Source organism: Roseateles saccharophilus, from assembly GCF_031458095.1.
GTDB lineage: Bacteria > Pseudomonadota > Gammaproteobacteria > Burkholderiales > Burkholderiaceae_C > Pelomonas > Pelomonas saccharophila_A.
Window position 1 is genome coordinate 1,627,455 of record NZ_JAVDXU010000001.1, and the last position, 56,596, is coordinate 1,684,050.

The window sequence follows — 56,596 nt, forward strand, 5'->3', positions numbered from 1 at the left end:
CTCGGCGGGCACGCCAACGACCTTGTTCCAGATCTCGTAGGCCTCGTCGTCCTCTTCGTAGACGGTGACCCAGAGCTTGTCCTTGGGCAGGCCGAAGTTGACCGTCAGCAGCTCCCAGGCGTAGGAAATGGCGTCATGCTTGAAGTAGTCACCGAACGAGAAGTTGCCCAGCATCTCGAAAAAGGTGTGATGGCGGGCCGTGTAGCCGACGTTGTCCAGGTCGTTGTGCTTGCCGCCGGCACGGATGCACTTCTGGCTGGTCGTCGCGCGCGTGTAGGCGCGCTTGTCGAAGCCCAAGAAGACGTCCTTGAACTGGTTCATGCCCGCGTTGGTGAACAGCAGCGTCGGGTCGTCGCCCGGGACGACCGGGCTGGAGGCGACGATCTGGTGGCCTTTCGACTCGAAGAACTTCAGAAAGGTCTGGCGGATCTCGGCGGCTTTCATCCCGGGGGCTTCCTGGAAAAGGTCAGTGACAAAGAGGGGCGATTGTAGAGAGAGGGCTTTACGTCCCACGGGTAGAGTGGGCGTCAATACGACTGGAGAAGCCCCTGATGGACGCGAATTCCCCCCTGGAAACGCTAGAAAACCCCGGATTGCTGCGCACCCAGGCCCTGATCAACGGCAATTGGGTGGACGGCCCGGCCAGCTTTGCCGTGACCGACCCCGCCACCGGCCGCGAACTGGCCCAGGTGCCCAACCTGGGCCGCGCCGACGCCGACTCGGCCATTGCCGCTGCTGCCAACGCGTTGAACGCCTGGCGCTCCAAGCCGGCCAAGGAACGCGCCGCCGTGCTGGTGCGCTGGCAGCAGCTGCTGGTCAAGCACGCCGACGACCTGGCCCGGCTGATGACGGCCGAGCAGGGCAAGCCGCTGGCCGAGGCCCGCGGTGAGGTGGTCTACGGGGCCAGCTTCCTCGACTGGTTTGCCGAGGAAGGCAAGCGCGTCTACGGCGAAACCATCCCGACGACCGACCCGACCAAGCGCTATCTGGTCATCAAGCAGGCCGTCGGCGTCTGCGCCGCCATCACGCCGTGGAACTTCCCGCTGGCCATGATCACCCGCAAGGTCGCGCCGGCCCTGGCCGCCGGCTGCACCGTCATCATCAAGCCGGCCGAGGCGACGCCGCTGACGGCCCTGGCCACCGCCGAGCTGGCCCAGCAGGCCGGCATGCCGGCCGGCGTGCTGAACGTGCTGACGGCCGACTCACAGCAATCCATCGAGATCGGCCAAGTGCTGTGCGAGAGCGACGTCGTGCGCCATCTGTCCTTCACCGGCTCCACCGAGGTCGGCCGCATCCTGATGAAGCAGTGCGCGCCGTCCATCAAGAAGCTCAGTCTGGAGCTGGGCGGCAACGCGCCCTTCATCGTCTTCGACGACGCCGACCTGGACTCGGCCGTGGAGGGCGCCATCGCCAGCAAATACCGCAACGCCGGCCAGACCTGCGTCTGTGCCAACCGCATCTATGTGCAGGCGGGTGTCTACGACGCCTTCCTGGAGAAGTTCGCCGCCAAGGTCGGGGCGCTGAAGACCGGCAATGGCTTCGAGGCCGGCGTCAATGTCGGCCCGCTGATCGACGACGCCGCGCTGCAGAAGGTCGAGACCCATGTCGCCGACGCCATTGCCCTGGGCGCCAAGCTGCTGACCGGCGGCAAGCGCATCGAGACGGCAGGCGGCAACTTCTTCGAGCCCACGCTGCTCGCCGACGCCACGCCGCAGATGCTGTGCTCGCGCGAGGAGACCTTCGGCCCGGTGGCGCCCATCTTCAAGTTCCAGACCGAAGAGGACGCTATCCGCCTGGCCAACTCGACCGAGTTCGGCCTGGCCAGCTATTTCTACAGCCGCGACATCGGCCGCATCTTCCGCGTCGGCGAGGCGCTGGAATACGGCATGGTGGGCATCAACACCGGCCTGATCTCGACGGCCGAGGTGCCGTTTGGCGGCGTCAAGCAATCGGGCCTGGGCCGCGAGGGCGGCCGCCAGGGCATCGAGGACTATGTGGAGGTGAAATACCTCTGCCTGGGCGACATCCAGAAGTAGCGCACCACCGCAGCCAACAAAAAGGGGCCCTTTTGGGGCCCCTTGCTTTTGGCAGGACCGATAAGGCGGTCCTGCTTTTCTTGCTCTTTGCTGCTTAGAACTCGTACTTGGCCGTGAGCTGCATGGCCCACTGGGACTCGCCGCGGTTCTGCTTGGTCGTGTAGTCGCCCGGATCGTTGACGGAGTAAACCATCTTGCCGGTGGAGGGATCGATACCGGCGTAGTTGATCCAGCGACGGGTCGCGCCGCCAGTGCCGAAGCCGACTTCATCGATACGGCCCCAACGCTTGTTGATCAGGTTGCCGAAGTTCAGGATGTCCAGCGTCAGCGTGCCCTTGTTGTTGCCGAAGAAGCCGGGGACTTCCTGGCTGACGCGCACGTCGAAGCTGTTCACGAAGGGCGAGAAGGACGAATTGCGGCCGACCACCTTGCCCTTGGAATTGCGCAGACCCGGGTTGGCGTCCACGATGGACCAGAACTTGGCTTCCGCGGCGGCCGAAGTCGTGGCCGTGTACGTGTCGATCGCAGCCTGATTGGCGAAAGTGGCACCCGTGGTGTTGGGCAAGCGGAAGATGACTTCGCCGGAGCCCTGGCCCTTCGGGATGTAGAGCAGGTCGTTGCCGGCAACGCCGTCGCCGTTGACGTCGTTGTTGAACGTCCAGCTGTAGGAGTGGCCGGTACGGCCCTCGTAGAACATGCCGAAGGTCGTCTTGTACTTGCCGAAGAAGGCCTTGGCCCAGTTCACGTTACCCGTGACGCGGTTGCGGATCAGGGAGGCCGAGTTGGCCGCCACTTCTTCGTTCGGGTTGAAGACGGCGCGGTTCAGCCAGCCGGAGTTGGCGGTCGACGAGGTCAGGCCGCTGACTTCCGTGGCGCGGGTATAGGTGTAAGCCACGCCCCAGCCCAGGCCGCTACGGTTGGGGCTGTTCAACGACAGGGTCAGCACGTCGCCGTCGCCCTTGCTGCTGTTCTTCAACACGGTGACGTTGTTGAAGTTGGGGTTGTTCAGCGCCTTCACCAGGCGGCCGCAGTTGGTCGGACTGGAGTCGTTGTTGCCTGCGTAGCAGAGCGGGCTGCGGCCTTGGGCGTTGTAGTACATCTCACGGCCATCCACCGGTGAGGTGGACGTGACCGGGCCGAGGTTCAGGTAGTTGTAGTACAGGCCCTTGTCGACCTCGGTGTGCAGCCATTCGACGCCAGCCACCAGGCCGTACCAGGGCAGTTCCTTGTCCAGGGCCAGGTTCATCTTCCAGACCGTCGGCTGCTTCACGCCCGGAGCGATGAAGTCGACGTTGGCGGCCGGCGGTGAACCAGACAGGGTCGGCTGGGAGTTCGGGTTGCCCGAGAACTGGATCGGCGTGCCCGAACCGCCCGGCGTTGCCGGAGCACCAGCCGTCGCGCAAGGCGTCGCGCCGCTGCCGCAGTTGAAGTTGGCCGTCGTGACGCCGGTGTTCTGGTAGGGGTTGGTCAGCCAGACCGAGGCTGCCGAGCCCATGAACAGGCCCACGCCACCACGCAGTTGCGTCTTGCGATTGTCGGCCGGATCGAACTGGTAGTTGAAGCCGAAGCGCGGCTGCACGATCTTCTGGCCATCCAGCGTGTAGCTGTTGTCATAGCCGAAACCACCGGCCTGGCGACCAGTGGCACCGATGGTCGTCGGGCCGGAAGCGAGCGCGTTGAACTTGGGCTTGTCGTCCGTCTTCAGAACGTCGACGCGCAGGCCGGCGACGATGTTCAGCTTCTTGCTGATCTTCCAGGTGTCCTGCGCGAACAGGCCGATATTGCTCAGCGTCCAGTTCGCAGCGCCGTCCTGCAGCGTGTTGCCGGCCAAGGGCTGTTGCACTTGGTAGGCGGTCGGCACACCCTTGTTCCAAAGGTCAATTGGATCCGCGCCGCTGAACGTGTAGACGCCCTTGGTGTTCTGCAGGAAGGCGTTGAAGATCTGGTTGCGCTCGACGTCGGCGCCCGCCTTGATCTCGTGGTTGTCCAGGAACAGGTTGCCCGCAAAGTAGCCGTTGGTGGTCTTGGTGTGCAGGCTGTTGAAATGACGGCTCATTTCCGTACCCATGAACAGGGTACGGCTACCGGAGGCCGTGCCGGGCGGGGAGGTCGTCGTCCAGGTCAGGGCGACCTGCGGCAGGTCGCTGTTGTTCTTCGGATCGCTCTTGTAGTCGCGCTGCGAGATCTTGAATTCGGTGGAGAAGTTGTCGGTCCAGTCAGCGAACCATTGGCCCACCAGGGTCTCCAGCGTCTTGACCTGGCTGTACCAGTTCGACGACAGCGACAGCTGCAGGTTGGTGAAGTTGGGGAAGACCGGGTTGCTTTCTTCTGACTTGGTGTAGCGGAGGTTGACCTTGTGGTTGTCCGTGACGTTCCAGTCCAGCTTCAGCAGCGTGTCCTTGGCGACCAGCTCGACACCCTGCGGCGTCGACAGGCTGCCGACGTCCATGCTGTACTTGTTCTTGGCCAGATCGATGGCCGATTGGACCTGGGCCTGCGTGATGCCCACGTTGACGCTGTCCGTGCCGATCGGGCCGAAGGCCGGCGACGTGCGGCTGCTGCGCAGCTCTTCATAGCCGGCGAAGAAGAACAGCTTGTCCTTGATGATGGGGCCGCCGGCCGTGAAGCCGTACATCTTCTCGTAGAAGCCCGGCGTGCGGAAGGTGACGTTGCGCTGGCGGTCATAGCGGTCGCCCGTCAGCTTCTCGTCGCGGTAGACGTAGTAGACGCTGCCGGTGAACTCGTTGGTACCAGACTTGGTGACGGCGTTGATGTTGGCGCCGGTGTAGCCTTGCTGAGTCACGTCGTAGTTGGAGACGTTGACCTGCACGGCCTGGATGGCGTCGATGGAGATCGGCTGCTTCAGCATCGGCAGGCCGTTCAGCTCCAGGCCGAAGGTGTCGTTGATCTTCACGCCGTCGACCGTGACGGTGTTGAAGCGACCGTTCTGGCCGGCCACGGAGATTTCGCCGTTGCCCTTGTCGGACTGGGCGACGCGCGGGTCGTTACGGGCGTAGTCCTGCAGGCTGCGCGAGATGGAGGCGTAGGCGGCGAGTTCCTGCTTGCCGATGCTGGTGCCGGCGCCCATGGCGCTGCCATCAAACTTGGCTGCACCACCGCTGGAGCTGCCGGTCAGCACGACCGTCTCGAGCACGTTGGAGCCACGCACGCGGATTTCGAGATTCAGCGTCTCGGCCAGCGCCAGATAAATGTCGTTCTGAACCTCCCTGTCGCTACCCTTGACCGCAGTCAGGGTGTAGGGACCGCCGACGCGCAAGCCGCGAGCCGAGAAGCGGCCGTCGGCATCCGTCGTGAGCGTGTTGGTCGAGCCCGATTCGCGGTGCACGATGGTCACGGTGGCACCGCCCATCGGCTTGCCGTCAGCGCCAATGACCTGGCCACCGATGGCGGCCGTCGTGTTCTGCGCCATTGCCGGCGCGGCGGCCACGATGGCCACGGCGGCGCACAGCGCCGACAGCGGGAATCCGGACCCAAACCTGTTGCTCATCCCAATCACTCCTGTTGTGCGCGCGGCAGGCACGCGGCTGATGTGTCGAAAGTCGTCACGGAAGCGTCATGAAGCGCTCACCGCTGTCGCGTTTGCGGCGCCAAAAAGGGCGCGGCCGCTACGGTGACGGAATTGTCATGACTTTCTGTGACAGAACTTTACGGGTAAGTCAGAAGTGGCCCGTTTCAGACACTCTCCCCCGGCGTCAGGCACTGCGACAGTGCGTCGCCTGCCGGCGACATTGACCCGGTTTCGGGCCCGGTGGCTTGGGCAATACGGCAGCAAAACGCTCGAAATCGACCAAGTTTGCACCTATTTGGTGCAATCTTTACTGGAATGTAAACCTAGAGCCGGAGCTGCCGCGATGTAGCGAAACCGCGACAAACTCGCGCTACAAACCGACCTTCCAGATCCCAGCCTCCTCCAACAGCTTCGTCATGGACCTGATCCCCTCCTTCCGACTCGGTGCCGGCCTCATCCTTGGCGCCGTGCTTGCCGGCTGCGCTACCCAGCAGCCGTCCGTCCCGACAGAGCTGACGCTGCTGTCCATCAACGACTTCCACGGCAATATCCAGCCGGCCAAGCCGACGCCGCTGATGCCGCGCCTGCCCGATCCGGTCAGCGGCGAGGTCAGGCCCCAGCCGGCCGGCGGCGTGGCCTATCTGTCAACGGCCCTGGCCCAGCTGAAGGCCAGGAACCCGGATGCCCTGGTGGTCGCCGGTGGCGACCTGATCGGGGCGTCGCCCCTGATCTCCAGCCTGCTGCGCGACGAACCGACCCTCGCGGCCATGTCCGAACTGGGCATTTCGGCGAGCGCCCTGGGCAACCACGAACTGGACGCCGGCCTGCCGGAACTGCTGCGCAAGGCCCGCGGCGAATGCGCGCCAACGGAATGCCTGTGGCCGGGCTTCAAGGGTCCCGGTTTCCCCTATCTCGGCGCCAATGTGCTGGACGCGAGCAGCGGCAAGCCTCTGCTGCCCACCCATGTGCTCAAGCAGGCCGGCGCGCTCAAGGTCGCGATCGCCGGGGTGGCGACGCTGGAGACGCCGCACGTCATCGTCGCCCGTGCCATCAAGGGCATCCGCTTCGCCGACGAGGCCGACACGCTGAACGCCCTGGTGCCCCAGCTCAAGGCCGAAGGCGCCCAGGTGCTGGTGGCGGTCATGCACGAAGGCGGCGTGCAGGGCCAGGGCGCCGGCGCCAACGACCCGACCTATGCCTGCCCGACGCTGACCGGCCGGGTGCAGGACATCGCCAAGCGCCTGGACCCCGCCTACGCCATCATCATCGGCGGCCATACCCACCAGGCCTACACCTGCAAGATCGACGGCCGCCTCGTCGTGCAGGCCGGCAGCTATGGCGGCTGGATCACGGAGAGCCATCTCAAGTTCGATGCAGCCGGCAAGGTGATAGCCGCGCAGGCCGTCAACCATCCGGTGCTGCAGTCAGCCTATGCGCCGAACGCCGCTTTGGCCGCACTGGTGGCCCAGGCCGCCGCGCTGACCGAGAAAGCCCGCAACAAGCCGGTCGCCACCCTGGCTCGCGGCGCCAGCCGCTTTCCCAAGGACCCGCATGGCGATGCCGTCCTGGGCAACCTGATTGCCGACAGCCAGCTCGCCTACGCCCGCAAGCAGGGGCCCGCCGACGTCGCCTTCATCAACCAGGGCGGCATCCGCGCCGAGCTGGTGGTGGAGCCGGGCAAGCCGACGACCATGAGCGATCTGCTCGCCATCCAGCCCTTCGGCAACGACATCGTCGCGCTGACCCTGACCGGCCAGCAGCTCTGGGACATCCTGCAGCGCCAACTGCCCAAGGGCGACGCCTCGCCCCGCATGCTGCAGCCCTCGTCGACGCTGCGCTACCGCTGGCGCAAGGGAATGGATGGCGTGCCCCAGCTCGGTGAAGTCCTCGTCGACGGCCAGCCGCTGAACCGCACGCGGGACTATCGCGTCGTCGTCAACAACTTCCTGTCCGAAGGCGGCGATGAACAGGGGGGCTTCAAGCATGGCCGCGACCGTGCCGTGCTGGGCACCGATATCGATGCGCTCGTCGACATGCTGAGCCACAACCCCAAGGCCCTGGACGAGGCAGCGCCGGGACGCATCGTGCGCGAGTGAAATCACCCCTGCCAGGCGTCCCGAAAGCGCCCTAGGGCAAACCTGTAACTTCTTGTAGCGACCCGGCGGCGCCAGCCCGGCGGGCGGTCCTAGACTCGAAGCGCCCGGCATTGCTGGCCGGGCAACAGCGGCGCGGGGGAGTCATGGCGTGGGACATGCAAGCTGGCGGTGACGCCCAGCCTCGGGCCGGTCCTGGAGACGCGAGCCCTTCGAGCCGTCCCGCCAGCCCGCTCGTCCGCGAGGTCATCGCCCACCTGCCCTGCGGCCTCGCCGTCTTCGACGCCGAACGCCGCCTGCTGGTTCACAACGCCGAGTTCGAGCGCCTGCTCAATGTGCCGGCCTCCCTCTTCGAAGAGCCGCCGCTGCGCTTCGACGACCTCATCCTCTTCTTCGCCGCCCGCGGCGACTACGGCCAGGGCGAACAGGCGCGCGCCTCGGTCGACGCCGCCTTGGCCCTGGGCCGCGACCAGCGCGCCAACCGCCTCGAGACCTATCGCACCGGCGATCGCCTCATCGAGGCCCGCACCGCCCCGCTCCCGGACGGCGGCCTGGTGCTGACGGTGCTGGACCTGACGCCGCAGGCCCAGGCGCGGCTGGCCGCCGAGCGCGCGTCGCAGGCCAAGACACGCTTCCTGGCCAATATGAGCCACGAGATCCGCACGCCGATGAATGCCGTGCTCGGCATGCTGCGCCTGCTGCAGAAGACGCCTCTGGACGCCCGTCAGCGCGACTACGCCGTCAAGAGCGAAGGGGCGGCCCGCGGCCTGCTCGGCCTGCTCAACGACATCCTGGACTTCTCCAAGATCGAGGCCGGCCACCTCGGCCTGGACCCGCATCCCACGCGGCTGGACGAACTGCTGCGCGACCTCTCCGTCATCCTGGCCGCCAACGTCGACAAGCGCGAGTTGGAGCTGCTGTTCGACCTGGACCCCGACCTGCCACCCGTCATCGTCGCCGATGCCCTGCGCCTGCAGCAGGTCCTCATCAACCTGGCCGGCAACGCCGTCAAGTTCACGCAGGCCGGCGAGGTCGTGCTCAGCATCGCGCGCAGCTCGCAGGGCGCCCACAGCGTCGTGCTGGACTTTGCCGTCCGCGACACCGGCATCGGCATCCCGGCCGAGCAGCAGCAGCGTATCTTCAGCGGCTTCGCCCAGGCCGAGGCCTCCACCGCGCGGCGCTTCGGTGGCACCGGCCTGGGCCTGGCGATCAGCCGCCGCCTCGTGCGGCTGATGGGCGGCGACATCCACGTCGACAGCACCCCGGGCGTCGGCAGCCGCTTCAGCTTCTCGCTGAGCTTCCCCCTGCCCGCCGAGGATCCCGTCCCGACACCGCGCCAGGCCTTGCGCGCCCTGGTCATCGACGACCATCCCGAGGCCCGCCGCGTCATCGGCGTGCTGGCGCAATCGCTGGGCTGGCAAGTCCGGCTGGCGGCCGGCGGCGCGGAGGCCCTCGAACTCATCGAAGCCGGCACGCCGGAGGTCGTGCTGCTCGACTGGGTCATGCCCGGCATGGACGGCTGGCAGACCGCCGTGCGCCTGCGCCAGCGCCTCGGTCACGAGCCCCTGATCCTGATGGTCACCAGCCATGACCGCGAGCGCCTGGCCCAGCGCAGCGCGGCCGAGCAGGCCCTGCTGGACGGCTTCCTCGTCAAGCCCATCACCGCGGCCATGCTGAGCCAGGCCGTCGCCGCGGCCATCCAGGCGCGCTGCAGCGACGGCGCCCCGCCCGAGCCACCGCCGCAGCGGCTGGCCGGCCTGCACCTGCTCGTCGTCGAGGACAACCCCGGCAACCAACAGGTCACGCGGGAACTGCTCGAGCTCGAGGGTGCCGAGGTCAGTCTGGCCGGTGACGGCCAGCAAGCCCTGACCCTGCTGGCCCGCACGCGCGGCCGGCGCGGCTTCGATGCCGTGCTGATGGACGTGCAGATGCCCGTCATGGACGGCACCACGGCCACGCGGCTGATCCGCCGCCAGCTCGGCCTGACCCTGCCCGTCATCGCCATGACCGCCGGCGCCCTGGACGCCGAACGCCAAGCCTGCCTGGAAGCCGGCATGGACGAACACATCGGCAAGCCCTTCGATCCTGACATGTTGGTCGCCGTGCTGAGGCGGCGCTGCGGCGCGGCGGCCGTCGAGCCCAAGGCCGCCGCCTCCGATCTGCCGCCCACACTGCTGGCCGACGCCGGCCGCGCCGGCATTGCCCTGGCCGAGGCCCTGGCGCGCATGTCGGGCCGCGTCGAGCTCTTCGAACGCACCCTGGGCGCCCTGCACGAACAGGACCGCAAGCTCGCCCAGGCCCTGGCCGAAGGCGGCCGCGCCGCCACCCGCGGACTGCACGGCTATCGCGGCCTGGCCGCCATGCTGGGTGCGGGTGAATTGGCCGCCCTGGCCGCCGAGGGTGAGCATGCCGCGCAACCCGATGAAGACTGGCGCCGCCGCTTTCTCGAACGCCGTCAAGCCGACCTCGCGGCCCTGGACCGCCTCGCCGCCGATCTGCATGCCCGCCAAGCCCTGCATGACCATCACGCCGAGCAGGATCGCCCCGGTCCGCCGGACAGCCTGCCCCAGCGCCTCGACAAGCTGGCCGAGCTGCTGGATGGCGCTGACCTTGAGGCGCTGGACGTCCACCAGGGCCTGCGCGAGCCGCTGCGGCATGCGGCCGACGAAGACACCGCCACCGCCCTCGATGCGGCCATGGAGGCCCTGGACTTCGGCACCGCGCTGACGCTGTGCCACCGCCTGCGCACGACGCTGGAGGCCAGAACATGATGCAACTCTCCCTGCCCGACCGGCCCCCGCTGATGCCGGGCCACGCGCCGCCCGGCCGGCGGCCGCGCCTGCTGCTGGTCGACGACCAGCCGGTCAACATCCAGGCCCTGCACCGCGTCTTCGCCAGCGACTGCCAGGTGCTGATGGCCACCGACGGCAATCGCGCCCTGCAGCTGTGCCGCGACCGCCAGCCCGACCTCGTGCTGCTGGACGTGCAGATGCCCGGCATGGATGGCCACCAGCTCTGCGCCGAGCTCAAGGCCGACCCGCTGCTGCGCAGCATCGCCGTCATCTTCGTGACCGCGCAGGACCAGCCCGAGGACGAGACCCGCGCCCTGGACGCCGGCGCGGCCGACTTCATCACCAAGCCCTTCAACCCGACCGTCGTGAGGGCGCGCGTGCGCACCCAGCTGACCTTGAAGGCCCAGGCGGACCTGCTGCGCGAGCTGGCCTTCGTCGACGGGCTGACCGGCGTGCACAACCGGCGGCATTTCGACGAGCGCTTCATTGCGGAGACACGGCGGGCTCAGCGCACGCGCTCGGCACTGGCCATCGTGCTGGCGGATGTCGACCACTTCAAGCGCTACAACGATGCGCTGGGGCATCTGGCGGGGGACGACTGCCTGCGCCGCGTCGCCGGGGCCTTGAGGGCCTGCCTGAGGCGGCCGACCGATCTGCTGGCCCGCTACGGAGGCGAGGAGTTCGTCTGCCTGCTGCCGGATACCGATCTGGCGGGCGCCATTGGCGTGGCGCAATTGATGGAGGACACGGTGAGGGCGCTGTCGCTGCCGCATCCGGGCGTCGAAGGCTGCGTGACGATCAGCCTGGGGGTGTCGGCGGGAGCGCAGGGACAGGGGCTGGTGGAGGCGGCGGACAAGGCGCTGTATCTGGCGAAGGCGGCGGGGAGGGGGAGGGTGAGTTGGGTTGAGGGCTGACGGTGGATGGGAATGCTCGGGATCGGTCGGACCGATCCCTCGGCCCTGCGGGCCCGTGCCGCAGGCATGTCCAAGGACTGCCACTGGCTGTCCTTGAGCGAACCCGGGTGGGTTCTCCTCCCAAGAGCCCAATCCAAATGCGAACGGCCCCGAATGGGGCCGTCTGCATTTGGAGCGGGTGATGGGAATCGAACCCACGTAGTCAGCTTGGGAAGCTGAAGTTCTACCATTGAACTACACCCGCATTGGGGCGCGAGTTTACGTGACGAGGAGGCTCGAGCCCGCCAACTCGAAGTCACGCCGAAAGCGAGGCCACGTAGCGGCTGCGTCAGATGGGAATGCTCGGAATCGGCCGGACCGATTCCTCGGCCTCGCTTGTACTCGGCCCGGCGCCGCGCGCCGTCCAAGGACAGCCACCGGCTGTCCTTGAGCAAACCCACTTCGTCAGCTTGGGAAGCTGAAGTTCTACCATTGAACTACACCCGCATCGGGGCGCGAGTTTACGTGATGCGGGAGCGCGACGAAGCGTGTAGGACGAGGCCGCGACCTGGGCACGGCGCGGCGATGCGGGCCGGTGCGCGCCCTAGCATTTCGGCCCATCCCACACCGACTCCCACCGCAGGAGACCGACATGAACACAGCACGGCGCGTCCTTTCTTCCATCCTCATCGCCTCCCTGGTCTTCAGCGGCATCGCGCAGGCGGCACCGACCGCGCTGATCAGCACCGAGCAAGCCGCGGCGGCAATGCAGCCGGCGCCACGCAGCGAAGCCCATGCACGCCTGCAGGCCGCCCTGGACCGCGACGACCTGGCCACGATGCTGCAGGCGCGCGGCGTGTCCACGGACGAACTGCGTGCACGGGTGAACGCGCTGACGGATGCCGAAGCCCAGCAGATGCTGACCCAGATCGACCAGGCCCCGGCCGGCAGCAGCGACGTCGTCGGCGTGCTGTTCACCATCTTCATCATCCTGCTGGTGACCGACATCCTGGGCCTGACCAAGGTCTTCCCGTTCACGCGCTCGGTGCGTTGATCGCCCGTGCCGCCGCGGCCGTCGCCGCGCTGCTGCTGAGCGGCTGCGCGGCCTTCTTCACGCCGCCGCAGACGGCCGCCCTGCAGGCCAGTCCGCCCCCGGATCTGCCGCCGCGGGCGGAGCGCGCCGAGGTGCCCTTCTTCCCGCAGACGCGCGACCATTGCGGCCCCGCCGCGCTGGCGACGGTGCTGGCCGACATCGGCCTGCCCGCGGATCCCGACCGCCTGGCCGATGCCGTCTTCCTGCCCTCGCGCGGGGGCAGCCTGCAACTGGAGATGCTGGGCGGGGCGCGCCGCCAGGGCGCCGTCGCAACGCGGCTGCCGCGCGAACTGGAGGCCGTGCTGCGCGAGGTCGCGGCCGGCCAGGCCGTCGTCGTGCTGCAGAACCTCGGCCTGGACTGGCTGCCGCGCTGGCACTACGCCGTCGTCGTCGGCTATGACCTGGCCGAGCGTGAAGTCGTGCTGCGCAGCGGCGACACGCAAAGGGCGACGCTCCCGCTGCGGACCTTCGAATACACCTGGGCGCGCGGCGGCCGCTGGGCCATCGCCGTGCTGCCGCCGGAGCGCCTGCCGGCCACCGCCACCGAGGCCGACGCGCTGGAGGCCGCCATCGGCTTCGAGCGCGCGGCGCCGCCGGCTCGCGCAGCCCTGGCCTATCGCAGCCTGCTGGCGCGCTGGCCGGCCAATCTGCTGGCCGGCATAGGCCTGGGCAACACGCTGAACGCGGCCGGCGATGCGGCCGGCGCCCAGGCCGCCTTTGCCGCCGTCGCCGAGCGCCACGACAGTGCCGTGGCCTGGAACAACCTCGCCCGGCTGCGCCTGGCCGCGGGCGATCGCGCCGGCGCCCGCACGGCGGCCGAAAGGGCAGTACGGCGCGCCGAGGCCGCAGAGCCGGCCTGGCGCGATGCGGCGCACGCCACATTGGCCGCGGCTGACGAGAGTCGCTGAGGCTTCGCGCGGCTACAGTCGCGCGCATGACGTCCCCTGCTGTTTCGCGTCCGCCCGCCACGCTGCTGATTGCCTGGCGGCAATTGCTGCGGGACTGGCGCGCCGGTGAGCTGCGCCTGCTGATGCTGGCCGTGGCCCTGGCCGTCGCCGCCCTGTGCGCCGTGGCCTTCCTGTCCGATCGCCTTGACCAGGGCCTGCGCCGCGACGCGGCCCAGTTGCTCGGCGGCGATGCCGTCGTCGCCAGCGACCAGCCGACGCCGCAGGCCCTCGTCGACCTGGCGGCCACCCAGAACCTGACCACCGTGCGCAGCGCCACCTTCCCCAGCATGGCGCGCGGCGACGAGGCCCATGGCGGCGAGAGCCGGCTGGTGGCGGTCAAGGCCGTCGGCGCCGGCTATCCGCTGCGCGGCAGCGTCAAGCTGCGCGAGGCCCTGCCCGGCCGCAGCGGTTCACCGGCCGTCGGCGAGGTCTGGGTCGACCCGGCCGTGGCCGATGGCCTGGGGCTCAGGCTCGGCGACTCGCTGCTGCTGGGCGATGCCCAGCTCAAGCTCGCCGCCCTCATCGAGACCGAGCCCGACCGCGGTGCCGGCTTCATGAGCTTCGCGCCTCGCGTCATGCTGGCCGAGGCCGACCTGGCCGCCACCCATCTCGTGCAGCCGGCCAGCCGCCTGACCTATCGCATGGCCGTCGTGCCCGGCCCGGGTGCGACGCCGGGTGCCGTGGCGCGCTTCGTGACCGGTGCCGAGCAACTGGTCGACAAGGACAAGCTGCGCGGCGTGCGCCTGGAATCGCTGGAATCCGGCCGCCCCGAGATGCGCCAGACCCTGGACCGCGCGGCGCGTTTCCTGCGCCTGGTGGCCATGCTGTCGGCCCTGCTCGCGGCCGTCGCCGTGGCCCTGGCGGCGCGTGACTTCGCGGCCCGCCACCTGGACGACTGCGCCATGCTGCGCGTGCTCGGCCAGCCGCAGCGCCGCATCGCCTGGGCCTATGGGCTGGAGTTCCTGCTCGCCGGCCTGGGCGCCAGCGCCGTTGGCGTGCTCGGCGGCCTGGCCCTGCACCAGGTCTTCGTGTCGCTGCTGGCCGGCCTCATCGACGTCAACCTCCCGCCACCCAGCGTCTGGCCGGCCCTGCTGGGCCTGGGCCTGGGCCTGTCGCTGCTGATGGGCTTCGGCCTGCCGCCGGTGCTGCAGCTGGCCGCGGTGCCGCCGCTGCGCGTCATCCGCCGTGACCTGGGCGCACCCAAGGCCGGCTCCCTCCTCGTGCTCGGCGCGGGCGTGGCGGGCCTGGCGGCCATCCTGGTCGTGCTGGCCGGCGACATGAAGCTGGGCGCCATCGCCGCCGCGGGTTTTGCCGGCGCGGTGCTGCTGTTCGCGCTGCTGGCCTGGTGCGCGGTCTGGCTGCTGCGTCGCGTCGTGCCGGTCAACGTCAGCGGCGCGGGCGTGCCGCGCTGGCTGCTGCTGGCGACACGCCAGGTGGCGGCGCGGCCGGCCTTCGCCGTCATGCAGGTGGCGTCGCTGGCCGTCGGTCTGCTGGCCCTGGCGCTGCTGGTGCTGCTGCGCACCGACCTCATCGACAGCTGGCGCCGCGCCACGCCGGCCGCGGCACCGGACCGCTTCGTCATCAACATCCAGCCCGACCAGGGCGAGGCCTTCCGCAAGACGCTGGCCGGTGCCGGCGTGAAGGACTTCGACTGGTACCCCATGATCCGCGGCCGCCTGACCGCCATCAACGGCGATGCGGTGCAGGCCAAGCGCTTTGCCGAGGAGCGCGCCCAGCGCCTGGCCGAGCGCGAGTTCAACCTCAGCCACACGGCCGACAAGCCCGCCCACAACCAGATCGTGTCGGGCCGCTGGGGCGATGCCAAGCCCGGCGAGATGGGCATGAGCGTGGAGGAAGGCCTGGCAACGACGCTGGGCCTCAAGCTCGGCGACACCCTGGCCTTCGACATCGCCGGCCAGCCCGTGCAAGGCCGCATCACCAGCCTGCGCAAGGTCGACTGGTCGTCGATGCGCGTCAACTTCTTCGTGCTGTTCGAAAAGGCCGAGCTGCCCGAGCTGCCGGCCACGCAGATCGCCGCCTACCGCAGCCCGCCCGCAGCCAAGCTGGATCGCGAGCTGGCGCGCCAGTTCCCCAACCTGACCGTCATCGACGTGTCGGCCCAGCTCAACCAGGTGCAGGGCGTGCTGGACCAGGTCATCCAGGCCGTGCAGTTCCTGTTCGGCTTCACGCTGGCCACCGGCCTGGTCGTGCTGCTGGCGGCCGTGGGCAGCACGCGCGAGGCACGCACCCGCGAGTTCGCGCTGATGCGCGCCCTCGGCGCCCCGGGCAGCCTGCTGGCCCAGGTGCAGCGCGCCGAGCTGCTGGGCGTGGGCGCGCTGGCCGGCTTTCTCGCCGGCGCCGTGGCCCTGGTGCTGGCGGCCCTGCTGGCGCGCTTCGTCTTCGAGTTCGACTGGCAGATCAAGCCCTGGGTGCCGGTCGTCGGCGCGGCCTGCGGTGCCCTGCTGGCCTGGAGTGCCGGCTGGTGGAGCCTGCGCGGCGTGCTGCAGCGGCCCGTGGTGCAGACGCTGCGGGAGGCGCAGGCCGAATGAAGGCAGTGGGCGTCCGCGACATCGGCCGCTATCTGGCGCTGTCCGCGGCTGTCGTCGGCGTCTACTACCTGCTGGCCCGCCTGGGCCTGTTGATGGTGCTGCCGCCCTACCAGGTGGCGCCCATCTATCCGGCCGCCGGCTGGGGCCTGGCGGTGCTGCTGGTCTGGGGGCTGCGCTACACGCCGGCCGTGGCCCTGGGGTCCTTCATCGTGCAGGCCACGACGATGAGCGAACAGACCGGGGTGCTGCCGCTGGCCCTGGGCATTGGCCTGGGCGCCGCCACCCAGGCGGTGGCGGGGACGCTGCTGATGCGCCGCTGGTGCGGCCGCCCGCTGTTGCTGGCCTCGCCGCGCGAGATCGCCGGCTACCTGGCCGCCGCGGCCCTGGCCGGCTGCATCAGCCCGAGTTGCGCGACGCTGCTGCTCAAGCTCTTCGCGGTCATTTCAAGCACCCAAGCTATCCTGGTCTGGACGGTGTGGTGGACCGGCGACCTGATGGGCGTGCTGATCGCCACGCCCATCACCCTGGCCTTGATCGGCAAGCCGCGCTCGGCCTGGGCCACACGGCGCTTCAGCGTCGGCCTGCCCATGCTGCTGACGACGCTGATAGTCGGACTGGGCGTGGCGGTCACGATGGAATGGGACCGCCAGCGCAACCGCGCCGACTTCACCCGCGACGCGACCCGCGCCGCCCAGGACCTGGCCGGCCGGCTGCGCGAGCCGCTGCTGGCGCTGGAGGGCATGCACGGCCTCGTCAAGGTCAAGCCGCGGCCGACACGCGAGGAGTTTGCGCGGGCCACCCAGGGTTTTCTGACGCAGGACAGCCCGTTGATCGCCCTGGGCCTCACGCTGCGCGTGGCGCGTGCCGACGTCGACCGCTTCAATGCCGGCGCCCTGGTCGATTTCACGAGTGGCTACCAGGCGCGCGACCGTCTGCGCGCCGGCGACCTGCGCCCGCCGCCGGACGAGGACATGATGGCCATCCGCCTCATCGAGCCGCTGTCGCGCAACGCCGGGGCGCTGGGTGTCAATGTGCGCACCATTCCCGGCGCGCGCGCGGCCATCGAGAAGGCCGCGGTGGCCGGACGGCCGCTGGCGTCGGCGGGCTTCCAGCTGTCGCAGGACAAGGAAGCCGCCGTCGGCGTCGTCGTCTACCAGCCGCTGTACCGCGGCAATGCGGCCCCCAGCGAGCAGGCCCTGGACGGCGTCGTCTTTGCGACGCTGAGGCCTGACCTGCTGCTGTCGCGCCTGTCGGCCAACTGGCCCGAGCATCTCGGCGCCTGCCTCGTCGATCTCGAGCCCGGCGCCCTCTTCCCGCGGCTGGGTGGCCGCATCGGCTGCGAGGCCGTGCAGCGCGGCGACGACGCCACCCTGCCTCTGGTCAAGCTGCCGCTGGAGTTCGGCGGCCGGTCCTGGGAGGTGCGTGTCTACGACCTGCCCGGCCTGGTGCAGGCGCCCGGGCGCAGCTGGGCCTTTGCCCTGGTCGGCCTGCTGGCCACGGCCATGGTGGGCGCCCTGCTGCTGCTGATGTCGGGCCGCACCCAGCATGTCGAGGCCCTGGTGCGCGAACGCACTGCGGCGCTGGAACGCGAGGTGGCCACCCGCGCCCAGGGCGAGCGCGCCTTGACCCAGAGCGAGCAGCGCTTTCACAGCATCTTCGAGACCGCCCCCATCGGCATCGCATTCACCGACCTGAACGGCGGTTTCCAGGAGGTCAATGCGCATTTCTGCAATATGGTCGGCTACTCGGCCGAGGCCTTGCTGGGCAAGCGCTCCATCGACGTGACCCATGCCGACGACCGTCGCGAAGACATCCGCCTGGCGCGGCGGCTGATGCGCGGCGAGATCCCCTCCTACCGGCGCCTGAAGCGCTATGTCCGCCCCGATGGCAGCACGGCGCATGCGCGCGTGCTCGTCAGCCTGCTGCGCGGCGCCGACGGCCGGCCACACCGGCTGGTGGGCGTCGTCGAGGACATCACTGACCAGTTGCGCATCGAGGAACTGGACCGCGCCCGCGAGGCCGCCGAAGCCGCCAACCAGGCCAAGAACGAATTCCTGTCGCGCATGAGCCATGAACTGCGCACGCCGATGAACGCCATCCTCGGCTTCACCCAGCTGATGCAGATGGACGCCAGTGAACCTCTGGCACCGGGCCAACGCGGCCGCGCCCAGCAGATCGCCCAAGCGGGTTGGCATCTGCTGGAGATGATCAACGACACCCTGGACCTGTCGCGCATCGAGGCGGGCTCGCTGCGCCTGGAGCCGGTGCCACTGGAGCTGCCGCCGCTGCTGGCCCGCGCCCTCGCCCTGGTGCAGGGCCAGGCGACCGAACGCGGCCTGGCCATCAGCCAGCGCGTCGACCCGGCTGCCGTGCGCCTGGTTGGCGACCCGACGCGGGTGACCCAGATCCTGACCAATCTGCTCAGCAATGCCGTCAAGTACAACCGGCCGGGCGGCAGCGTCAGCATCGAGGCGGCCAGCCCCGAGCCCGGCTGGATAGAGATCGCCGTGCGCGACACCGGCTTGGGGCTGACGCCCGAGCAGCATGCGGCCCTCTTCCAGCCCTTCAACCGCCTGGGCCGGGAGCGCAGCGGCCTGCCCGGCACCGGCATCGGCCTGGTCATCAGCCAACGCCTGGCCGAGATGATGGGCGGCAGCCTGCGAGCGGAGCCCGTGGACGGCCCGGGCGCCTGCTTCGTGCTGAGGCTGCCCGCCAGCGGCGCCGCCGAGGCCCTGCCCCAGCAAGCCGCTTCCCAGGAGCCCACCGCGCCCCGCGCCGGCCCCCAGCGGCGCCTGCTCTATGTCGAAGACAACCCGCTGAACGCCGAAGTCATGCGCGGCATCCTGGAGCAGCGGCCCAATATCGAATTGGAAGTGGCGCCGACGGTCGAAGCCGGCCTGAAGGCGCTGCGCGAGCACCCGCCCGCCCTGCTGCTGCTGGACTGGCAGCTCCCCGACGGCGATGGCCTGACCCTGCTCAGCCGCATGCGCGACCTCGGCGCCGCCCTGCCACCGGTCGTCGTCGTGTCGGCCAACGCCCAGCCCGAGCAGATTGCCGCGGCCCAGGTGGCGGGCGCCCAGCACTATCTGACCAAGCCCCTGGACGTGCGTGAATTGCTCGCCCTGGTCGACGATTTGTTGGCCCCAGGGGGCAGCGCGGAGCGGGCAGAATGAGGGCCCAGCCCCCCATTAGCAGCAGCGCCCGATGAGCTCCACCGACCTCGTTCCCAGCACTGGTGCCCAGGCCGTGCAGACGCTGGCCCGCACCGATGGCCGCCAGTTCCTGACCTTCCGCATCGGTGCGGAGGAATACGGCCTGGACATCCTGCGCGTGCAGGAAATCCGCTCCTATGAGGCCCCGACACGGGTCGCCAACGCTCCGGCCTTCGTCAAGGGCGTCGTCAACCTGCGCGGCGTCATCGTGCCCATCCTGGACATGCGCATCCGCCTGGGCCAGGCCAGCGAATACAACGCCTTCACCGTCGTCATCGTGCTGAACGTGGCCGGGCGCATCGTCGGCGTCGTCGTGGATTCAGTGTCCGACGTGCTGGAGTTGAGCGCCGACGAGATCAAGCCCCGCCCCGAGGTGGCCGCCGCCCTGGACGCCCGCTTCATCACCGGCCTGGGCAAGCTCGGCGAGCGCCTGCTGATCCTGCTGGACATCGAGGCCATGATTAAGAGCCCGGATTTCGGACTGGTTGACTGACGGCGGCGCTTGCAAAGTTAGCGGGCGCTGACTGTTTCACCGTTGGAAACATTGCATTCCAGCTGACGCATCGTCATTCTTAGCACTCGTCGAACGGGAGTGCTAATATCCTGCTCACCCCAGTATCCCAAGCCGGGGTTTAGCAAGGATTCAAGACGATGTCCGCCTCTTCTGCCATTGCCGTCCGCGACCCCTGGGCCCTGGTGCCCTCGCTGGGCAATCTGGACGCATACATCTCCGCCGTCAACCGCCTGCCGCTGCTGACAGCCGAGGAAGAAGGGTCCGCCGCGCGCAGCCTGCGCGACAAGGGCGACCTGGAAGCCGCTGGCCGCATGGTGCTCTCGCATCTGCGCCTGGTGGTGTCCATCTCGCGGCAATACGTCGGCTACGGCCTGCCCCAGGGCGACCTGATCCAGGAAGGCAACGTCGGCCTGATGAAGGCCGTCAAGCGCTTCGACCCCGACCAGGGCGTGCGCTTGGTGAGCTATGCCATGCACTGGATCAAGGCCGAGATTCACGAGTACATCCTGAAGAACTGGCGCATGGTCAAGGTCGCGACGACCAAGGCCCAGCGCAAGCTGTTCTTCAACCTGCGCTCGATGAAGCATCAGCTCAAGGCCGACCAGGCCGAGGGTCAGACGCATCGCAACACGCTCAGCGAAGCCGAGGTGGCCCATGTCGCCCGTGAGCTGAACGTCAAGCGCGAGGAAGTGCTGGAGATGGAGACCCGGCTGTCGGGCGGCGATGTGGCCCTGGAGCCCCAGACCGACGACGACGGCGAGAGCTTCGCCCCCATCGCCTACCTGGCCGACGACAGCCATGAGCCCACCCGCGTCATCGAGGCCCGCTCGCGCGACGCCCTGGCCGGCGACGGCATCCAGCGCGCGCTGGAGGTGCTGGACCCGCGCAGCCGCCGCATCGTCGAGGAGCGCTGGCTGAAGGTCAACGACGACACGTCGGGCGGCATGACGCTGCACGAGCTGGCCGCTGAGTACGGCGTGTCGGCCGAGCGCATCCGCCAGATCGAAGTGGCGGCGATGAAGAAGATGAAGAAGGCGCTGACCGAAGCCGCCTGATCCCTCGGCGCCTTGCATGCAAAAGGCCCTTCGGGGCCTTTTGTCATGGGGTGCTCGTGGTCTGACGGGCCGGGTGGCGGCCAACTACTTCTGGGCCGCCATCGCGTCGAGCACCTTCTTCGTGACGTCGACCGCCGCGCTGCGGAACGGTGCGTTGTCCTGCAGGATCAGATCGTATTTCTCGGCCTCGAAGACTTGTTTGACGGCCTTGTCGAACCTGTCCTTGACCACGCGTTGCTCTTCCTGCTGGCGCCGCTCGGCGTCCTCCTGGAACTCGCGGCTCCTGCGCTCCAGTTCCCGCTTCTGGTTCGTGAGGTCCCGATTGCGACGGCCGCGCTCCTCCTCGGAAAGCACGGCCGCGTCCTTGTCCAACTTCTCGCTTGCCTCGCGCAGCCTGGCTTCCAGTCGCTGCAGTTCCTTGGTGCGGCTGCCGAACTCGTTCTCCAGCCGCGCACCGGCGGCCTTGGACGGCGCGGACTCCTGCAGCACCTGCTGCACATCGACAAAACCGATCTTCAGCGGCTGTGCCGCTGCACCCGTCATCGCCGCAAAGAGGCTGACTGCGGCGATGGTGATGGCTGTTTTCATATTCATTTTCGAACTCTCTGCGGCGTAGACCGCACGCTTCAGGACGGCTTCCTGGCTTCGGCCAGCAGCAGCTTGATGTCATCAGCCAGCGGCTGGGCGCCGGCACCATAGCGCGCATAGACGCGCACGCGGCCCTCGGTGTCGAAGATGAAGCTGGCTGCCGTATGGTCCATGGTGTAGGTCTCGGGCGTCTTGCCCGGCACCTTGGCGAAGAAGACCTTGAACTCCTTGGCGGCGGCCTGGGTCTGCTCCTCGCTGCCGCGCAGGCCGACAAAGCTCGGATCGAAGCTGGCCAGATAGGCCTTGAGCAGCTGGGCCGTGTCGCGCGCGGGATCAATGGTGACGAAGACGCCCTGCACCTTGTCGCCGTCGGCGCCCAGGGAGCGCTTGACCTCGGCCACCTCGGCCATGGTCGTCGGGCAGACGTCGGGGCACTGGGTGTAGCCGAAGAAGACCACCAGCACCTTGCCCTTGAAGTCGGCCAGGGACCGTGCGCGGCCGTCCTGGTCGGTCAGGTTGAGCTGGCGCGCGTATTCGGCGCCGGTCAGGTCAATGCCCTTGAAGGCCAGCTTGTCGGGGCCGCCCTTCTGGCAGGCGGCGAGGGACAGGGCGGCCAGCACGGCCAGCGCGAAACGACGGGTATTCATCATGCGATGTAGTGGTCGATCAACAGGGCCGCGAAGAGCAGCGACAGATACCAGATCGAGAACCAGAAGGTCCGGCGCGCCAGCATCTCCGAGTAAGACCGCCACAGCCTAAAGCCATAGGCACAGAAGCCCAGGCCCAGGGCCAGGGCGGCTGCCAGATAGAACCAGCCGCTCATGCCGGTCAGGAAGGGCAGCAGCGTGGCCGCCAGCAGCACCCAGGTGTAGAGCAGGATCTGCAGCCGGGTGTAGTCGTTGCCATGGGTGACCGGCAGCATGGGCAGGCCGGCGCGGGCGTAGTCCTCGGCGCGATACAGGGCCAGGGCCCAGAAATGCGGCGGCGTCCACAGGAAGATGATGAGGCAGAGCAGCCAGGCCTCGAAACCCACCTCGCCGCGCATGGCGGCCCAGCCCAGCACCGGCGGCATGGCGCCCGAGGCCCCGCCGATGACGATGTTCTGCGGCGTCGTGGGCTTGAGGATGACGGTGTAGATGACGGCATAGCCGACGAAGGTGGCGAAGGTCAGCCACATGGTCAGCACATTGACGTAGACGCCCAGGATGGCCATGCCGATGCCGCACAGCAGGGCCGAGAAGGCCAGGGTCTGCGGACGGCTCAGTTCGCCCTTGGCGGTGGCGCGCCAGGCGGTGCGCTTCATGCGCGCGTCGATGCCGTCCTCGATGAGGCAGTTGAAGGCCGCGGCGGCGCCAGCCACCAGCCAGATGCCGGCGATTGCCGCGAGCATGGTCACGGCCTGCGGCAGATCCGGCAGGCCGGGCACGGCCAGGGCCATGCCGATGGCGGCGCAGAAGACGATGAGCTGGACGACGCGCGGCTTGGTCAGCTGGTAGAACTGCTGCCAGCGCGGGCTGTGCACGAAGGCACTGGCGGTGGACGTGGAAGCCATGGTCAGGATCCGGCGCGCTTCAGGCGCGCGAGCAAGGTGGTGAGCAGGGCCAGCAGCATGGCGGCGCCTGCGGTGTGGCCGAGTGCCGCGACGATGGGCCAGTCGAGCACGATATTGGACAGGCCGGTGACGAGTTGCCAGCCAGCCGCGGCGAGCAGCCAGCGCGACCATTGCGGCGCAGGCGAGCGCAGCACCCACGCCAGCGCCAGCATGGCCGCAAAGACGCAGGCCGCGCCGATGCGATGGGCCATGTGGATGGCCGCCAGCGCCTCGAAGCCCAGCACGCTGCCGTCGGCCTTGAGACCGAGGGCACGCCAGAGCTGGAAGCCCTGGGCAAAGTCCAGATGCGGCCACCATTGGCCGCCGTGGCAGGTGGGGAATTCATCGCAGGCCAGCACGGCGTAATTGGTGCTGACCCAGCCGCCCAGGGCGACCTGCAGCAAGGCCAGCAGCAGGACGGCGGCCGTGGCATGGCGCAGCCAGCCCGGCACCGCCACGCGCTGAGGCGCAAACGCCTCGCGCTGCCAGGCCAGCAGCATCAGCAGGCCCAGGCCAAACAGCAGATGCAGGGTGACGATGGCCGGGAAGAGCTTCATCGTGACCGTCAGCGCGCCGAAAGCGCCCTGCACGCAGACCCAGGCCAGGGTCAACGTCGGCAGCCAGGGCGAAGGCGCGGCCTCACCGTCATGGCGCTTGAGCCGCCAGCTCAGCACCGCCATGACGAGGATGAGCAGGCCGACGCCGCTGGCCAGGTAGCGATGGACCATCTCGATCCAGGCCTTGCCATGGGTGACCGGGCCGGTGGGCATGGCCGCCTGCGCCGCTTCGATGTGCTCATGTGCGCCGACGGGGCTGGCGGCGCTGTAGCAGCCGGGCCAGTCGGGGCAGCCCAGCCCGGAGTCGGTCAGTCGCGTGAAGGCACCGAAGACGATGAGGTCGAAGGTCAGGAAGAGCGTCAGCAGCGTCAGCGCACGGAGGCGGCCGGCCGGCGTGCTCGCGCGCGAGCGCTGGCGCCACCAGATCAGCGGGCCGAGGGCGACGGCGCCGCCGATGGCGGCGACCTGACCCAAGGGGAGCAGCAGCTCGTTCATCGTCCAGCTGTATCCCAGCTGGCACTGGCGCGCAGCAGCTTGTCGAGGTCGGCCTTGAGCTTCTTGGGCTCGGGCTCGGCAGGAGCGCGCTCCATCCAGCGGCCCATGGGGTCGATGATGTAGAAATGCTTGGCCAGCCCATGTCCCGCCGCCGGCTCGAGCCAGGCCGCTAGGCGCTCGGCGGGCACGCGCAGCACGGTGACTTCCGCGCCCTTCTGGCCGATGGCGGCCAGCACCTCGGCGCGCGGCGTGCCGGTATCGGGAATCAGCCAGAGCTTGTCCACGCGCGCGCGCTCCTTGCCCAGCATCTCGCGCAGCTGGCGCTGCACGAAGAGTTGGCGCTCGCAGGCGGCCGGGCAGTCGGAGCCCTGCACGACGGCCAGCAGCCATTGGCCGCGCAGGGAGGCCGGGGCGACCGGGCGGCCCTGCAGATCCGTCAGCGGCAGATCGGCGGGCATGTCGACGGCCGGCGCGACCAGTTCGCCATAGGCCGAGCCGCTGGGCTTGACGACATAGAAGGTGAAGTAGGACGCGACGACGGGCGCGGCGCACATGGCCAGCACGAGCAGCATCTTCCAGCGCCCGACACGCTGCTGCGTCGACGTGCGCGGATCGGGCAGGCTGTGCACCGCGAAGCTCAGCGGTTCAGGACTGCTTGCGGAACCGGGGGCGGAGGAGTTGGAACCAGACATAGAGACCGACGATCAGCGCACAGAGCGCAAACCATTGAAAGGCGTAGCCATAGTGTTTCTGCAGGCCGAGGTCGGGCGCCGGCCAATGGCGCAGCAGCGTGTCGTCGGGCGAATCGGCGGAGGTCTGCACGACGGTCAGCGGCAGCAATTTCAGGCCGGACTCGACGGCAAAGGCCGCAGGGTCGAGATTTTGCCGGATCGCTCCGGTCGAGCCTTCGCCGAGCTCATAAAGCTTGGACGGCGCGGCGGCCAGCCGCCCTTGCACGACGACCTCGCCGGTCGGCGTGGCCAACGGCGGCAGCTGCTGGCGATCGAGCTGGTTGCGCGGCGCCCAACCACGCTGCACAAGAATGACGTCATCGCGGCCGCTCAGGCGCAGCGGCGTGACGACGAAGAAGCCGGTGTGGCCGTCCATGGGCCGGTTGTCCAGCCAGATGGTGCGTTCGGCGAGCCAGCTGCCGCGCACAAGCACGCGTCGGTGCAGTTGCTCGGCGCCACCCAGCTCGGCATTGGCAAGCGCCGGCCTGCCCGCCTCCGTCTCGATAGCCGCTTGCAGCGCGATCTTCTGCGCGGCCCGGTCGAGCTGCCAGACGCCCAGCCGCGCCGTGAACGCCGTGGCCAGCAGTGCCGCCAGCAGCACCAGCCAGCGCCTACCGGCCATGCCCAACCCCGAGCGGATAATTCGACCCCATGAAATTCGTGATCCTGATCGCCTTCATCGGCATCCTCGGCGCGCTCGCGGCGGCCGGCTTCTTCATGCTGCGCAAGGGCGGCAACAAGAAGAGTCCCAACATGGCCCGCGCGCTGGCGGTGCGGGTCGCCGTCTCGGTGACGCTCTTCCTCATCATCCTGCTGAGCTGGAAGATGGGGTGGATACAGCCGACCGGACTGCCGGTGAAGAGTGCATAAAGAAAAAGCGCCGCGACTGCGGCGCTTTCTCATTGTGGGACCGCCTGGTCACAACCAGTAGACGACCACGTACAGGCCCAGCCACACCACGTCCACGAAGTGCCAGTACCAGGCTGCGCCTTCGAAGCCGAAATGGCGCTCGGGCGTGAAGTGGCCCTTCATCAGGCGGATGGTGATGAACAGCAGCATCAGGGCGCCCACGCAGACGTGGAAGCCGTGGAAGCCGGTCAGCATGAAGAAGGTCGAGCCGTAGATGCCGGAGTTCAGCTTGAGGTTGAGCTCGGTGTAGGCGTGGTGGTATTCATAGGCCTGGAAGCCGACGAAGGTGAGGCCCAGGGCCACGGTGATCCACATCCAGGCGATGGTCTTGGCGCGGTTGCCGGCGATCAGCGCATGGTGGGCGATGGTCAGCGTGACGCCCGAGGTCAGCAGCAGGGCCGTGTTGATCGTCGGGATGGGCCAGGGGCCCATGGTGCTGAAGGCCTCGACGGTGCCGGCCGGTGCGGCGGTGAAACCGGGCGCGTTGCTCGGCCAGATGGCCTTGAAGTCAGGCCACAGCAGCGCGTTCTGCAGGCTGCCGAGTTCCGGCACCGAGTACAGGCGGGACCAGCCCAGCGCCCCGAAGAAGGCGGCGAAGAACATCACCTCCGAGAAGATGAACCAGCCCATGCTCCAGCGGAAGGAGACGTCGATGCGGTCGCTGTAGAGGCCGCCCTCGCTCTCGCCGATGGCGTCACGGAACCAGGCCTGCAGCACGAAGGCCCAGAAGGCCAGGCCGCCGAACAGGGAATACATGCCCCAGCCGTGGCCATTGATCCATTGGCCGGCACCGAGGATGACGAAGAACAGGCCGGTGGCGGCCATCACCGGGTGCCGCGAGGGCGCCGGGACGAAGTAGTACGGGGTCTTGCCCGGGGTAGTCGCTGCCGACATATTGTTCTCCTAGTACTCGCTCGTTCTGAACTTTGTTGCGACCGGGCCGTCAGGCTCCGGCCACGCCACTGCTGATGACCCAACGGACCAGCAGTACCAGCATCAATACAAACAGGGCCGCGCCAAGCACGCCCGCGATCAACACATGCACCGGGTTGAGCTTGGCCATGTCTCTCTCATGGTCCCGGCCCCGGCGCACGCCGAAAAAACTCCAGGCCACGGCCGAGATCGTCTGGGCGAAGGAGGCCTTGCGGCCCACCGCTTCCTTCAGATCCTGGCCCGGCTTGTCACTCACAGCGCGGCTCCCACACCCTGCGGTGCCTGGCCGAGCTTGACCCCGCCCTTGCCCGCCACCTCGAAGAAGGTATAGGACAGGGTGATGGTCTTCACATCCTTGGGCAGCTTGGGGTCGATGACGAACACGACCGGCCACTGCTTGCTTTCGCCCGGCTTCAACGTGTATTCGTTGAAGCAGAAGCATTCCAGCTTGTTGAAATGCGCGCTCGCCTGCATGGGCGCATAGCTCGGAATGGCCTGGGCGGCCATGGTGCGGTCCTGCTTGTTGCGGAACTCGTACATGACCTGGCTCAGCTCGCCCGGGTGCACCGTCATGTGACGCACCGCCGGCTTGAAGTCCCAGGGGCCGCGCGCATTGGTGTCGAACTCGACCGTGATCTCGCGGCTGTAGTCGACCTGGCCATTGCCATCGGCGATGCCCTTGGCCGACAGCGCCGTCTGGCGTTCGGCCAGCGACAGCACATTGATGCCCAGCGCGTTGCAGATGGCCTTGTACAGCGGCACCAGCGCATAGCCGAAGCCGAACATCAACGCCACGACGACCGCCAGCTTCATGACGAGCTGACGGTTGTCGCGGTGGAGTGCGGCCAGGAAACGCATGTCAGTGGCTCAGCAACACCATCTTGGCGACGAAGCCGACGCCAAAGACCAGGGCGATCGACAGCAAGATCAACGCCAGTCGGCGGTTGGCCTTGCGCTGCTCGGGCGTCATGGCAGCCAGTCCGCTCAGGCGACGATCTTGGTCGCCGACGCGTTCAGCTTGGGCGGCTCTTCGAAGGTGTGGAAGGGGGCCGGCGACGGCACTTCCCACTCCAGGCCTTCGGCGGCTTCCCAGGGCTTCTGCGAAGCGGTCTCGCCCTTGCCGCGCATCATCGGCACGACGACGAACAGGAAGAAGTAGACCTGCATCAGACCGAAGCCGAAGGCACCGACCGAGGCAATCGCGTTGAAGTCGGTGAACTGCATGGGGTAGTCGGCATAGCGACGCGGCATGCCGGCCAGACCCAGGAAGTGCATCGGGAAGAAGGTCACGTTGAAGAAGATCAGCGAGCCCCAGAAGTGGATCTTGCCGCGGGTCTCGGAGTACATGACGCCGGTCCACTTCGGGCCCCAGTAGTAGACGCCGGCGAACAGCGCGTACAGCGAGCCGGCCACCAGCACGTAGTGGAAGTGGGCCACGACGTAATAGGTGTCCTGCAGCTGGATGTCGACCGGCGCCATGGCCAGGATGAGGCCGGTGAAGCCGCCCATCGTGAACACGAAGATGAAGCCGACGGCGAACAGCATCGGCGTCTCGAAGGTCATCGAGCCGCGCCACATCGTCGCCAGCCAGTTGAAGATCTTCACGCCCGTGGGCACCGCGATCAGCATGGTCGCGTACATGAAGAACAGCTGGCCCGTCACCGGCATGCCGGTGGCGAACATGTGGTGGGCCCAGACGATGAAGGACAGGATGGCGATGGAGGCCGTCGCGTACACCATGGAGGCGTAGCCGAACAGGCGCTTGCGGGCGAAGGCCGGCACGATCTGGCTGATGATGCCGAAGGCCGGCAAGATCATGATGTAGACCTCGGGGTGGCCGAAGAACCAGAAGATGTGCTGGTACATGACCGGGTCGCCGCCGCCCGCGGGGTTGAAGAAGGCGGTGCCGAAGTGACGGTCGGTCAGCGTCATCGTGATGGCACCGGCCAGCACGGGCATGACGGCGATCAGCAGGTAGGCCGTGATCAGCCAGGTCCAGGCGAACATCGGCATCTTCATCAGCGTCATGCCGGGGGCGCGCATGTTGAGGATGGTCACGATGATGTTGATGGAGCCCATGATGGACGAGGCGCCCATGATGTGCATCGCGAAGATGCCGGCGTCCATGGACGGGCCCATCTGCAGCGTCAGCGGCGCGTACAGCGTCCAGCCGGCGGCGGGGGCGCCGCCGGGCATGAAGAAGCTGCCCACCAGCATGATGGCGGCCGGGATCAGCAGCCAGAAGCTGAGGTTGTTCATGCGCGCGAAGGCCATGTCACCCGCGCCGATCTGCAGCGGGATCATCCAGTTCGCGAAGCCGACGAAGGCCGGCATGATGGCGCCGAACACCATGATCAGACCGTGCATGGTCGTGAACTGGTTGAACAGCTCCGGGTTGAAGAACTGCAGGCCCGGCTGGAACAGCTCGGCACGGATGCACAGGGCCAGGATGCCGCCGACCATCAGCATCGTGAAGGAGAACAGCAGGTAGAGGGTGCCGATGTCCTTGTGATTGGTCGCAAACACCCAGCGGCGCCAGCCGTGAGGTGCGTGGTGGTCGTGATGGTCGTCGTGGGCGTGGTCGCCAGCATGGCCGCCATGGCCATCAACCGCGCCGTGGGGGGGGAGCACTGCACTCATGTGATTTCCTCTGATTCGGCGTTCGGTCGATTACTTGCGGGCGGCCAGCACTTCGGCCGGTTGCACCGTCTGGCCCGTCTTGTTGGACCAGCTGTTCTTGGTGTAGGTGATCACGGCGGCGATCTCGGTATCGCTGAGTTGCTTCCAGGCCGGCATGCCCTTGTCCATGCGGCCATTCAGCACGACCTGGATCTGCTGCAGCTTGTCCTCGGCCAGCACGACGGGCGACTTGTCCAGCGGCTTGATCGGGCCGGCGCCGGAGCCGTCGGCCTTGTGGCAGACCGCGCAGTTGGCGGCATAGACCTTCTCGCCGCGGGCGATCAGGGCGGCCTGTTCCCAGACCTTGTTCGGGTCGTCGGCCTTGGCGGCCATTTCCTTCTTCTTGCCGTCCACCCACTTGGTGTAGTCCTCGGCGGACACCACCTTCACGTGGATGGGCATGTAGGCGTGTTCCTTGCCGCAGAGCTCGGCGCACTGGCCATAGTAGTCGCCAATCTTCTCGGCCTTGAACCAGGTGTCGCGCACGAAGCCGGGGATGGCATCCTGCTTGACGCCGAAGGCCGGCACCATCCAGGCGTGGATGACGTCGTTGGCCGTCGTGATGATGCGGACCTTCTTGTCCACCGGCACGACCAGGGGGTTGTCGACCTTGAGCAGGTAGTTGTCGACCGGCTCGGGATGGGCCGAGTTGGAGGACTCGCGCTGGGCGGTGTCCAGCGTGGCCAGGAAGCCGATGCCCTCGCCTTCGCCCTTCAGGTAGTCGTAGCCCCACTTCCACTGGTAGCCGGTGGCCTTGATGGTCACGTCGGCATTGGTCGTGTCCTTCATCGCGACGACGACCTTGGTGGCCGGCAGGGCCATGCCGATGACGATCAGGAAAGGAACCACCGTCCAGGCGATCTCCACGGCCACGCTCTCGTGGAAGTTGGCCGACACCGCGCCCTTGGACTTGCGGTGCTTGAAGATGGAATAGAACATCACGCCGAACACGGCGACGAAGATGACCAGGCAGACGATCATCACGAAGTTGTGCAGCCACATCTGATCGTGCGCGATGCGGGTGACCGGCTCGTGCAGATTGAGCTGATTGACGCCCGGGCCGCCCTTGAGGTCGTTGACCGCCAGGGCCGGAGCCGCTGCCAGGGCCGCCATCGCTGCCGTGGCCCAGCGGCCCCAAGCGCGTGAGGCGCTATGCACTCGTGCGTTCATCATCGTCATGGTTGTCACTTGGTTCTTTGAGGAGCGGGGCTTGCTTTTGCGGCCTGACGGCCGGACGTAAGACGCAAGTTCCGCGGTTGAGCCGGGTTTTGCCCCCAAGCCCTCTATGCGGCGCGGGATTTTAGCCCAGGCTCCGAGAGGGGCCGGGCCGCTCCGCCCCCGGGGATTCACCCCCCTTGAGCCGCTGACTCACCCGGTCTCGCGCCCCTTGCGCAGCGTCGCGCGCATGGCGTCGATGGATACATGGGTCTCGGCCGCCACCGTCAGCCGAGGTGCCGCTTTGAAGGCGTGGCCGAAGACCAGCTCCAGCGTCAGCGCCAGCTTGCCCTCGCTGTCGCGCAGGGTTTCGAGCTCGGCCAGCAGGGCCGCTTGCCAGGCCCGGCTACGCAGGCCGGCAAAACGGCTGGGCGCCAGGTTGCCACCGAGGCTGCGCAGGTCGGCAAGCAGGCTTTCGGCGGAAGACCAGGTCAGGCGCAGCCGCTGCTGATCCATGACGGGATCCGCGAAACCGGCCTTCAGGACCAGGTCGCCGATGTCGTGCATGTCCCACCAGTCCGGCGCCGGCCGGCCCCAGCCGTTGCGGGCATACAAGGGACGCAGCTCGACGAAGCTGTCGGGGCCCAGACAGGAGAACATGACGAAGCCGCCCACCGCGATGCTGGCCTGCCAGGCGCCGAGCAGGCCCGGCAGATCGGCGCAGGCGTGCAGGGCCATGTTGGACCACAACAGGTCGACCTCCGGCCGGGCAGGCAAAGCATCGATGTGGCCGGACGGCGCGCCGCGCAGCTTCTGCCACCAGTTGCGCTGGCGCTTCTCGCGGGCCCGCGCGGCCAGTGCGGCATCGGCCTCGTGCCACAGCAGCTCCGCGCCCGGATACGCCAGGCGCAGCAGCTCGCCGCTGGCGCCCAGGGCCGGCGAGGCATCCAGCACCCGCTGAGGCTGCAGCTTGATATAGGTCAGGCGTTCGGCCATGCGGCCCGCGACTTCCTCGTGCAGCCAGGGCGGCTGGGCGGCAGCGGCGAGGCGGCGCGTCTGGCGCCGCACGGCGGCGGCATCCAGGTCCTGGGGCCGCGGCCCCTTGTTTGAAGTAGGGGCAGCGGCAGCTTCACTCATGGCGCGGTCAGTATATTGAGCCGATGCCCGAGCGCGCCCTGTCGGCAACCAAGCCCGCATTGATCGAGAAGGTGCTGCTGCGCTGCGCCGGCCAGTGCGCCGTCTGCCGTGCCTGGAGCCACCAGACCATCTGCGAGTCCTGCCTGGGCCAGTACGCGCGCCCGCAGCCGCGTTGCTGGACCTGCGCGGCCAAGCTGCCTCTCGAATTCACCGGCAGGCCCGGGCCGCAATGCGGCCGCTGCCTGCACACCGCACCCCCGCTGGATCGCACCGTGGCGGCCCTGGACTACCGCTTCCCCTGGGACGGCCTGCTGCAACACTTCAAATACCACCAGGCCCTGGAACTGCGCGAGAGCCTGCTGGAGCGGCTGAACACGGCCCTCAATGCGGCCGAGGTTGAGGCGCCGGACTGGCTGCTGCCTGTGCCCCTGTCGGTCGAACGCCTGCGCGACCGTGGCTACAACCAGTCCCACGAATTGGCCAAGGCCCTGGCGCGGCGGCGCGGCCTGCGTTGCGAGCCCGAGCTGCTGCTGCGCGTGCGGCACAACGCCGTCCAAGCGGGCCTGAAGCTGGAAGACCGCGCCGCCAATGTGCGCGGCGTCTTCGCCGTGGAGCCTGTGCGCGCGGCCAAGCTGCGCGGCAGCAGCGTCGCCCTGCTGGACGATGTGATGACCAGCGGCGCCACGCTGTTCGAGCTGGCCGGCGTGCTGCTGCAGGCCGGCGTCATGAGCGTGCAGGCCTGGGTCATCGCCCGGACCCCCGAGCCCGGCGAGGCATGAGGGGCGCGGGATACTCCCGCCCCATGTTCAACATCGTCCTCGTCCAGCCGGAGATCCCGCCCAACACGGGCAACGTGATCCGGCTCGCGGCCAACACGGGCTGCGCCCTGCACCTCATCGAGCCGTTGGGTTTCTCGATGGAGGACAAGCTGCTGCAGCGCGCCGGCCTGGACTATCACGAGTACGCCCGCGTGCAGCGCCATGCCGACTGGGCGGCCTTCCTCGCGGCCGAATCGCCCGACGTCACGCGCATGTTCGCCTTCACGACCCGCGGCAGCCGGCCCTTCAGCGAAGTGGCCTGGCGGCCGGGCGACTGGTTCGTCTTCGGCAGCGAGACGGCAGGCCTGGCACCACAACTGCGCGACAGCTTTCCGCTCGAGCAGCGCGTGCGCCTGCCCATGCGCGAGGGCCAGCGCAGCCTCAACCTCAGCAACAGCGTGGCTGTCGCGGTGTTCGAAGCCTGGCGTCAGAACGGCTACAGCGGCGGGACCTGACTACTCGGCGCGTGCGTCGCGGCTCATCAGCCGCTCGACCGCTTCGCCGACACGCAGCCGCCCGTCCAGCAAGGCCACCATGCCCTCGGTGATGGGCATCTCGACGCCGGCCTCACGCGCCCGCGCCAGCACGGTCGGGGCGCTGTAGACGCCCTCGGCGACATGGCCGAGTCGCTGCAGGATCTGCGGCAGGGCCAGGCCCTGGGCCAGCATCAGGCCGACGCGGCGGTTGCGCGACAGGTCACCCGTCGCCGTCAGCACGAGGTCGCCCAGGCCCGACAGGCCCATGAAGGTCTCGGCCTTGGCGCCCAAGGCCAGGCCCAGGCGCAGCATCTCGGCCAGGCCACGCGTGATCAGCGCGGCGCGGGCGTTCAGGCCAGGCGCATCCGGCGCTGCAGCGGACAGGCCGTCGCAGACCCCGACGGCAATGGCCATGACGTTCTTGACCGCCCCGCCCACCTCGACGCCGACCGGATCGCCCGAGGTGTAGACGCGCAGCCGCTCGCCGTGGAAAGCATCGACGGCGGCCTGGGCCAGCTCGGTGTCCTCGCTGGCCGCCACCAGGGCCGTGGGCCGGCCGGCGGCCACTTCCTGGGCGAAGCTCGGGCCGGACAGGATGCCTACGCGCATCGCCGGCTGCAGCTCGCGGGCGATCTCATGGCCCAGCCGCCCCGTGCCGGCCTCGAAGCCCTTGCACAGCCACAACACGCGCTGCGTCGACGGCAAGGCGGCCAGGGTCTCACGCAGGCCGGACATGGGCGTGGCGATGATGGTCAGCCCCTCGCCGGCGTGGGCGATGGCGGCCTGGCGATCGGCGGTCAACCCGAGGCTGGCGGGCAATTCGCTGTCGGGCAGATAGGCCGCATTGCGGCGGCTGGCTTGCATCGCCTCGATGGCTGCGGCGTCGCGCCCCCACAGCCTCACGTCATGGCCAGCCTGCGCAGCCTGGATGGCCAGGGCCGTGCCCCAGGCGCCAGCCCCGAGCACGCTGATCTTCATCGTCGTCATGCACGGGAGTTTCCCCCAAGTAAAACGCCCCGCACGAGGCGGGGCGTCTTCAGCGAAGCAGCTGGAATCAGTTCACAGCCTGGCCGCCCTGGGCGGCGCGCTGGGCCTGCTGAGCCTCGAACATGGCTTGGAAGTTCACTTCGGTCAGCAGCACGGGCGGGAAGCCGGCACGGGTGCAGACATCGGAAACGATGGCACGCAGATAGGGGTAGACCATCTGGGGGCAGACGATGCCGAGGATGCCTTCGATCTGGTCCTGGGGGATGTTGCGGATCTCGAAGATGCCGGCCTGCTTGGCTTCCACCAGGAACAGCGTCTTGTCGCCGACCTTGGTGTTGACGGTGGCCGTCACGCAGACTTCGAAGATGCCTTCGGTGACGTTCTCAGCCGACAGCGTCAGGTTGATGTCGACTTGCGGCTGCTGCTGCTCCAGCAGGATATGGGGGGCATTGGGCTGCTCCAGCGACAGATCCTTCAGATACATGCGCTGGATCTGGAACACGGGGGTGCCTTCGGGGGCGGCTTGGATCTCGTCGGCCATGAGAGTCTTTCGAACGAAGCGTCAAACAAAAGCCCGCAGGCTGAATGCTGCGGGCGGTAGCTGGATTATGGGCGAGGCCCCGTGACCAAGCGCCGGGGGCTTGCCCGGGCTTGAAATCAAGCGGCCTGGAGCAAGGGCAGCAATCCGCCCTTCTGATCGAGGGCGATGAGGTCGTCACACCCCCCGACATGGGTGTCGCCGATGAAGATCTGCGGCACGGTGCGCCGGCCCGTGGTCGCCATCATGTGCTGGCGCTCGGCGGGGTTGAGGTCGACGCGGATCTCGTCGATCTGGTCCACGCCGCGCTGCTTGAGCAGCATCTTGGCGCGCACGCAGAACGGGCAGACCAGGGTGGTGTACATCTTGACGTGGGCCATCTCAATCTCCTGGGAGGCGAAAAACGGCTTACGCCGTTTTATGCCCAGCAAAACCAACCGAACGGCCAGCTGGGCGAAAAACTGCCTCAGGCAGTTTTTTCCACCGGCAAATTGGCCTCCCGCCAGGCTTTGAGGCCACCCGCCAGCACCTGGGCCTTTTCATAGCCCAGCTTGCGCAGCATGCCCACGGCGCGGCCGGCGCGCGCGCCCGTCGGGCACACCAACACCAGCGGCAGGGCCTTGTTGGAGGGCAGTTGCTTGTGGCCCTCGATCTGGCCAAACGGGACGTTGCGGGCCCCGACCGCATGGCCCTTGGCAAATTCCTCGGGCTCGCTGACATCGATCAGCACGCCCTTCTCGCGGTTGACCAACTGCACCGCCTCGGCAGGGCTGAGGCCGCCGCCTTGGGCGCCCGAGACCAGCAGGGGGTAGAGCAGCATGCCGCCGGACACCAGGGCGGCGACGATCAAAAACCAGTTCTCGATCAGGAAGTTCAAGCAAGCATCCCGTGTAATTCAACGAAGCCGGTGATTATCGCCGGAGCCGATAATCCGCCGCCTTCCACCCTCCGTGCATTCCTGCCCATGTACAAGCTCGTCCTCATCCGCCACGGCGAATCGACCTGGAACCTGGAAAACCGCTTCACCGGCTGGACCGATGTGGACCTGACGCCCACCGGTGTCGAGCAGGCCAAGACGGCCGGCCGGCTGCTGAAGGAAGCGGGCTATGACTTCGACATCGCCTACACCTCGGTGCTCAAGCGCGCCATCTGGACGCTGTGGCACTGCCTGGACCAGATGGACCGCACCTGGCTGCCGGTGCGCCACGCCTGGCGCTTGAACGAACGCCACTACGGCGGCCTGCAGGGCCTGAACAAGGCCGACATGGCCAAGCAGTACGGCGACGAGCAGGTGCTGATCTGGCGCCGCAGCTACGACACGCCGCCGCCGGCCCTGGAAGCGACCGACCCGCGCAGCGAGCGCGGTGACCCGCGCTACGCCAAGCTCGACCCCAAGGACGTGCCGCTGACCGAATGCCTGAAGGACACCGTCGCCCGCGTGCTGCCCTTCTGGAACGAGACCGTCGCGCCGACCATCAAGAGCGGCCAGCGCGTGCTGATCGCCGCCCACGGCAACAGCATCCGCGCCCTGGTCAAATACCTCGACAACATCGCGGACGACGCCATCGTGGGCGTCAACATCCCCAATGGCATCCCGCTGGTCTATGAGCTGGATGAGAACCTCAAGCCCATCAAGAGCTACTACCTGGGCGACGCGGAAGCCGCGGCCAAGGCCGCCGCAGCCGTCGCCAATCAGGGCAAGGCTTGATCAACCGCTGACATCACCTCGTCCACGCTGACCCACTCGGTGGGGCCACGTCGCATGAGGGTCACTGTCGAGCCCCACGGCGCCCAGCGCGCCGGGTCTACCGGCCCCCAGATGCTCAGCAGCCGCGCGCCCACGCCCGCGGCCATATGCGCCGGCCCGGTGTCGTTGGCGACGACGACACCGGCCCCCTGAAGCAGCGCGTTGTAGACCCCCAGAGCCACGCCGTCGAGACGGATGGCGTCGGGGTAGAGATCCTTGGCGCCCTGCTCCTCCGCCGGTCCGGGCACGATGACGACCTGCCGCCCGGCGGCATGCAGCCGGCGCACGAAGTCCGGAAAGGCCGGCCAGCTGCGGTCTAGGAATTCCACGCGGCCGTTGGCGAAGGGGCAGATCAGCACGCAGCGGCCGGGCTCGACGCCATGGCCGGCCAGCAAGGCACGCGCCTGCTCCCGCTGCGCCTCGCTGACCTTCATGGCGATGTCCTTGGGCGGCTCGGCCTGCACGCCGAGGAAGTCGCAAGCCAGCTCCCAGTACTCGACCAGGGTGTGCCGCCCCTCGCGCCGCGGCAGGCCGCGCTTGAGCAGCCAGGTCCGGCCGTCACCCGCATGGCCCTCGGCCCGGAGCCCGGCCAGGCGCGCGTCCAGGGCTGCAGAGAAGGCATAGGGGAAGAGCAGCGTATTCGAGCGCCCGTCAAAGCTGGGGTCTTCCGCGTCGAGGCGCCGCCTCAGCTCGCGCAGCTGGGTGATGCGCTCGCGCAGCCCGCCGGGCCGCACATGCACGGACCAGCCCTCGGCCTCCAGCAGGCCACGCGCCCAGCCCTTGCCCACCAGCTCCAGGCGGTAGCCCTGGCTTTGCAGCAGCCGCAGCGCCGGAATGCTCAGCACCGTGTCACCGACGAAATTGCGCAGGCGGACGATCAGTGGGCGGGCTTCTATCATCAGCAGTTCTTTACGAAGTGGCGCGGATTCTCACTGCGCCAGCCAGCCCTCCATGCCCGAGATGACCCTGCCCTCCTCCGCCGAAGTGATCGCCGCCCATGATGCGGCCCTGGCCTCGGCACCGGTTGCCGCCGATGCGAACGACGTGCGCGGCTGGGTGGCCGTGAACCACTTCCACAACCGCAGCCTCTGGGCCCAGGAGGACCTGGCACGCCGCACCCTTGCCGCCGATGCCGAGATCGTCGCCAACAAGCGCGCCATCGACCGCCACAACCAGGCCCGCAACGACGCCATCGAGCGCATCGACGAGTTCCTGCTGTCGGCCCTCGGCCTCGTCGACCCCGCCACCATCGCCAGCGCCCTGCCCCTGTCCACCGTGCCTGCCGGCGCGCGCCTGAACAGCGAGACGGCCGGCTCTATGCTGGACCGCATCTCCATCCTGGGCCTGAAGATCGCCGCCATGCGCGAGCAAACCCTCCGCAGCGACGTCGACGACGCCCACCGCCAGTCCTGCGCCGAGCGGCTGGAGCGCCTGATCCAGCAGCGTGCCGACCTCGGTCGCTGCTTTGACGAACTGCTGGCCGATGCCCGCGCCGGCCGGGCCTACTTCAAGGTCTACCGCCAGTTCAAGATGTACAACGACCCACGGCTGAACCCGGCCCTGGTGGCGGAGTCCAAGTGATCCCGGCACGCTTCGCGGCCAACCTCGATTGGCTGTACGCGGAGCATGCCTATCTCGACCGTCCGGCGGCGGCGCGGGCCGATGGCTTCACCGCCGTCGAATTGCAGCAGCCGCATCTGCACGACATCGCGGCGCTGAAGGCCTCGCTGGCCGAGCTCCGCGTCGTTCTCATCAACGCACCGGCCGGCGATTGGGCGGCGGGCGAGCGCGGCTTTGCCGCCCTGCCCGGCCGCGAGGCCGAGTTCCGCGACACGACCCTGCGCGGCCTGGACCTGGCCCACCGTCTGGGCGCAGCGCGCGTTCACCTGCTATCCGGCCTCGCCGAGGACAGCGCGACCACCCGAGCCACCTGGCTGGCCAATCTCCGCTGGGCCGCCGGGCAGTCGGCACTGCCGCTCGTCGTCGAACCCATCAACCGGCGCGACATGCCGGGCTATTTCCTGCATCGCCAGGCCCAGGCCCTGGAGCTGCTGGGCGCACTGGGCACGCCGGGCGTGCAACTGCAGCTGGACCTGTATCACTGCCGCGTCACCGAGGGTGAATCCATGACGCATCTGCTGCGGGCATTGGACCTGGGTCGGCTGGGCCATGTGCAGCTGGCCGGTGTCGCCGGGCGCCACGAACCGGAGGCGGCCGAATACACCGCCGAGCTCGCTTTGCTTGAAGCGCGCGGCTGGCCCGGCGCCGTCGGCCTCGAATACCGGCCGCGTGCCGGCACGTCGGCCGGCCTGGCCTGGCTTACAAGCGTGCGCTGATCGCGCTGCGCAGCGTCTCGCCCAGGGCGCGGCGATCCTGGCCTTCGGTCATCACGCTGGGCAGGATCTGCACGGCGATGCCCAGGCCCTTGGCAGACGCAATGCTCCAAAGGCTTTGGGCCAGGGTCATGTCGCCGATGAAGCGGGCCGAGCTGCTGAAGCGCTCGCCCGACTCGTACCAGCGCAACACGACGGGCAGCACCGGCGCGCCCGTGGAGACGGCGGCCTGCAGCAGGTTGGCATGGAAAGGCAGCATCTCGGGGCCGGGGCCTGTCGTGCCTTCCGGGAAGACCGCCACGCAGTCGCCGGCCTGCAATGCAGCGGCGGTCTGGTGCACGACGCGCAGCGCGTCGCGCTTGCTGGTGCGCTCGATGAACAGCGTGCCCGCGCCTTCCACCAGCGCACCGACCAGCGGCCAGTGCTTCACGTCGGCCTTGGAGACAAAGCGGGCCTGCGGCAGCACCGCATGGACGCCGGCGATGTCCAGCCAGGAGATGTGATTGGCCACCAAGAGATGACCCGCCGCCAGGGCCTGGCCCTCGGCTTTCAGCTCGATGCCCAGGATGCGCAACAGCTTGATCGCCCACCACTGGATCTGCCCATGGCGCTCGGCCGCCGTCATCAGCTCGAAACGGCGCTTGACGATCCACAGGCCGTGCAGCACATGCGGCACGAGGCGCGCGAGGCGCCAGGTGGCGACCAAGGCTCTCATTCGGCCTCCCGCCGGACCGTCCCGAGGGAGGCCCCGCCCCCGCGGGGGGCAGCTCGCAACGCGAGCGTGGGGGCCATCATGCAGCCTCGTAGGCGATGTGGCCGGCGACCAGCGTCGTGCGCACGCGCGCCGGCAGCTCGAAACCGCTGCGCGAGAACTCGAAGGGGCTGTGCTTGCCCTGGCTGGCAAGCATGTCCGGCGTGACGGCCCAGCTGGCACCAGCGTCGAACACGCAGACATCGGCCACGCCGCCTTCCACCAGGCGACCGGCGCTCGCCGACAGCGAGCCCAGGGCGCTGCCCAGCACCCGCACGGGTTCGGCCGTGACGACGGCCAGGGCGCGCTGCAGCGGCAGCTCGGCATCCTTGGCCCAGCGCAGGGCCAGGCTGAGCAGCAGCTCCAGGCCCGTCGCACCGGGCGTGGCCTCGGCGAAAGGCACGGCCTTTTCGTCGACGGTGACGGGCATGTGGTCGGACACCAGGGCGTCGAGGGTGCCGTCGGCCAGACCGGCGCGCAGGGCGTCACGGTCGCGGCCCTGGCGCAGCGGCGGCGTCAGGCGCATGGCGGAGTCGAAATAGCCGATGTCGACATCGCTCAGGTGCAGCGAGTTGATGGACACATCGGCCGTGACGGGCAGGCCTTCCTTCTTGGCGGTACGCACCAGTTCGACGCCGGCGGCGCTGCTGAGGCGGCACAGATGCACGCGGGCGCCGGTGGCGCGGACCAGCTCGAAGATGGTGTGCAGGGCGATGGTCTCGGCGCTGACCGGCACGCCGGACAGGCCCAGGCGCGTGGCGACCGCGCCGCTGGCCGCCACGCCGCCGCCCAGCCAGGCGTCCTGCGGGCGCAGCCAGACGGTGTAGCCATAGGTCGCGGCGTATTGCAGCGCGCGGCTCAGCACGACGGTGTCCTTGACGGCCACCTCGGCCTGCGAGAAGCCGATGCAGCCGGCCTCGGTCAGCTCGGCCATCTCGGTCAGGGCCGTGCCTTCGAGCTGGCGCGTCAGCGCGCCGAGGGGAAAAAGACGGCAGCGGCTCAGCTTGCGGGCGCGGAACTTCAGCATCTCCACGAGGCCGGGCTCGTCCAGCACTGGGTCGGTGTCGGGCGGGCAAACCAGGCTGGTCACGCCGCCGGCGGCCGCGGCCGCCAGTTCGCTTTCCAGCAGGCCTTCATGCTCATGGCCGGGCTCGCGCAGGCGGGCGCAGAGGTCGACCAGGCCGGGCGCGACGATGAGGCCGCTGGCGTCCACCGTGCGGTCGGCGCCGAAGTCGCTCACATCGCCCAGATGCACGATGCGGCCGTTGGCGATGGCGACATCACCCTTGCGGTCGAGATTGGATGCCGGGTCGATCAGCCGGCCACCTTGGATGAGGATCTTCATGCTTCGTTCCCGGCGAGGATGGCCATGACTGCCATGCGGACAGCGATGCCGAATGTCACTTGGGGCAGGATGACGCTGCTCTTGCCGTCGGCCACTTCGGAGGCGATCTCCACGCCGCGGTTGATGGGCCCGGGATGCATGACGATGGCGTCGGGCTTGGCCAGGGCCAGCTTCTCCGGCGTCAGGCCGAAATGCTTGAAGAACTCGCCGCTGCTGGGCAGCATGCCGCCGTTCATGCGCTCGTTCTGCAGGCGCAGCATGATGACGACGTCGGCACCCCTGACACCCTCGGCCATGTCATGGCAGACGCGCACGCCCATGTCGCGCAGGTCGCCCGGCACGAGCGTCTTGGGGCCGACGGCGCGGATCTCGGGCACGCCCAGGATGTTGAGGGCATGGATGTCGGAGCGGGCCACGCGCGAGTGCACGATGTCGCCGACGATGGCCACCGTCAGGTTGCGGAAGTCCTTCTTGAAGTGCCGGATCGTGTACATGTCCAGCAGGCCCTGCGTCGGGTGGGCATGGCGGCCGTCGCCGGCATTCACCACATGCACATGGGGCGCGCAGTGCTGGGCGATCAGATGGGGCGCACCGCTCTCGCTGTGGCGCACGACGAACATGTCGGCGTGCATGGCGCTGAGGTTGGCCACCGTGTCCAGCAGGGTCTCGCCCTTGGCCGTGGACGAACGCGCGATGTCGAGGTTGATGACGTCGGCGGACAGGCGCTTGGCGGCGATCTCGAAGGTGGTGCGGGTGCGGGTGCTGTTCTCGAAGAACAGGTTGAACACCGACTTGCCGCGCAGCAGCGGCACCTTCTTGACCTCGCGGTCGTTGACGGACAGGAAGCTGCCGGCCGTGTCCAGGATCTGCTCGATGACCGCCCGCGGCAGGCCTTCGACGGACAGCAGGTGGATGAGCTCGCCGTGCTTGTTGAGCTGGGGATTTCGCTTGCTGAGCATCACAAGACTCCTGCCGGGCCGCCCCAAAGGAGGCCAGCGCCCCCTCGGGGGGCAGTGAACGAAGTGAGCGTGGGGGCCATCACTTGACCTCGAACTTGAAGCGTCGATCCTCGCCCTGGGCCAGGCGCAGGCTCTGGTCGGCGCGGAGTGTGACCCGGGCCGCCGAGAAGGCCGGCTCGATGGGCAGCTGGCGGCCGCCGCGGTCCACCAGCACGGCGAGCTGCACGCTGGCCGGGCGGCCGAAGTCGAACAGCTCGTTGAGCACGGCCCGCGTCGTGCGGCCGGTGTAGAGCACGTCGTCGATCAGCAGGATGTCGCGGCCGTTGACGTCGAAGGGCAGCGAGGTGTGGTCGGCCTTGGCCAGGCCCCGCGAGCCGAAGTCGTCGCGGTGCAGCACGCTGGAGATGGTGCCGGCGTCGGCGAGGCCCAGGTCGACGGCCAGGCGCTCGGCCAGCCAGGCGCCGCCGCTCCAGATGCCCACCAGGGCGGTGTCCGGCGTCAGCAGCCGCTGCACGCCTTTCTTCAGCTCGAGGTAGAGGGCCTCGGCATCGAGCAGCAATTCACTCATGGATGTTCTCGGAAGAATTGTTCAAGGATCAGGACGGCGGCCGCGGCGTCCACATCGTGCGCGCCTTCAGACTCGGCTTCAACGCTGGTGTAGCGCTCGTCCACCTCGAAGACCGGCAGGTGGTAGCGCCCGGACAGGCGCCGGCCGAAGTTCTGGGCCTTGGCCGTCATCTCGTGCGGCGCACCATCGGGATGGCGGGGCACGCCGATGACGAGGGCGTCGGGCTGCCAGGTCTTGATGAGGGCGGCGATCGCGTCGAAATCGCCGCCCTTGAGCGTGCCACGCGGCTCGGCGGCACCGAGCAGGCGTGTGCCCGAGGCCACGCCGATGCGGCGCAGACCGAAATCAAAAGCAAGAAAGGACTGAAGCGTCGGCGCGGAGGCGTCGAACTTCATTGGAGCCCCTGGCTTGGCGCAGGCGCCAAGCGGTCCCCCGAGGGGACGCGCGCCGGCTTGGGAGCGGCCCGGCGCTTGGCGCTCATGCGTGGCCCGCGTCCGAGCTGAGCATGCGCTGGTCCACGCCCAGCAGGGCCAGGGCCTTCTCGTAGCGCAGCTCCACCGGCGTGTCGAAGATGATTTCCGGCGTCGCGTCGACCGTCAGCCAGCCGTTGCGGCCGATCTCCTCTTCGAGCTGGCCGGCGGCCCAGCCGCTGTAGCCCAGGGTGACGAGGATCTTGCGCGGGCCGGCGCCGTTGGACAGCGCCTCCAGCACGTCGCGGCTGGTGGTCATTTCAAGGCCGCCAGGCACGGCCAGCGTCGCGTTGTAATGGCCGCCCTCCTCGTCCAGGGGCTCGTGCAGCACGAAACCGCGGTCGGTCTGCACCGGGCCGCCATAGAAGACGGGGCTGTCGGCCAGCGGCACGGCCGGCGGGCTGAGCTCGACCTTCTCGAACAGCGTGCCCAGCGTCAGCGAGGTCGGCTTGTTGACGACCAGGCCCAGGGCGCCGTTGTCGTTGTGTTCGCAGAGGTAGACCACCGTGCCTGCGAAAGCCTCGTCGGCCATGCCGGGCATGGCGATGAGGAACTGGTTGGTCAGGACGATCCGGTCGGCAGGCATGGCGGCATTTTATTCTGCGGGTATGAAACCCCGCCTCAATCGCGCCTTGGTCTGGTTTCGCCGCGACCTGCGTGTGGATGACCAAGCCGCCCTCTACCAGGCACTGAAGAGCGCTGACGAGGTGTTCTGCGCCTTCATTCTGGACCGCGACATCCTCGACGCCCTGCCCCGCGAAGACCGGCGCGTCGAGTTCATCCTCGGCGCGCTGCAGGTGCTGGACGAAGACCTGCGCCAGCGCGGCGGCGCGCTGATCGTGCGCCATGGCTTCGCGACCGACGAAATTCCGCGCCTGGCCGCCGAGCTGGGCGTGCAGGCCGTCTTCACCAACCATGACGACGAGCCCGCGGCATGCAAGCGCGACGCGCTGGTGGCCGAGCTGCTGCAGAGCTTCAACGCCGAGCTGCGCACGTTCAAGGACCATGTCATCTTCGAGCGCCGCGAGGTGATGACGGCCGCTGGCGGGCCCTACGGCGTGTTCACGCCCTACAAGAACGCGTGGCTGAAGAAGGTGGACGAGTTCTATCTGAGCAGCTACCCGGTCGAGCGCCACGCCCAGGCACTGGCGAAAAGCAAGCTCGCGACCGGCGTGCCGGCGCTGAAAGGCATCGGCTTCAAGCCCGCCGGACTGCCGTCCCATGTCAGCCAGGGCAGCCGCGGCGCGCAGGGCCTGCTGGAAGACTTTTTGAACCGCATCGACGAGTACGACCGCAGGCGCGACTTCCCGGCCGTCAAGGGCCCGAGCTATCTGAGCGTGCACCTGCGCTTTGGCACCGTCTCCATCCGCCGCCTGGCCCGCATCGCCCATGAACGCATGCAGGGCGGCGACCATGGCGCCGAGGTCTGGCTGTCGGAGCTGATCTGGCGCGACTTCTATCACCAGGTCATGCACCACCACCCCCACGCGATGACGGCGGCCTTCCGGCCCGAATACGACGCCATCCGCTGGGAAACCGGCGCGCATGCGGACGAGCTCTTCGCCGCCTGGTGCGAAGGCCGCACCGGCTTCCCGCTGGTGGATGCGGCCATGCGCCAGATCAACCAGACGGGCTATATGCACAACCGCCTGCGCATGGTGGTGGCCAGCTTCCTGACCAAGGATCTCGGCATTGACTGGCGGCGCGGCGAGGCCTGGTTCGCCCGGCAGCTGCTGGACTTCGACCTCGCGGCCAACAACGGCGGCTGGCAATGGGCCAGCAGCAGCGGCTGCGACGCCCAGCCCTATTTCCGCATCTTCAACCCGACCAGCCAGAGCGAGAAGTTCGACGCCGAGGGCCGCTTCATCCGCCGCTACTGCCCGGAGCTGGCCGATCTGCCCACCCCAGCCATCCACGCTCCCTGGGAGCGGGCGCCGCTGGACATGCAGGGGATCGACTACCCGCGCCCCATCGTCGACCACGCCGTCGCGCGCGAGCGCACGCTGGAGCGCTACGCCGTCGTCAAGCGGCGCGACTGATCACAGCGCGCCGAAGGCCGTCGCCTGGGCGAGGGTCAGCAGACCGCGCGGCGAAACCGCGTCGGCCGGGAACAGGGCCATGCCCATCTCGATGCCGAGGACGTAGTCGCGGCCGCCGACGTGAAAAGGCTCGCTCATCAGCGCGACCAGGCTGCGCGCGTGGGCGGCGGCCTGCTCGGCCTGGTCCAGGCGGGTCTGCACGACGGCAAACTGGTCGGCCGAGCTGCGCGCGACGATGTCCGAATCGGCGCTGGCCTCCTTCAGCCGCAGCGCCACCTGGCGCGCCACCGCGCCGGCGACGTCGTCTGCCAGTTCGGCCAGACCGGCCAGGCGCACCACGTAGACGGCCAGGTCGACGCCGTCGCGTGTCGCGCAACGCGACACCTGGTCCAGGCGCTCGTGCAGGGCGGCTTCGTTGAAGAGGCCGGTCAGGCCGTCGCGCAGCTGGACGGCGGGCTTGTCGTCCAGCGTCGCCGGGCGGGTGGCGGCGTAGCCGGCCAGGTCGTCGAACAGGGTCTCCAGGCCGCTGGCCTTGTCGTAGAAGGCATCGGCACCGGCGTCCAGGCAGGCGCGGCGGTAGGCGTCCACGTCCTGGGCCGTCAGCACGGCGATGCGGCCGCTGTAGCCGGCACGCCGCAACTGGGCGAGCAGGCTCAGGCCGCTGCCCGTGGCCAGCGACAGGTCCATCAGCACGACGTCGGGTTGGGTCCACTGGATCAGGGCCAGGGCCTGGCGCTCGCCACCGGCCTCGCCGACGACGCGCATGCCGGGCATGGCATCGAGACGGCGCACCAGCAGGCGGCGGATGGAAGCGGAGTCTTCGACGAGAAAGATGTTCATGGCCGCCATGGTCCATCGCGCCGGGGTTTCCGGGCAGCGGGGGATCTGGGCGTTAGGCCGCCAGCAATGACGCAAGTCGTTGTAGGCAAATTGCCTACACGCGCTGCCCTCAGAGTTCCGTCAGCCCGTGCTGCACGCAGTATTTGGTCAGCTCCGTGTTGTTGGCCCAGCCGGCCTTCTCGAGGATGCGGGCGCGGTAGCTGCCCACGGTCTTGACGGACAGATGCATGGTTTCGGCGATCTGCGCCGGCGTCTGGCCTGCGGCGATCAGCAGCATGACGCGATGCTCCTGGGTCGACAGTTGCTCGTGCGGCAGGGCGTCGGGCGCCTTGCCGCTGAGCAGGCCCAGCAGATGATCGGCCATGGCGGCGGTCACATAGCGCCCCCCTTCGGAGAGGCGGCGCAGCGCAATGCGCAGCTCTTCGGGGGCGCGGTCCTTGGGCAGATAGCCCGCGGCGCCCATCTGCATCAGGCGCGCCGCGTAGGCGGCCTCGGCATTCAGGCTGAGCACCAGCAGGGGCACGCCGGGCAGGACGCGCAGCAGCCTGCTCGCGCCCTCGGTCCCCCGCGCGTCCGGCAGGGACAGATCCAGCGTGACGAGATCGGGCCGGGCGGCTGCGATGCGAGCCAGCGCTTCGGCAATGGTCGGCGCCTCGTCGATCTGGGCGTCGGGCCATTCCTGCAGCACCAGCTGGGTGATGCCCATGCGCATCAGTGGATGGTCGTCGACGATCAGCAGTCTCACAGCCAGGCCTCCTCTTGCTTGCTGGCGGCGGGGGCAGGCAGCGGCGACTCCAGGGGCAGCCAGACGCGCACGCAGGTGCCGGCCCCCGGTGCCGGCCCGAAGTCGAAGCTGCCACCGGCCAGTTCGGCGCGCTCGCGCATATTGCGCAGGCCCGAGGCATCGGGCCGCGTGCTGCCCGGGCCGCGGCCGTCGTCGATGACCTCCAGCTCATAGCCCGGCCGGGCGCCGACCGCCAGGCCGCGACCGGCCACGCGCAGCTTGCGCGCCTGGGCATGGCGCAGCACATTGGTGCAGGCCTCCTGCACGATGCGAAACAGCGGGCTGGCCTGCTCGGGCGGCAGCAGGGCGTCGTCGCTGAGGTCGAGTTCGGTGGTGAGGCCCGACTGGCGCCCCAGCGCTTGCAGATAGTGGCCCAGGGCCGCCTCCAGCCCGAGCTCATCGAGCAGCGGCGGGCGCAATTCCGCCGAGATATGGCGGGCCGAACGTATGGCCTCCTCGGCCATCTCCTGCAATTCGTCCACCAGGGGCTCGCTGCGCGGGGCGAGCCTGGCGCGCAGCGACAGCGTCAGCATCTTGATGGCCGTGCCGACCTGGCCGACCTGGTCGTGCACCTCACGGGCCAGGCGGCGGCGCTCGGCCTCGATGCTGCGGTCCATCTCGACGGCAAAGCTGCGGATGCGCGCCAGCGCATGGCTCAGCGCCTCGGTGCGCTGGGCGACCTGCTGCTCCAGGCCGGCGTTGGCATCGCGCAGCGCCGCCTCGGCGCGGTCACGCAGGCGGCGCTCGCGCAGCATCAGAGCCACGGCCACGGCCAGCGTGGCCAGGCCGCCCGCCGGCAGCAGACGCGTCAGCCGCGTGGTGCGCTGGCGCACGGTCTGGGTGGCTTCGTCGGCCATGGCGACACGGCGCTGCTGCTCGCGAGTCAGTTGCTCGATCTGGAAGCGCAGCTCGTCCATGACGCGCTTGCCGTCCACATAGGCGCTGAGATCGTGCATCGCGGCGCCTCCGTCGGCCAAGCGGCGGGCGATGGTCTGGCGGGTCTGTGCCAGCCTCTCGTCGATGAGGGCGTCGAGCCGGCCCAGCATCGTCGTGTCGGCGCTCTGCCTGGGCAGGCGCTCGCGCAGGCCGGTACGCACGTCGGCCAGTTCGCCCAGGGCATCTTCATAGGGACGCAGAAAGGGTTGCTGGCCGGTGATGATGAAACCGCGCTGGCCGGTCTCGATATCGATCAGCAGCATCAGCAGGCGCTGCAATTCGGTCTGGGTGCGCAGGGCCTGGCTGCGCTCGGCGTCGCGCTCCAGCAGCTCCGCCAGGCTGTGAGAGGCGCCCACGGCCGTGCCGACGAAGGCCAGGAAGGCCGCGACAAGAAGGCTCAATGGAAGCCAGGAATAACGCATGCAGGACCCGCAACACGCCGCGAACCGGGAGGTCGCGTCACGGGCGTCGCCGATGGCGACAGCCTGCCCACGCCACCCCCCGCACTGGGCCGCCCGCCGGCGTCTGGGACGCGCCGGTTCGGGCGATGTCCCTAGGCTATGGCTGGGGCGGTGGGAAAGTCAAGCCGCGGTGTTGCCGCGTGCAATTGCGCCGTTAGCGGGGCGCACTCAGAACAGCTCGACGTCGCTGAGCTGCGTGGCTTCCTGGATCACGCCGCTGGCCACCAGGGCCGCGTAATTGTGAACCTGGTTGCGGCCATGGCCCTTGGCGTGATAAACGGCCTTGTCGGCGCGCTCGAAGGCGGCGGCCGGCGCATCGCCGGCACGGACTTCGGTGAAGCCGATGCTGACGGTGATGCGGCCGACCTGGGGGAAGGCATAGCGCTCGGTGTTCACGCGCAGCCGCTCGAAGGCCTCGCCGGCGTGGATCTCCTCGTCGCAGCGCATCAGCACGACGAATTCCTCGCCGCCGAAGCGGTAGAGCAGGTCGTGGAAGCGGAAGGAGCCGCGCATCAGCCGCGACAGCAACAGCAGCACCTCGTCGCCGATCAGGTGGCCGAAGCGGTCGTTGACCGACTTGAAGTGGTCGATGTCGATGACGCCGAGCACATAGTGAGGCACGGCGGCCTCGTGGCGGCGGTCTTCGGTGCCATGCTCGGGCGGCGGGCTCTTGGCCGGGATCTCGGAGAGCACCTTCAGGAAGCTCTCGTCGAAGGTCTTGCGGTTCAGCAACCCGGTCAGCGTGTCGCGCTCGGAATAGTCGAGCAGGCCCTGGAAGTTGTGATAGATCCGCAGCACGCTGCTGACCATGCGCTGGGCGCCGGCGCCCAGGCGCCGCGTCGACAGGATCTCGATGACGCCGATGACGTCGCGGTCGGTCGCAATGGGGAAGAGGTAGAGCCACTTGCCGCCGTCGGCCACCTGCGTGACGCTGCGGCTGCGCATGGCCTCCAGGCGCAGCGGGTGGTCGGTCGCCAGCGGCAGCGCCTCAGGCTTGGCCCACAGCGGGTCGGCCGAGGCGACGGCATCGCCCGCCCGCAGATGGGCACGCGTGAGCCAGCGCTCGTGCCCCGGCTCGCCGACCAGGCGGTAGATGGCTGCCGACTCCGGCTCGAGCAGGTCGCGCAGCGCCATGACCAGGGTGACGTCCATGACGTCACGGTCACGGAAACCGGTCAGCTCGGCGAGGTGGTCGACAACCTGGGACATGGAATGATGCTCAGGCGGCAAGCGCCTGCTGGGTGAACTGCTGGATCAACCCGAGCAGATATTCCTCATCGTAGGGCTTGCCGAGATAGTGGTCGACACCCAGTTGCGCCGCGTAGTCGCGGTGCTTCTGGGCGATGCGCGAGGTGATCATGATGACGGGCAGGTTGGCCAGCCGCGAGTCGGCGCGCATATTGCGCACCAGGTCGAAACCGTCCATGCGCGGCATCTCGATGTCGGACAGCACCACCGAAGGCAGCTCGTCGCCGGACAGCTTCTCCATCGCATCCAGGCCGTCCTTGGCCAGCATGACGCGCAGGCCGACGCGCTCCAGGAAGCGCTGGGTGACGCGACGCACTGTCAGCGAATCGTCGACGACGAGGACCAGCGGCGCCTGGGTGACTGTCTCGACGACGGACGCCACCTGCTGCTGCGGCACCTCGCCCAGCGACAGGGCATGGGCCGCCTGCAGGCGGGCCTGGGCATCCAGGCCATACCAGTCGGCCAGGGCCACGACGTTGTAGATCAGCGCCACCTCGCCCGAAGCCAGCAGGCTGATGCCCGCCAGGCCCGGCACGCGGTTGAGCTGGGCGCCGAGGTTCTTGACCACGACTTCCTGGTTGCCGATCACTTCGTCGACGTGCAGGGCCAGCGAGGTCTGGGCCGTCTTGACCAGCACGACGTGGGTGTAGCGCCCATGGACATGGCCGCGGCCGGCGTGTCCGAGGAGGCCGCCCAGCCAGTAGAAGGGCATCTCGATGCCGGCGTGCTGCAGCTTGCCGGTGGCGTAGGCTGCCTCGACCGCATCGACCGGCACGCGCTGCACCGAAGCCATCAGGGCCGCGGGCACAGCGATGACCTGGTCGGCGCTCTTCAGCAGCACGACCTGGGTCAGCGCGGTTGTCAGCGGCAGGCGCAGCAGGAAGCTGGTGCCCTGGCCGGCCTCGGACGTGGTCTCGATGCTGCCGCCCAGCGTGCCGACCTCGGCGCGCACGACGTCCATGCCGATGCCACGGCCGCTGAGCTCGGTGATCTGGCTGGCCGTCGAGAAGCCCGGCGCGAAGATCAGGCGCTTGAGCTGGGCGTCATCGGGCTCGGCGTCGGCCGAGATCAGGCCCAGCTGCAGGCCGCGCTCGCGGATGCGGGCGAGGTTGAGGCCGGCGCCGTTGTCGGAGAAGTTCAGCAGCACTTCGTTGCCGTGCTGGCCGACCTCGATGCGCAGCGTGCCGACCGGATCCTTGCCGGCGGCCGTGCGGGCCTCGGGCGTCTCGATGCCGTGGGCGACGCTGTTGCGCAGCAGATGCTCGAAGGCGCCTGCGGTACGTTCCAGCACCGAACGGTCGAGTTCGGTCTGGCCGCCGACGATCTCGAGCTTGACCTGCTTGCCGCTGTCGCGGGCGGCCTGGCGGACGACGCGGTGCATGCGCTCGCCGATGGAGTCGAACTCCACCAGGCGGGTGCGCAGCAGATCGTCCTGCAGCTCGCGCGTCAGCCGCGACTGCGCGGCCAGCTCGTCTTCACCGGTCTGGACGTTGCGGCCCAGGGTGCGCTGCAGGGTGGCCACGTCGCCGACCGACTCGGCCAGCATGCGGGTCAATTCCTGGAAGCGGGTGTAGCGGTCGAATTCCAGCGGGTCGAACTCGCGGCCGCCCTGCTGCTGCATCTCCTGCTGGATGTGCATCTGGGCTTCGGCCTGCAGCTCGAGCTCGCGCAGCTGGGCGCGGATGCGCTCCAGGTTGTCGTCGAGGTCGAGCAGGGCGCCCTTCATCTGGTTCAGCTCGGACTCCATCCGCGCGCGGCGGATGCTGACCTCGCCGGCCTGGGTGGCCATGCGCTCCAGCAGGCTGCCGCGCACCCGCACCAGGGCCTGGCCGATGGCGAGGTTGTCGCTGCCGGCGGCGATCTCGGCGGTGTCGGTGAAGCGGCTCCAGTCGATCTCGCGGGCCGGTTCGACCGGCTTGTCGACGGCGACGGGCGCCATCGGCCGGATCGAGGGTTCCGAAACTTCGGCAACCGGCGCGGCCGCCACGGGCTTGGCGGCGGGCGCGGGGGGCGGCGGCGCGACGATGGCCGGGGCCACGGGCGCGGCGGCGGCGGCCGTCAGGCTGCGGCCCAGTTCCTCGAAGGCATGCTCGAGGGCGTCACCCTCGTGCTGCAGGGCCTGGACCTGGGCGTGGTCGGCATGGCCGGCTCGCACCAGGGCCTCGACGGCCGACTCCAGGTGGTGGGCCTGCTCACCCAGGCGCATGGCGCCGGCCAGGCGGGCGCCACCCTTGAAGGTGTGCAGGGCACGCATGCAGGCGTCGGAGCGGCCCAGCTCGGCCGGGTGGGCCAGCCAGTCGCGCAGGGCGCCGTGCAGTTGCTCCAGCAGGTCGCGGCCTTCCTCTTCGAAGATGGGATAGAGGTCGGGCTCGATGTGGTCGGGCAGGCCGGGCTCGGGTTCGTCTTCAGCAGCCGTCGGCACCGGGGCCAGTTCGGCTTCGACAACGGGCTCAGGCACGGGCTCGGGTTCGGGCTGAACCTCGGCCACCGGCTCGGCGATGGGCTCAACGACGGGCTCTGCCACGGGCTCCACAACCGGTTCTGCCACGGCTTCGACGAGGGGCTCGGCGGCGGGTTCCACCACCTCGGCCATCTCGATCACTTCGGCCGCTTCGACGACCTCGGGCTCCGACAGATCGGCAGCCACCGTGGCCGACATGTCCAGATCGCCGGCGATGGTCTCGTCCAGCGCATGCAGATGCGCAGCGTCCAGCGGTGCCGCCGCGGTGAAGGACTCTTCCTGCGGCTCGTAGGCATGCAGGCGGGCGATGATGTCCGGATCGTTGGGCTTCAGGAAACCGGCGGCGAACTGGTGCAGCAGGCGACGGATGTCGTCGGCGGCGCGCACGAAGAGTTCGGCGTCGTCCGGCTCGTAGCGCACGGCGCGCTGGGCGCGATCCAGGGTGTGCTCGAGCTCGCGGGCCAGGGCCGACAGGTCGTCATAGCCCACCGTGGCGGCATTGCCGGCCAGGGCGTGGGCCTGCACTTCGCAGCTCTGCGGCACCGGCTGGCTGAGCTCGGCCGCCCACTCGGCCAGGCCGATGGACAGCTTGCGCGACAGCTCGTCGGCCTCGTTCAGGAAGATGTTGAACAGCGCAATGCTGATGCGCAGCGGGCCGATGATCTTGAAGCCTTCGTCGGGGTCGACGGACTCGGGTTCAGGCTCGGGTTCGGGTTCTGCCGCGGTGACGAGGCGGAGCGCGGGTTCGAGCGGCGCCTCATCGTCCTCGTGGAGGAGCTGGGCCATGGCCAGCGTGGACTCCTCGGGTCGGACCGGCGCTTCGCCCACGGGTTCGGCAATGACGACCTCGGGCTCGTCCAGGTCCAGCACGACGCCAAAGTTGGCCAGCGTCGGCTCCTCGTCGGGCATGACGGGCAGCGGCAGCGGCTCGGTCGGCGCGTGGGCGGCGGATTCGCTGGCCGCCTCGTCGACGGGCACCTCGGTCGGCTCGAAGTCGAGAACGACATCGGGCAGGGCCAGGGCGGCCTCGGCTTCGAGCTGGGCGGCGTCGCCGACGGGCGCGGCGAACTCGAGCACGAAGTCGGGCGCCACCGGCGGCGTCTCTTCCATCTCGGCCGGCAGGGCGGCGGCGACGGGCTCGGCGCCGTCATCGGCGACAGCCTCGGGGCTGCGCTCGACGGCCTCGACAGCGGGCACTTCCAGCGGCAGGGGCTGGCCATGCAGACGCAGGGAGTCGGCGCTGCGCCGCACCGGATCGGGCAGGCTCTGGCCCGGCTCGGTGCCGGCGATCTGGTTGCGCCAGTGGGCGAAATAGTCCAGCACCTCGGCGGTGAAGCCGAGCAGGGCCGCATCGGCCTGAGGCGTGGCTTCGGCCAGGCGGGCGTTGTAGAGCTGCTCGCAGGCCCAGGCGCCTTCGCCGAAGGCGTCCAGGCCCACCATGCGGGCGCTGCCCTTCAGAGTGTGGAAGGCACGGCGCACGACGGTCAGCTGGCCATGGTCGGCCGGAGCTTCGCGCAGTTCGTCCAGGGCAGCGCGGGCGTTGCCAATGACCTCCTCGGCTTCCTCAAGGAAGATCTCGCGCATCTCGGGGTCGTCGGCGACGCTGGGCGCGGGGGCAGGCGCGGGCGGCGGCGGAGCGACCACGGGAGCGGGTGCGGCAACGGGCGGCTGTGACAGGTCGACGTCGGGCAGGCTGAGGTCGGGCAGATCCAGCGAACCGAAGTCGACGCGCAGCGGCTGGGTGGCCTCGTAGGACGGGGCGGTGACTTCCGGCTCGAGATCGACGTGGAAGCCGCTGGCCTCGAAGCTGGGCAGCTCGACGGCGCCTTCGCGGCGGCCCATGACGGCGTCCAGGCGACCGCTGGCATCGTCGAACTGGAACATGCGCTTGGCCAGGGCCGGCTGCACGCTCAGCATGTCGATCAGGAAGCCGAGGGCGCCGAGGTTGTTGGCCAGGCGCTCGAAGACGTCGCGCGCGCCGGGGCGGTTGAAGTCGATCTCGGTGTTGGCAAGGCCGTCGACCTCGTCACGCATGCGCACCGTGGCCTGGGCGGCCTGGTCCAGGCCCAGCACGCTGAGCACGCCGCGCATGGCCTGCAACTGGCCGGGCACGGGGATCAGCAGGGCGCGCTGGGTCGGGTCGCGGAAGTATTCATCGCACTGCTTCTCGACTTCCGAGAGGCTGGCGCGCAACTCATGCACGACGCTCCCGAGGGTCTGACGGTCGGAGACCCGGCGGTACAGGTCCTCCATCCAGTCTTCCAGCGGCTCGGGCGTCTGGCCATGGGCCACGCCCTCGACGCGGCGGGCCAGGCGGCGCACGCGGTCGGCTTGCTCGGGCTGGTCGAAGGCGGCGTCTTCCAGCGCGGCTTCGACATAGAGCAGGCTGGTGGCGATTTCCATCGCCAGGGCCGGCGGCGGCGTGGTGCGCGAGCGCAGCGTCGCGACGACGGCGCGCTGCAGGGTCTGGGCCAGCACCTCGCCGCTGGGGAAGAGGCGGGTCAGGGAATCGGCCAGGCCGGCGAATTGCTCGTCCAGGCCAGACAGGCGGTGCTGGTCGCCCTCGGCGGCGCTGGACCAGCTTTCCTTGGCCGACATCACACGGCGCTTGGCCTGGGCGACCCAGGCCGGGTCGATGCGGCCGAGGCTGGCGTCTTCGTAGTCGCCGGCATGCTCTTCGGTCAGGCGATAGGCCTCGTGGACGGCGCTCAGGCGCGGGCCGGCGCCCTTGGCGACGCGGCACTGGGCGCAGAAGAACAGCAGGTCCTGGGCCAGGCGGTCGCGCACGGGGTCGGTGCCCGGGTCGCCCTGGCCGACGAGGCGCAGTTCATGCAGCAGCTTGGAGCCCAGGCGCTTGGTGTAGGCGTCGCTGGGGATGAGCTTGAGGGCCTGGCCCTCGAAGACGGCGGCGGCGAGCTGCCACAGCGTGCGCGTGGTGCCGGCCGGCAGGGCCGCGGCCAGGCCGGCGCACAGGCCGGACAGGTTGGCCGCATGCGCGGAGCTGGGCTCGCGCATATGGCGCAGTAGCGCGGCTTCGAAGGGCGCGCGCACCGCCTCGGGCGAGCGCGGCAGCACGCCGGCCTCGGGCGCGATGCTGCGCCAGGACCAGTCGTATTGCCAGAGGTCGGCCGGGTGGATGCGCTCGACGCCGTTGAGCTGCTGCAGCCCGCGATAGCCCGGATAGAGGGCCAGCGACGAGGTCTTGCTGCCTGCCAGCAGGCGGGCGACATAGGCCAGCAGCGCGAAGTTGGCGCGTTCGATGGTGTCGACGGTGCTGGCTTCGATCTCCAGCGGCTTCTCGGCCAGGCGGGCAACGGCCGACTCGGCGGCGCGCAGCACGCTGGCGCCGGCCGGCAGGCCGACCAGCGACAGCACGCCGCTGACCTGGTGCAGCTGGGCCGCGGCCTGCTGCAGCGGGACGCTCGGCTGGGCGTCACCGCCAAAGGCCGAGAGGCGGTTGTCGCTGCCGTCGCGCACATGGCGTCGCAGGGTCTTGTGCACCGACTCCAGGGAGCGGCGCAATTCCTCCTGCACCCAGGCCAGGGGGCTGAGGTCGGCCGGGAGTTCGGAGTCTCGCAGGGAGCTGTCCATGCGTGGGCTTTCTCGCTCGGTGCGGTGTGCTGGGGTCAGGCGACCTTGAATCGGGACACGGAGGTACGCAGCGCCTCGGCGGAGCGGGACAGCTCATGCACCATCTGGGCGGTAGAGCGCGTGCCCTCCGACGTCTGCTCGGTCACCGCGAAGATGTGCTGGATGTTGGAGGCCACCTCGTTGGCGTGCTCGGCTTCCTGCTGCGCCTGGGTCGAGATGCGTCCGATCAGCTCGTCCAGCTGGCGCGACACGCTGTCGATGTCTTCCAGGGCCTTGCCGGCCGCGTCGGACAGTTGCGTACCTTCCACCACACCGCGCGTCGAGCGCTCCATGGCGGCCACCGCGTCGTGGGTGTCGGTCTGAATGGTCTTCACCAGCGCAGCAATCCGGCGCGTCGCGTCGCCGGAGCGTTCGGCCAGGCGCTGCACTTCTTCCGCAACCACGGAGAAACCGCGACCGGCTTCACCGGCGGACGCTGCCTGGATGGCCGCGTTCAGAGCCAGCACGTTGGTCTGTTCCGTAATGTCAGAGATCAGCTCCGTGATCTCGCCAATTTCCTGAGACGACTCGCCCAGGCGCTTGATGCGCTTGGAGGTCTCCTGGATGGAGTCACGGATGGTGTTCATACCGGCGATGTTGTTCTGCATCGCGGAGAGGCCCTGCTCGGCGGCCTGACGGCTCTGGCGCGCCACATCGGCCGTGGTCTGCGCCTGCGCGGACACCTCGGTGATTCGACCCGCCATGCCGAGCACGGCCTCGCCGGTGGCGCGGATCTCGTGCAGCTGCTCCTTGGAAGCGGCCAGCAGGTCGGTGGAGGTCTGGTCCACCGCGCCGGTCGTGTCCGTCACGCGAGCCGCCGTGGCCTGCACCTGGCCGACCAGGTTGCGCAGCTCCTCCACCGTGTAGTTCACGGAGTCGGCGATGGCGCCGGTGATGTCTTCCGTCACCGTGGCTTGCTGTGTCAGGTCACCTTCAGCGACGCTGGCCAGTTCGTTCATCAACCGCAGAATGGCGGCCTGGTTGGCGTCGTTGACGCGCTTGGCCTCCTGCTCCTGGGCTTCGGCTTCGCGCTTCTGGGCTTCGGCGATCTCGGCACGACCGGCCTGGTCGGCCAGATAGAGGCGCAAGAAGCCGACGGCGCCGACGATCAGGGCGGCCAGGGACAGGATCAGCAGGATGATGAGGCCGGCACCGGCACCGCCGGACTTCTCCAGCTCGGCAGCGGTCTGCTCCAGGCCTTTGCGCAGCGGCTCGGAGTCGTTCAGGATGGCGGTCTGGGCCTCGCGAGCCGACACCAGGCCTTGCAGGTTGCCCAGAATGGCGGAGGCCTGCGTGCGAGTCTGCTCGTACTGCTTGAGCAGGGTCTGCAGGCGTTCCTTCAGCTGCGGGTCACGCGCGGCGTTCAGGCGCAGCTCGGGGCTGCCGCTGATCAGGGCCTCGGTGATGAGCTTGAAGGAGTTCAAGTCCTTGCCCAGCAGGAACACGGCTTCGGGGCTGACGCCTTCCTGGGTCAGGAATTCGTTGGCGCTCTTGCCGATACGCTGGGTCAGCATGACGAGCTGACCAACCGCGGAGACTTCACCCGCGGAGGAGCCGATCTGCAGGGCCTGGGACGACACGGCCTCGGCGCTTTCCAGCAGGTCGCTGGACTGGCGGTTGATCGCGCGCAGGGCCTGGCCGACCTGGGTCAGGATCTTTTCCTGGGCCTGCACGACCTTGCCGTTCTTCTCGGCGCGCTCGACCAGCGGCTTCAGCG

General features: G+C 68.9%; 49 protein-coding genes and 2 tRNA genes (2 of these 51 only partly in view). 17 read left to right on the forward strand and 34 right to left on the reverse strand.

Going from position 1 to position 56,596, the window contains the following annotated elements; all coding sequences use genetic code 11:
• On the reverse strand, nt 1-444 hold the 5' end (the start) of the coding sequence (gene alaS / locus J2X20_RS07555; RefSeq protein WP_310263026.1) for an alanine--tRNA ligase. Its footprint begins 2,181 nt before the window's first position; 444 of the gene's 2,625 nt are visible here — the first part of the coding sequence; the start codon lies at nt 442-444; its stop codon lies beyond the left edge, outside the window.
• A 107-nt stretch (nt 445-551) separates the two neighbouring features.
• Between alaS and J2X20_RS07560 the strand changes: the two genes are divergently transcribed.
• Nucleotides 552-2,036, forward strand: coding sequence for an NAD-dependent succinate-semialdehyde dehydrogenase (locus J2X20_RS07560; protein WP_310263028.1), 1,485 nt, complete (start codon nt 552-554; stop codon nt 2,034-2,036).
• Between the two features lie 94 nt (nt 2,037-2,130).
• Here J2X20_RS07560 and J2X20_RS07565 read toward each other — a convergent pair whose 3' ends face one another.
• Entirely contained in the window at nt 2,131-5,544 is a 3,414-nt protein-coding gene (locus J2X20_RS07565) for a TonB-dependent receptor (RefSeq protein ID WP_310263029.1), read from the reverse strand.
• A 437-nt stretch (nt 5,545-5,981) separates the two neighbouring features.
• Here J2X20_RS07565 and J2X20_RS07570 point away from each other — a divergent pair, with 437 nt between their 5' ends.
• The 3 genes from J2X20_RS07570 to J2X20_RS07580 all read left to right on the forward strand — a co-directional run bounded on the left by J2X20_RS07570 (nt 5,982) and on the right by J2X20_RS07580 (nt 11,364).
• On the forward strand, nt 5,982-7,661 hold the full coding sequence (locus J2X20_RS07570) for a bifunctional metallophosphatase/5'-nucleotidase (RefSeq protein ID WP_310263030.1): 1,680 nt from the start codon (nt 5,982-5,984) through the stop codon (nt 7,659-7,661).
• 155 nt (nt 7,662-7,816) lie between these two features.
• Nucleotides 7,817-10,429 (forward strand): response regulator, encoded by a 2,613-nt coding sequence (locus J2X20_RS07575; RefSeq protein ID WP_310263032.1) that lies wholly within the window; start codon nt 7,817-7,819, stop codon nt 10,427-10,429.
• Nucleotides 10,426-11,364 carry a diguanylate cyclase gene (locus J2X20_RS07580; RefSeq protein ID WP_310263033.1) on the forward strand — a complete coding sequence of 313 codons (939 nt, stop codon included), beginning with the start codon at nt 10,426-10,428 and terminating at the stop codon, nt 11,362-11,364. The genes J2X20_RS07575 and J2X20_RS07580 overlap by 4 nt, the downstream gene beginning before the upstream one ends.
• A 170-nt stretch (nt 11,365-11,534) precedes the next feature.
• Here J2X20_RS07580 and J2X20_RS07585 read toward each other — a convergent pair.
• Together J2X20_RS07585 and J2X20_RS07590 are read right to left on the reverse strand one after the other, a co-directional pair.
• Nucleotides 11,535-11,608: transfer RNA gene (locus J2X20_RS07585), tRNA-Gly, on the reverse strand.
• Nucleotides 11,609-11,697: 89 nt separating this feature from the next.
• Nucleotides 11,698-11,848 (reverse strand) — tRNA-Gly (locus J2X20_RS07590).
• A gap of 147 nt (nt 11,849-11,995) precedes the next feature.
• Between J2X20_RS07590 and J2X20_RS07595 the strand changes: the two genes are divergently transcribed.
• The 6 genes from J2X20_RS07595 to rpoH all read left to right on the forward strand — a co-directional run bounded on the left by J2X20_RS07595 (nt 11,996) and on the right by rpoH (nt 20,713).
• Entirely contained in the window at nt 11,996-12,397 is a 402-nt protein-coding gene (locus tag J2X20_RS07595) for a PA2779 family protein (RefSeq protein ID WP_310263036.1), read from the forward strand.
• The gene (locus J2X20_RS07600) at nt 12,394-13,344 is read left to right on the forward strand and encodes a PA2778 family cysteine peptidase (protein ID WP_310263037.1); all 951 of its coding nucleotides are present in this window, start codon (nt 12,394-12,396) and stop codon (nt 13,342-13,344) included. The genes J2X20_RS07595 and J2X20_RS07600 overlap by 4 nt, the downstream gene beginning before the upstream one ends.
• Nucleotides 13,345-13,370: 26 nt before the next feature.
• Complete coding sequence (locus J2X20_RS07605) at nt 13,371-15,932, forward strand: ABC transporter permease (protein WP_310263039.1); 2,562 nt, start codon at nt 13,371-13,373, stop codon at nt 15,930-15,932.
• Nucleotides 15,929-19,105, forward strand: a complete 3,177-nt coding sequence (locus tag J2X20_RS07610) for a PAS domain S-box protein (RefSeq protein ID WP_310263041.1) — start codon at nt 15,929-15,931, stop codon at nt 19,103-19,105. The genes J2X20_RS07605 and J2X20_RS07610 overlap by 4 nt, the downstream gene beginning before the upstream one ends.
• Before the next feature lie 31 nt (nt 19,106-19,136).
• On the forward strand, nt 19,137-19,637 hold the full coding sequence (locus J2X20_RS07615; protein ID WP_310263042.1) for a chemotaxis protein CheW: 501 nt from the start codon (nt 19,137-19,139) through the stop codon (nt 19,635-19,637).
• A gap of 158 nt (nt 19,638-19,795) precedes the next feature.
• Entirely contained in the window at nt 19,796-20,713 is a 918-nt protein-coding gene (gene rpoH, locus J2X20_RS07620) for an RNA polymerase sigma factor RpoH (protein ID WP_310263043.1), read from the forward strand.
• Nucleotides 20,714-20,797: 84 nt separating this feature from the next.
• On the opposite strand, the gene J2X20_RS07625 is transcribed toward rpoH, so the two are convergent.
• Genes J2X20_RS07625 through J2X20_RS07650 form a run of 6 tightly spaced genes read right to left on the reverse strand, consistent with a single transcriptional unit; the run spans nt 20,798 to nt 25,276 of the window.
• The gene (locus J2X20_RS07625) at nt 20,798-21,301 is read right to left on the reverse strand and encodes an OmpH/Skp family outer membrane protein (RefSeq protein ID WP_310263045.1); all 504 of its coding nucleotides are present in this window, start codon (nt 21,299-21,301) and stop codon (nt 20,798-20,800) included.
• Nucleotides 21,302-21,339: 38 nt separating this feature from the next.
• Nucleotides 21,340-21,948, reverse strand: a complete 609-nt coding sequence (locus J2X20_RS07630; protein ID WP_310263046.1) for an SCO family protein — start codon at nt 21,946-21,948, stop codon at nt 21,340-21,342.
• The gene (gene cyoE, locus J2X20_RS07635; RefSeq protein WP_310263047.1) at nt 21,948-22,853 is read right to left on the reverse strand and encodes a heme o synthase; all 906 of its coding nucleotides are present in this window, start codon (nt 22,851-22,853) and stop codon (nt 21,948-21,950) included. The genes J2X20_RS07630 and cyoE overlap by 1 nt, the downstream gene beginning before the upstream one ends.
• Nucleotides 22,854-22,855: 2 nt before the next feature.
• Nucleotides 22,856-23,944 carry a COX15/CtaA family protein gene (locus J2X20_RS07640; protein ID WP_310263049.1) on the reverse strand — a complete coding sequence of 363 codons (1,089 nt, stop codon included), beginning with the start codon at nt 23,942-23,944 and terminating at the stop codon, nt 22,856-22,858.
• Nucleotides 23,941-24,573 (reverse strand): SCO family protein, encoded by a 633-nt coding sequence (locus J2X20_RS07645; RefSeq protein WP_310263050.1) that lies wholly within the window; start codon nt 24,571-24,573, stop codon nt 23,941-23,943. The genes J2X20_RS07640 and J2X20_RS07645 overlap by 4 nt, the downstream gene beginning before the upstream one ends.
• A gap of 16 nt (nt 24,574-24,589) precedes the next feature.
• Nucleotides 24,590-25,276, reverse strand: coding sequence for an SURF1 family protein (locus tag J2X20_RS07650; protein WP_409034140.1), 687 nt, complete (start codon nt 25,274-25,276; stop codon nt 24,590-24,592).
• A gap of 50 nt (nt 25,277-25,326) precedes the next feature.
• On the opposite strand from J2X20_RS07650, the gene J2X20_RS07655 reads away from it, so the two are divergent.
• On the forward strand, nt 25,327-25,545 hold the full coding sequence (locus tag J2X20_RS07655) for a DUF2909 domain-containing protein (RefSeq protein ID WP_310263054.1): 219 nt from the start codon (nt 25,327-25,329) through the stop codon (nt 25,543-25,545).
• A 48-nt stretch (nt 25,546-25,593) separates the two neighbouring features.
• Here the strand turns inward: J2X20_RS07655 and J2X20_RS07660 are convergent, their stop codons facing one another.
• The 7 genes from J2X20_RS07660 to J2X20_RS07690 form a co-directional block, all read right to left on the reverse strand.
• Nucleotides 25,594-26,478, reverse strand: coding sequence for a cytochrome c oxidase subunit 3 (locus tag J2X20_RS07660; protein ID WP_310263056.1), 885 nt, complete (start codon nt 26,476-26,478; stop codon nt 25,594-25,596).
• Nucleotides 26,479-26,527: 49 nt separating this feature from the next.
• The gene (locus J2X20_RS07665; protein WP_310263058.1) at nt 26,528-26,773 is read right to left on the reverse strand and encodes a DUF2970 domain-containing protein; all 246 of its coding nucleotides are present in this window, start codon (nt 26,771-26,773) and stop codon (nt 26,528-26,530) included.
• Nucleotides 26,770-27,375, reverse strand: coding sequence for a cytochrome c oxidase assembly protein (locus J2X20_RS07670; RefSeq protein WP_310263059.1), 606 nt, complete (start codon nt 27,373-27,375; stop codon nt 26,770-26,772). Before J2X20_RS07670 ends, J2X20_RS07665 begins: the two co-directional genes overlap by 4 nt.
• Before the next feature lies 1 nt (nt 27,376).
• Nucleotides 27,377-27,487, reverse strand: a complete 111-nt coding sequence (locus tag J2X20_RS07675; protein WP_310263061.1) for a cytochrome oxidase small assembly protein — start codon at nt 27,485-27,487, stop codon at nt 27,377-27,379.
• 14 nt (nt 27,488-27,501) lie between these two features.
• The gene (ctaD, locus tag J2X20_RS07680) at nt 27,502-29,157 is read right to left on the reverse strand and encodes a cytochrome c oxidase subunit I (protein ID WP_310263063.1); all 1,656 of its coding nucleotides are present in this window, start codon (nt 29,155-29,157) and stop codon (nt 27,502-27,504) included.
• Between the two features lie 30 nt (nt 29,158-29,187).
• Nucleotides 29,188-30,366, reverse strand: coding sequence for a cytochrome c oxidase subunit II (gene coxB / locus J2X20_RS07685; protein ID WP_409034158.1), 1,179 nt, complete (start codon nt 30,364-30,366; stop codon nt 29,188-29,190).
• A gap of 198 nt (nt 30,367-30,564) precedes the next feature.
• The gene (locus tag J2X20_RS07690; protein WP_310263067.1) at nt 30,565-31,488 is read right to left on the reverse strand and encodes a malonyl-ACP O-methyltransferase BioC; all 924 of its coding nucleotides are present in this window, start codon (nt 31,486-31,488) and stop codon (nt 30,565-30,567) included.
• A 23-nt stretch (nt 31,489-31,511) separates the two neighbouring features.
• On the opposite strand from J2X20_RS07690, the gene J2X20_RS07695 reads away from it, so the two are divergent.
• Both J2X20_RS07695 and trmL read left to right on the forward strand, forming a co-directional pair.
• Nucleotides 31,512-32,267: a ComF family protein gene (locus tag J2X20_RS07695; RefSeq protein ID WP_310263069.1), complete on the forward strand. Its 756-nt coding sequence runs from the start codon at nt 31,512-31,514 to the stop codon at nt 32,265-32,267.
• Nucleotides 32,268-32,290: 23 nt separating this feature from the next.
• Nucleotides 32,291-32,761, forward strand: coding sequence for a tRNA (uridine(34)/cytosine(34)/5-carboxymethylaminomethyluridine(34)-2'-O)-methyltransferase TrmL (gene trmL / locus J2X20_RS07700; RefSeq protein WP_310263070.1), 471 nt, complete (start codon nt 32,291-32,293; stop codon nt 32,759-32,761).
• Here trmL and J2X20_RS07705 read toward each other — a convergent pair whose 3' ends face one another.
• The 4 genes from J2X20_RS07705 to J2X20_RS07720 all read right to left on the reverse strand — a co-directional run bounded on the left by J2X20_RS07705 (nt 32,762) and on the right by J2X20_RS07720 (nt 35,184).
• Complete coding sequence (locus tag J2X20_RS07705) at nt 32,762-33,760, reverse strand: NAD(P)H-dependent glycerol-3-phosphate dehydrogenase (RefSeq protein WP_310265128.1); 999 nt, start codon at nt 33,758-33,760, stop codon at nt 32,762-32,764.
• Between the two features lie 76 nt (nt 33,761-33,836).
• Nucleotides 33,837-34,310 (reverse strand): protein-export chaperone SecB, encoded by a 474-nt coding sequence (gene secB / locus J2X20_RS07710; protein ID WP_310263071.1) that lies wholly within the window; start codon nt 34,308-34,310, stop codon nt 33,837-33,839.
• Nucleotides 34,311-34,426: 116 nt separating this feature from the next.
• Entirely contained in the window at nt 34,427-34,687 is a 261-nt protein-coding gene (grxC, locus tag J2X20_RS07715; protein WP_310263073.1) for a glutaredoxin 3, read from the reverse strand.
• 86 nt (nt 34,688-34,773) lie between these two features.
• A complete protein-coding gene (locus J2X20_RS07720; RefSeq protein WP_310263075.1) occupies nt 34,774-35,184 on the reverse strand; it encodes a rhodanese-like domain-containing protein in 411 nt (136 codons plus the stop codon).
• 87 nt (nt 35,185-35,271) lie between these two features.
• Here J2X20_RS07720 and gpmA point away from each other — a divergent pair, with 87 nt between their 5' ends.
• Nucleotides 35,272-36,015, forward strand: coding sequence for a 2,3-diphosphoglycerate-dependent phosphoglycerate mutase (gene gpmA / locus J2X20_RS07725; RefSeq protein ID WP_310263077.1), 744 nt, complete (start codon nt 35,272-35,274; stop codon nt 36,013-36,015).
• Here the strand turns inward: gpmA and J2X20_RS07730 are convergent.
• Entirely contained in the window at nt 36,000-36,953 is a 954-nt protein-coding gene (locus tag J2X20_RS07730) for a glycosyltransferase family 9 protein (protein WP_310263078.1), read from the reverse strand. The genes gpmA and J2X20_RS07730 overlap by 16 nt on opposite strands.
• Nucleotides 36,954-37,014: 61 nt before the next feature.
• Here J2X20_RS07730 and J2X20_RS07735 point away from each other — a divergent pair, with 61 nt between their 5' ends.
• A complete protein-coding gene (locus tag J2X20_RS07735) occupies nt 37,015-37,635 on the forward strand; it encodes a DUF4254 domain-containing protein (RefSeq protein ID WP_310263079.1) in 621 nt (206 codons plus the stop codon).
• Entirely contained in the window at nt 37,632-38,390 is a 759-nt protein-coding gene (locus J2X20_RS07740; RefSeq protein WP_310263081.1) for a hydroxypyruvate isomerase family protein, read from the forward strand. The genes J2X20_RS07735 and J2X20_RS07740 overlap by 4 nt, the downstream gene beginning before the upstream one ends.
• Here the strand turns inward: J2X20_RS07740 and J2X20_RS07745 are convergent.
• The 6 genes from J2X20_RS07745 to J2X20_RS07770 all read right to left on the reverse strand — a co-directional run bounded on the left by J2X20_RS07745 (nt 38,374) and on the right by J2X20_RS07770 (nt 43,066).
• Nucleotides 38,374-39,102, reverse strand: a complete 729-nt coding sequence (locus J2X20_RS07745; RefSeq protein ID WP_310263083.1) for a lysophospholipid acyltransferase family protein — start codon at nt 39,100-39,102, stop codon at nt 38,374-38,376. The two genes, J2X20_RS07740 and J2X20_RS07745, sit on opposite strands and share 17 nt — an antisense overlap.
• Nucleotides 39,103-39,178: 76 nt before the next feature.
• Entirely contained in the window at nt 39,179-40,483 is a 1,305-nt protein-coding gene (locus J2X20_RS07750) for a dihydroorotase (protein WP_310263085.1), read from the reverse strand.
• Nucleotides 40,480-41,442 (reverse strand): aspartate carbamoyltransferase catalytic subunit, encoded by a 963-nt coding sequence (locus J2X20_RS07755; protein WP_310263087.1) that lies wholly within the window; start codon nt 41,440-41,442, stop codon nt 40,480-40,482. Before J2X20_RS07755 ends, J2X20_RS07750 begins: the two co-directional genes overlap by 4 nt.
• 79 nt (nt 41,443-41,521) lie before the next feature.
• Nucleotides 41,522-42,010 (reverse strand): bifunctional pyr operon transcriptional regulator/uracil phosphoribosyltransferase PyrR, encoded by a 489-nt coding sequence (gene pyrR, locus J2X20_RS07760; protein WP_310263089.1) that lies wholly within the window; start codon nt 42,008-42,010, stop codon nt 41,522-41,524.
• Entirely contained in the window at nt 42,007-42,405 is a 399-nt protein-coding gene (ruvX, locus tag J2X20_RS07765) for a Holliday junction resolvase RuvX (RefSeq protein WP_310263091.1), read from the reverse strand. The genes pyrR and ruvX overlap by 4 nt, the downstream gene beginning before the upstream one ends.
• Before the next feature lie 82 nt (nt 42,406-42,487).
• Entirely contained in the window at nt 42,488-43,066 is a 579-nt protein-coding gene (locus J2X20_RS07770) for a YqgE/AlgH family protein (RefSeq protein WP_310263093.1), read from the reverse strand.
• Between the two features lie 22 nt (nt 43,067-43,088).
• Here J2X20_RS07770 and J2X20_RS07775 point away from each other — a divergent pair, with 22 nt between their 5' ends.
• Entirely contained in the window at nt 43,089-44,519 is a 1,431-nt protein-coding gene (locus J2X20_RS07775; protein WP_310263094.1) for a cryptochrome/photolyase family protein, read from the forward strand.
• Here the strand turns inward: J2X20_RS07775 and J2X20_RS07780 are convergent, their stop codons facing one another.
• The 6 genes from J2X20_RS07780 to J2X20_RS07805 all read right to left on the reverse strand — a co-directional run.
• Nucleotides 44,520-45,359, reverse strand: coding sequence for a response regulator (locus tag J2X20_RS07780; protein ID WP_310263096.1), 840 nt, complete (start codon nt 45,357-45,359; stop codon nt 44,520-44,522).
• Nucleotides 45,360-45,468: 109 nt separating this feature from the next.
• Nucleotides 45,469-46,104 carry a response regulator transcription factor gene (locus J2X20_RS07785; protein ID WP_310263098.1) on the reverse strand — a complete coding sequence of 212 codons (636 nt, stop codon included), beginning with the start codon at nt 46,102-46,104 and terminating at the stop codon, nt 45,469-45,471.
• Nucleotides 46,101-47,480: a CHASE3 domain-containing protein gene (locus J2X20_RS07790; RefSeq protein ID WP_310263100.1), complete on the reverse strand. Its 1,380-nt coding sequence runs from the start codon at nt 47,478-47,480 to the stop codon at nt 46,101-46,103. Before J2X20_RS07790 ends, J2X20_RS07785 begins: the two co-directional genes overlap by 4 nt.
• Nucleotides 47,481-47,708: 228 nt before the next feature.
• On the reverse strand, nt 47,709-48,749 hold the full coding sequence (locus J2X20_RS07795; protein WP_310263102.1) for a GGDEF domain-containing protein: 1,041 nt from the start codon (nt 48,747-48,749) through the stop codon (nt 47,709-47,711).
• A gap of 10 nt (nt 48,750-48,759) precedes the next feature.
• Nucleotides 48,760-54,840: a hybrid sensor histidine kinase/response regulator gene (locus J2X20_RS07800; protein ID WP_310263105.1), complete on the reverse strand. Its 6,081-nt coding sequence runs from the start codon at nt 54,838-54,840 to the stop codon at nt 48,760-48,762.
• 35 nt (nt 54,841-54,875) lie between these two features.
• A protein-coding gene (locus J2X20_RS07805; protein ID WP_310263107.1) for a methyl-accepting chemotaxis protein crosses the window boundary here: on the reverse strand, nt 54,876-56,596 show its 3' portion. 655 nt of this gene lie beyond the right edge of the window; the window shows 1,721 of its 2,376 coding nt (coding positions 656-2,376); the start codon falls outside the window, past its right edge; the stop codon is at nt 54,876-54,878.

Bases quoted from the DNA above. Each gene is read 5' to 3' on its own strand.
- J2X20_RS07565 (WP_310263029.1), bottom strand. From the start codon at position 5,544: ATGAGCAACAGGTTTGGGTCCGGATTCCCGCTGTCGGCGCTGTGCGCC.
- J2X20_RS07745 (WP_310263083.1), bottom strand. From the start codon at position 39,102: ATGAGAGCCTTGGTCGCCACCTGGCGCCTCGCGCGCCTCGTGCCGCAT.
- ctaD (WP_310263063.1), bottom strand. From the start codon at position 29,157: ATGAGTGCAGTGCTCCCCCCCCACGGCGCGGTTGATGGCCATGGCGGC.
- rpoH (WP_310263043.1), top strand. From the start codon at position 19,796: ATGTCCGCCTCTTCTGCCATTGCCGTCCGCGACCCCTGGGCCCTGGTG.
- J2X20_RS07580 (WP_310263033.1), top strand. From the start codon at position 10,426: ATGATGCAACTCTCCCTGCCCGACCGGCCCCCGCTGATGCCGGGCCAC.
- J2X20_RS07570 (WP_310263030.1), top strand. From the start codon at position 5,982: ATGGACCTGATCCCCTCCTTCCGACTCGGTGCCGGCCTCATCCTTGGC.
- coxB (WP_409034158.1), bottom strand. From the start codon at position 30,366: ATGAACGCACGAGTGCATAGCGCCTCACGCGCTTGGGGCCGCTGGGCC.
- J2X20_RS07595 (WP_310263036.1), top strand. From the start codon at position 11,996: ATGAACACAGCACGGCGCGTCCTTTCTTCCATCCTCATCGCCTCCCTG.
- J2X20_RS07735 (WP_310263079.1), top strand. From the start codon at position 37,015: ATGACCCTGCCCTCCTCCGCCGAAGTGATCGCCGCCCATGATGCGGCC.
- cyoE (WP_310263047.1), bottom strand. From the start codon at position 22,853: ATGGCTTCCACGTCCACCGCCAGTGCCTTCGTGCACAGCCCGCGCTGG.
- J2X20_RS07775 (WP_310263094.1), top strand. From the start codon at position 43,089: ATGAAACCCCGCCTCAATCGCGCCTTGGTCTGGTTTCGCCGCGACCTG.
- J2X20_RS07770 (WP_310263093.1), bottom strand. From the start codon at position 43,066: ATGCCTGCCGACCGGATCGTCCTGACCAACCAGTTCCTCATCGCCATG.
- J2X20_RS07750 (WP_310263085.1), bottom strand. From the start codon at position 40,483: ATGAAGATCCTCATCCAAGGTGGCCGGCTGATCGACCCGGCATCCAAT.
- gpmA (WP_310263077.1), top strand. From the start codon at position 35,272: ATGTACAAGCTCGTCCTCATCCGCCACGGCGAATCGACCTGGAACCTG.
- J2X20_RS07690 (WP_310263067.1), bottom strand. From the start codon at position 31,488: ATGAGTGAAGCTGCCGCTGCCCCTACTTCAAACAAGGGGCCGCGGCCC.
- J2X20_RS07755 (WP_310263087.1), bottom strand. From the start codon at position 41,442: ATGCTCAGCAAGCGAAATCCCCAGCTCAACAAGCACGGCGAGCTCATC.
- J2X20_RS07660 (WP_310263056.1), bottom strand. From the start codon at position 26,478: ATGTCGGCAGCGACTACCCCGGGCAAGACCCCGTACTACTTCGTCCCG.
- J2X20_RS07670 (WP_310263059.1), bottom strand. From the start codon at position 27,375: ATGCGTTTCCTGGCCGCACTCCACCGCGACAACCGTCAGCTCGTCATG.
- J2X20_RS07615 (WP_310263042.1), top strand. From the start codon at position 19,137: ATGAGCTCCACCGACCTCGTTCCCAGCACTGGTGCCCAGGCCGTGCAG.
- J2X20_RS07675 (WP_310263061.1), bottom strand. From the start codon at position 27,487: ATGACGCCCGAGCAGCGCAAGGCCAACCGCCGACTGGCGTTGATCTTG.
- J2X20_RS07610 (WP_310263041.1), top strand. From the start codon at position 15,929: ATGAAGGCAGTGGGCGTCCGCGACATCGGCCGCTATCTGGCGCTGTCC.
- grxC (WP_310263073.1), bottom strand. From the start codon at position 34,687: ATGGCCCACGTCAAGATGTACACCACCCTGGTCTGCCCGTTCTGCGTG.
- ruvX (WP_310263091.1), bottom strand. From the start codon at position 42,405: ATGAAGTTCGACGCCTCCGCGCCGACGCTTCAGTCCTTTCTTGCTTTT.
- J2X20_RS07575 (WP_310263032.1), top strand. From the start codon at position 7,817: ATGCAAGCTGGCGGTGACGCCCAGCCTCGGGCCGGTCCTGGAGACGCG.
- J2X20_RS07780 (WP_310263096.1), bottom strand. From the start codon at position 45,359: ATGAACATCTTTCTCGTCGAAGACTCCGCTTCCATCCGCCGCCTGCTG.
- J2X20_RS07730 (WP_310263078.1), bottom strand. From the start codon at position 36,953: ATGATAGAAGCCCGCCCACTGATCGTCCGCCTGCGCAATTTCGTCGGT.
- trmL (WP_310263070.1), top strand. From the start codon at position 32,291: ATGTTCAACATCGTCCTCGTCCAGCCGGAGATCCCGCCCAACACGGGC.
- J2X20_RS07705 (WP_310265128.1), bottom strand. From the start codon at position 33,760: ATGAAGATCAGCGTGCTCGGGGCTGGCGCCTGGGGCACGGCCCTGGCC.
- J2X20_RS07640 (WP_310263049.1), bottom strand. From the start codon at position 23,944: ATGAACGAGCTGCTGCTCCCCTTGGGTCAGGTCGCCGCCATCGGCGGC.
- J2X20_RS07625 (WP_310263045.1), bottom strand. From the start codon at position 21,301: ATGAAAACAGCCATCACCATCGCCGCAGTCAGCCTCTTTGCGGCGATG.
- J2X20_RS07795 (WP_310263102.1), bottom strand. From the start codon at position 48,749: ATGTCCCAGGTTGTCGACCACCTCGCCGAGCTGACCGGTTTCCGTGAC.
- J2X20_RS07630 (WP_310263046.1), bottom strand. From the start codon at position 21,948: ATGAATACCCGTCGTTTCGCGCTGGCCGTGCTGGCCGCCCTGTCCCTC.
- J2X20_RS07800 (WP_310263105.1), bottom strand. From the start codon at position 54,840: ATGGACAGCTCCCTGCGAGACTCCGAACTCCCGGCCGACCTCAGCCCC.
- secB (WP_310263071.1), bottom strand. From the start codon at position 34,310: ATGGCCGACGAGATCCAAGCCGCCCCCGAAGGCACCCCCGTGTTCCAG.
- J2X20_RS07605 (WP_310263039.1), top strand. From the start codon at position 13,371: ATGACGTCCCCTGCTGTTTCGCGTCCGCCCGCCACGCTGCTGATTGCC.
- J2X20_RS07560 (WP_310263028.1), top strand. From the start codon at position 552: ATGGACGCGAATTCCCCCCTGGAAACGCTAGAAAACCCCGGATTGCTG.
- J2X20_RS07695 (WP_310263069.1), top strand. From the start codon at position 31,512: ATGCCCGAGCGCGCCCTGTCGGCAACCAAGCCCGCATTGATCGAGAAG.
- J2X20_RS07655 (WP_310263054.1), top strand. From the start codon at position 25,327: ATGAAATTCGTGATCCTGATCGCCTTCATCGGCATCCTCGGCGCGCTC.
- pyrR (WP_310263089.1), bottom strand. From the start codon at position 42,010: ATGAGTGAATTGCTGCTCGATGCCGAGGCCCTCTACCTCGAGCTGAAG.